Origin of the sequence: Oceanobacillus sp. CF4.6, assembly GCF_051262635.1 — a bacterium.
Taxonomy (GTDB): domain Bacteria; phylum Bacillota; class Bacilli; order Bacillales; family Amphibacillaceae; genus Oceanobacillus.
Window position 1 is genome coordinate 57,672 of the sequence record NZ_JBIMEX010000001.1, and the last position, 57,671, is coordinate 115,342.

Annotated in this window: 66 protein-coding genes and 1 riboswitch (2 of these 67 cut by a window edge); of the genes, 3 read left to right on the forward strand and 63 right to left on the reverse strand. The window is 36.7% G+C overall.

Features of this window, described 5'->3' with window-relative positions:
* The 34 genes from ACHABU_RS00330 to prsW form a co-directional block, all read right to left on the reverse strand.
* Positions 1-731: the 5' portion of a c-type cytochrome gene (locus ACHABU_RS00330; protein WP_435761108.1), read on the reverse strand. 43 nt of this gene lie to the left of the window's left edge; 731 of the gene's 774 nt are visible here — the first part of the coding sequence; its start codon is at positions 729-731; its stop codon lies off the left edge, out of view.
* A gap of 15 nt (positions 732-746) precedes the next feature.
* Positions 747-1,421: a menaquinol-cytochrome c reductase cytochrome b subunit gene (qcrB, locus tag ACHABU_RS00335; protein WP_379495441.1), complete on the reverse strand. Its 675-nt coding sequence runs from the start codon at positions 1,419-1,421 to the stop codon at positions 747-749.
* A 6-nt stretch (positions 1,422-1,427) separates the two neighbouring features.
* Positions 1,428-1,940, reverse strand: a complete 513-nt coding sequence (locus ACHABU_RS00340; protein ID WP_435761110.1) for a ubiquinol-cytochrome c reductase iron-sulfur subunit — start codon at positions 1,938-1,940, stop codon at positions 1,428-1,430.
* Positions 1,941-2,093: 153 nt separating this feature from the next.
* Entirely contained in the window at positions 2,094-2,552 is a 459-nt protein-coding gene (locus tag ACHABU_RS00345; RefSeq protein ID WP_435761112.1) for a YpiF family protein, read from the reverse strand.
* Between the two features lie 97 nt (positions 2,553-2,649).
* The gene (locus tag ACHABU_RS00350) at positions 2,650-3,216 is read right to left on the reverse strand and encodes a ReoY family proteolytic degradation factor (RefSeq protein WP_435761114.1); all 567 of its coding nucleotides are present in this window, start codon (positions 3,214-3,216) and stop codon (positions 2,650-2,652) included.
* 32 nt (positions 3,217-3,248) lie between these two features.
* Complete coding sequence (locus tag ACHABU_RS00355; protein WP_435761116.1) at positions 3,249-4,514, reverse strand: tetratricopeptide repeat protein; 1,266 nt, start codon at positions 4,512-4,514, stop codon at positions 3,249-3,251.
* A 128-nt stretch (positions 4,515-4,642) separates the two neighbouring features.
* Positions 4,643-5,929 carry a 3-phosphoshikimate 1-carboxyvinyltransferase gene (gene aroA, locus ACHABU_RS00360; protein ID WP_435761118.1) on the reverse strand — a complete coding sequence of 429 codons (1,287 nt, stop codon included), beginning with the start codon at positions 5,927-5,929 and terminating at the stop codon, positions 4,643-4,645.
* Positions 5,930-5,949: 20 nt separating this feature from the next.
* On the reverse strand, positions 5,950-7,053 hold the full coding sequence (locus tag ACHABU_RS00365; protein ID WP_435761120.1) for a prephenate dehydrogenase: 1,104 nt from the start codon (positions 7,051-7,053) through the stop codon (positions 5,950-5,952).
* Positions 7,053-8,156, reverse strand: a complete 1,104-nt coding sequence (gene hisC / locus ACHABU_RS00370; protein WP_435761122.1) for a histidinol-phosphate transaminase — start codon at positions 8,154-8,156, stop codon at positions 7,053-7,055. Before hisC ends, ACHABU_RS00365 begins: the two co-directional genes overlap by 1 nt.
* 6 nt (positions 8,157-8,162) lie before the next feature.
* A complete protein-coding gene (aroH, locus tag ACHABU_RS00375) occupies positions 8,163-8,537 on the reverse strand; it encodes a chorismate mutase (RefSeq protein ID WP_435761124.1) in 375 nt (124 codons plus the stop codon).
* Positions 8,538-8,539: 2 nt separating this feature from the next.
* The gene (gene aroB / locus ACHABU_RS00380) at positions 8,540-9,607 is read right to left on the reverse strand and encodes a 3-dehydroquinate synthase (protein ID WP_435761126.1); all 1,068 of its coding nucleotides are present in this window, start codon (positions 9,605-9,607) and stop codon (positions 8,540-8,542) included.
* Positions 9,607-10,776 carry a chorismate synthase gene (gene aroC / locus ACHABU_RS00385; RefSeq protein ID WP_435761128.1) on the reverse strand — a complete coding sequence of 390 codons (1,170 nt, stop codon included), beginning with the start codon at positions 10,774-10,776 and terminating at the stop codon, positions 9,607-9,609. Before aroC ends, aroB begins: the two co-directional genes overlap by 1 nt.
* 135 nt (positions 10,777-10,911) lie before the next feature.
* Positions 10,912-11,685, reverse strand: a complete 774-nt coding sequence (locus tag ACHABU_RS00390; RefSeq protein ID WP_435761130.1) for a CheR family methyltransferase — start codon at positions 11,683-11,685, stop codon at positions 10,912-10,914.
* A 73-nt stretch (positions 11,686-11,758) separates the two neighbouring features.
* Positions 11,759-12,205, reverse strand: coding sequence for a nucleoside-diphosphate kinase (ndk, locus tag ACHABU_RS00395; RefSeq protein WP_435761132.1), 447 nt, complete (start codon positions 12,203-12,205; stop codon positions 11,759-11,761).
* Positions 12,206-12,282: 77 nt separating this feature from the next.
* Entirely contained in the window at positions 12,283-13,260 is a 978-nt protein-coding gene (hepT, locus tag ACHABU_RS00400; RefSeq protein ID WP_435761134.1) for a heptaprenyl diphosphate synthase component II, read from the reverse strand.
* Positions 13,261-13,324: 64 nt separating this feature from the next.
* On the reverse strand, positions 13,325-14,032 hold the full coding sequence (menG, locus tag ACHABU_RS00405) for a demethylmenaquinone methyltransferase (RefSeq protein WP_435761136.1): 708 nt from the start codon (positions 14,030-14,032) through the stop codon (positions 13,325-13,327).
* 3 nt (positions 14,033-14,035) lie between these two features.
* Positions 14,036-14,836, reverse strand: coding sequence for a heptaprenyl diphosphate synthase component 1 (locus tag ACHABU_RS00410; protein WP_435761138.1), 801 nt, complete (start codon positions 14,834-14,836; stop codon positions 14,036-14,038).
* A 116-nt stretch (positions 14,837-14,952) separates the two neighbouring features.
* Positions 14,953-15,177, reverse strand: a complete 225-nt coding sequence (gene mtrB, locus ACHABU_RS00415; RefSeq protein ID WP_435761140.1) for a trp RNA-binding attenuation protein MtrB — start codon at positions 15,175-15,177, stop codon at positions 14,953-14,955.
* 127 nt (positions 15,178-15,304) lie between these two features.
* On the reverse strand, positions 15,305-15,577 hold the full coding sequence (locus ACHABU_RS00420; protein ID WP_435761142.1) for an HU family DNA-binding protein: 273 nt from the start codon (positions 15,575-15,577) through the stop codon (positions 15,305-15,307).
* A 368-nt stretch (positions 15,578-15,945) separates the two neighbouring features.
* Positions 15,946-17,424 carry a stage IV sporulation protein A gene (gene spoIVA, locus ACHABU_RS00425; RefSeq protein ID WP_435761144.1) on the reverse strand — a complete coding sequence of 493 codons (1,479 nt, stop codon included), beginning with the start codon at positions 17,422-17,424 and terminating at the stop codon, positions 15,946-15,948.
* Positions 17,425-17,630: 206 nt separating this feature from the next.
* Positions 17,631-18,359, reverse strand: coding sequence for a hypothetical protein (locus tag ACHABU_RS00430; RefSeq protein ID WP_435761146.1), 729 nt, complete (start codon positions 18,357-18,359; stop codon positions 17,631-17,633).
* Between the two features lie 20 nt (positions 18,360-18,379).
* Positions 18,380-18,577, reverse strand: a complete 198-nt coding sequence (locus ACHABU_RS00435) for a DUF2768 domain-containing protein (protein WP_435761148.1) — start codon at positions 18,575-18,577, stop codon at positions 18,380-18,382.
* 264 nt (positions 18,578-18,841) lie between these two features.
* Positions 18,842-19,102 carry a stage VI sporulation protein F gene (locus tag ACHABU_RS00440; RefSeq protein ID WP_435761150.1) on the reverse strand — a complete coding sequence of 87 codons (261 nt, stop codon included), beginning with the start codon at positions 19,100-19,102 and terminating at the stop codon, positions 18,842-18,844.
* 62 nt (positions 19,103-19,164) lie between these two features.
* Entirely contained in the window at positions 19,165-20,199 is a 1,035-nt protein-coding gene (locus tag ACHABU_RS00445; protein ID WP_435761152.1) for an NAD(P)H-dependent glycerol-3-phosphate dehydrogenase, read from the reverse strand.
* Positions 20,200-20,400: 201 nt separating this feature from the next.
* Complete coding sequence (der, locus tag ACHABU_RS00450; protein WP_435761154.1) at positions 20,401-21,711, reverse strand: ribosome biogenesis GTPase Der; 1,311 nt, start codon at positions 21,709-21,711, stop codon at positions 20,401-20,403.
* 83 nt (positions 21,712-21,794) lie between these two features.
* Positions 21,795-21,980: a capping complex subunit for YIEGIA gene (locus ACHABU_RS00455; RefSeq protein ID WP_379495419.1), complete on the reverse strand. Its 186-nt coding sequence runs from the start codon at positions 21,978-21,980 to the stop codon at positions 21,795-21,797.
* Complete coding sequence (locus ACHABU_RS00460) at positions 21,981-22,874, reverse strand: YIEGIA family protein (protein WP_435761156.1); 894 nt, start codon at positions 22,872-22,874, stop codon at positions 21,981-21,983.
* A gap of 152 nt (positions 22,875-23,026) precedes the next feature.
* Positions 23,027-24,157, reverse strand: a complete 1,131-nt coding sequence (gene rpsA / locus ACHABU_RS00465) for a 30S ribosomal protein S1 (protein WP_435761158.1) — start codon at positions 24,155-24,157, stop codon at positions 23,027-23,029.
* Between the two features lie 118 nt (positions 24,158-24,275).
* Positions 24,276-24,860 carry a lysophospholipid acyltransferase family protein gene (locus ACHABU_RS00470; protein ID WP_435761160.1) on the reverse strand — a complete coding sequence of 195 codons (585 nt, stop codon included), beginning with the start codon at positions 24,858-24,860 and terminating at the stop codon, positions 24,276-24,278.
* Positions 24,861-24,895: 35 nt separating this feature from the next.
* Positions 24,896-25,579 (reverse strand): (d)CMP kinase, encoded by a 684-nt coding sequence (cmk, locus tag ACHABU_RS00475; protein ID WP_435762316.1) that lies wholly within the window; start codon positions 25,577-25,579, stop codon positions 24,896-24,898.
* A gap of 108 nt (positions 25,580-25,687) precedes the next feature.
* Positions 25,688-26,347 carry a flagellar brake protein gene (locus ACHABU_RS00480; protein WP_435761162.1) on the reverse strand — a complete coding sequence of 220 codons (660 nt, stop codon included), beginning with the start codon at positions 26,345-26,347 and terminating at the stop codon, positions 25,688-25,690.
* A gap of 90 nt (positions 26,348-26,437) precedes the next feature.
* Entirely contained in the window at positions 26,438-27,781 is a 1,344-nt protein-coding gene (gene ypeB / locus ACHABU_RS00485; RefSeq protein ID WP_435761164.1) for a germination protein YpeB, read from the reverse strand.
* Positions 27,782-27,798: 17 nt separating this feature from the next.
* Complete coding sequence (gene sleB, locus ACHABU_RS00490) at positions 27,799-28,593, reverse strand: spore cortex-lytic enzyme (RefSeq protein WP_435762318.1); 795 nt, start codon at positions 28,591-28,593, stop codon at positions 27,799-27,801.
* 139 nt (positions 28,594-28,732) lie between these two features.
* Entirely contained in the window at positions 28,733-29,413 is a 681-nt protein-coding gene (gene prsW, locus ACHABU_RS00495; protein ID WP_435761166.1) for a glutamic-type intramembrane protease PrsW, read from the reverse strand.
* Between the two features lie 89 nt (positions 29,414-29,502).
* Here prsW and ACHABU_RS00500 point away from each other — a divergent pair, with 89 nt between their 5' ends.
* A complete protein-coding gene (locus ACHABU_RS00500; RefSeq protein ID WP_435761168.1) occupies positions 29,503-30,477 on the forward strand; it encodes an asparaginase in 975 nt (324 codons plus the stop codon).
* A gap of 172 nt (positions 30,478-30,649) precedes the next feature.
* On the opposite strand, the gene ACHABU_RS00505 is transcribed toward ACHABU_RS00500, so the two are convergent.
* From ACHABU_RS00505 to ACHABU_RS00545, 9 genes are all read right to left on the reverse strand, one after another.
* Positions 30,650-31,618, reverse strand: a complete 969-nt coding sequence (locus tag ACHABU_RS00505) for a YpdA family putative bacillithiol disulfide reductase (RefSeq protein ID WP_435761170.1) — start codon at positions 31,616-31,618, stop codon at positions 30,650-30,652.
* A gap of 119 nt (positions 31,619-31,737) precedes the next feature.
* Positions 31,738-33,018, reverse strand: a complete 1,281-nt coding sequence (locus tag ACHABU_RS00510) for a Glu/Leu/Phe/Val family dehydrogenase (RefSeq protein ID WP_435761172.1) — start codon at positions 33,016-33,018, stop codon at positions 31,738-31,740.
* A 117-nt stretch (positions 33,019-33,135) separates the two neighbouring features.
* A complete protein-coding gene (locus ACHABU_RS00515) occupies positions 33,136-34,071 on the reverse strand; it encodes a D-alanine--D-alanine ligase (RefSeq protein ID WP_435761174.1) in 936 nt (311 codons plus the stop codon).
* A gap of 39 nt (positions 34,072-34,110) precedes the next feature.
* The gene (locus tag ACHABU_RS00520; RefSeq protein WP_435761176.1) at positions 34,111-34,689 is read right to left on the reverse strand and encodes a genetic competence negative regulator; all 579 of its coding nucleotides are present in this window, start codon (positions 34,687-34,689) and stop codon (positions 34,111-34,113) included.
* 127 nt (positions 34,690-34,816) lie between these two features.
* Positions 34,817-35,593: a metallophosphoesterase gene (locus ACHABU_RS00525; RefSeq protein WP_435761178.1), complete on the reverse strand. Its 777-nt coding sequence runs from the start codon at positions 35,591-35,593 to the stop codon at positions 34,817-34,819.
* Between the two features lie 39 nt (positions 35,594-35,632).
* Entirely contained in the window at positions 35,633-35,944 is a 312-nt protein-coding gene (locus tag ACHABU_RS00530; protein WP_435761180.1) for a hypothetical protein, read from the reverse strand.
* 11 nt (positions 35,945-35,955) lie between these two features.
* Positions 35,956-36,522 (reverse strand): lysostaphin resistance A-like protein, encoded by a 567-nt coding sequence (locus tag ACHABU_RS00535; RefSeq protein ID WP_435761182.1) that lies wholly within the window; start codon positions 36,520-36,522, stop codon positions 35,956-35,958.
* Entirely contained in the window at positions 36,509-38,059 is a 1,551-nt protein-coding gene (locus tag ACHABU_RS00540; protein ID WP_435761184.1) for a RecQ family ATP-dependent DNA helicase, read from the reverse strand. The genes ACHABU_RS00535 and ACHABU_RS00540 overlap by 14 nt, the downstream gene beginning before the upstream one ends.
* Position 38,060: 1 nt before the next feature.
* Positions 38,061-39,128: a helix-turn-helix domain-containing protein gene (locus ACHABU_RS00545; protein WP_435761186.1), complete on the reverse strand. Its 1,068-nt coding sequence runs from the start codon at positions 39,126-39,128 to the stop codon at positions 38,061-38,063.
* A gap of 113 nt (positions 39,129-39,241) precedes the next feature.
* Between ACHABU_RS00545 and ACHABU_RS00550 the strand changes: the two genes are divergently transcribed.
* The gene (locus ACHABU_RS00550; RefSeq protein WP_435761188.1) at positions 39,242-39,493 is read left to right on the forward strand and encodes a ferredoxin; all 252 of its coding nucleotides are present in this window, start codon (positions 39,242-39,244) and stop codon (positions 39,491-39,493) included.
* Positions 39,494-39,564: 71 nt separating this feature from the next.
* On the opposite strand, the gene ACHABU_RS00555 is transcribed toward ACHABU_RS00550, so the two are convergent.
* The 15 genes from ACHABU_RS00555 to ACHABU_RS00625 form a co-directional block, all read right to left on the reverse strand.
* Positions 39,565-40,770 carry a hypothetical protein gene (locus tag ACHABU_RS00555; protein ID WP_435761190.1) on the reverse strand — a complete coding sequence of 402 codons (1,206 nt, stop codon included), beginning with the start codon at positions 40,768-40,770 and terminating at the stop codon, positions 39,565-39,567.
* Positions 40,767-41,303: an RNA polymerase sigma factor SigX gene (locus tag ACHABU_RS00560; protein WP_435761192.1), complete on the reverse strand. Its 537-nt coding sequence runs from the start codon at positions 41,301-41,303 to the stop codon at positions 40,767-40,769. The genes ACHABU_RS00555 and ACHABU_RS00560 overlap by 4 nt, the downstream gene beginning before the upstream one ends.
* 251 nt (positions 41,304-41,554) lie before the next feature.
* Entirely contained in the window at positions 41,555-42,070 is a 516-nt protein-coding gene (locus tag ACHABU_RS00565; protein WP_435761194.1) for an ECF transporter S component, read from the reverse strand.
* Positions 42,071-42,073: 3 nt separating this feature from the next.
* Positions 42,074-42,502 carry a DUF4430 domain-containing protein gene (locus ACHABU_RS00570; RefSeq protein ID WP_435761196.1) on the reverse strand — a complete coding sequence of 143 codons (429 nt, stop codon included), beginning with the start codon at positions 42,500-42,502 and terminating at the stop codon, positions 42,074-42,076.
* 170 nt (positions 42,503-42,672) lie between these two features.
* Positions 42,673-42,844: riboswitch (cobalamin riboswitch) on the reverse strand.
* A gap of 70 nt (positions 42,845-42,914) precedes the next feature.
* Positions 42,915-44,681, reverse strand: coding sequence for an ATP-binding protein (locus tag ACHABU_RS00575; protein ID WP_435761198.1), 1,767 nt, complete (start codon positions 44,679-44,681; stop codon positions 42,915-42,917).
* On the reverse strand, positions 44,681-45,397 hold the full coding sequence (locus ACHABU_RS00580) for a response regulator transcription factor (RefSeq protein ID WP_435762320.1): 717 nt from the start codon (positions 45,395-45,397) through the stop codon (positions 44,681-44,683). The genes ACHABU_RS00575 and ACHABU_RS00580 overlap by 1 nt, the downstream gene beginning before the upstream one ends.
* A 111-nt stretch (positions 45,398-45,508) precedes the next feature.
* Positions 45,509-46,699, reverse strand: coding sequence for a c-type cytochrome biogenesis protein CcsB (ccsB, locus tag ACHABU_RS00585; RefSeq protein WP_435761200.1), 1,191 nt, complete (start codon positions 46,697-46,699; stop codon positions 45,509-45,511).
* A gap of 51 nt (positions 46,700-46,750) precedes the next feature.
* Positions 46,751-48,388 carry a cytochrome c biogenesis protein ResB gene (gene resB / locus ACHABU_RS00590; RefSeq protein WP_435761202.1) on the reverse strand — a complete coding sequence of 546 codons (1,638 nt, stop codon included), beginning with the start codon at positions 48,386-48,388 and terminating at the stop codon, positions 46,751-46,753.
* A 16-nt stretch (positions 48,389-48,404) separates the two neighbouring features.
* Entirely contained in the window at positions 48,405-48,992 is a 588-nt protein-coding gene (gene resA, locus ACHABU_RS00595; protein WP_435761204.1) for a thiol-disulfide oxidoreductase ResA, read from the reverse strand.
* A 60-nt stretch (positions 48,993-49,052) separates the two neighbouring features.
* On the reverse strand, positions 49,053-49,787 hold the full coding sequence (locus ACHABU_RS00600) for a pseudouridine synthase (protein WP_435761206.1): 735 nt from the start codon (positions 49,785-49,787) through the stop codon (positions 49,053-49,055).
* An 83-nt stretch (positions 49,788-49,870) separates the two neighbouring features.
* Positions 49,871-50,401: a spore maturation protein gene (locus tag ACHABU_RS00605; protein ID WP_435761208.1), complete on the reverse strand. Its 531-nt coding sequence runs from the start codon at positions 50,399-50,401 to the stop codon at positions 49,871-49,873.
* Between the two features lie 2 nt (positions 50,402-50,403).
* Entirely contained in the window at positions 50,404-50,988 is a 585-nt protein-coding gene (locus ACHABU_RS00610) for a nucleoside recognition domain-containing protein (protein WP_435761210.1), read from the reverse strand.
* A complete protein-coding gene (locus ACHABU_RS00615) occupies positions 50,985-52,091 on the reverse strand; it encodes a D-alanyl-D-alanine carboxypeptidase family protein (protein WP_435761212.1) in 1,107 nt (368 codons plus the stop codon). Before ACHABU_RS00615 ends, ACHABU_RS00610 begins: the two co-directional genes overlap by 4 nt.
* Positions 52,092-52,251: 160 nt before the next feature.
* A complete protein-coding gene (scpB, locus tag ACHABU_RS00620) occupies positions 52,252-52,845 on the reverse strand; it encodes an SMC-Scp complex subunit ScpB (protein WP_435761214.1) in 594 nt (197 codons plus the stop codon).
* 2 nt (positions 52,846-52,847) lie between these two features.
* Positions 52,848-53,588, reverse strand: a complete 741-nt coding sequence (locus ACHABU_RS00625; protein ID WP_435761216.1) for a segregation/condensation protein A — start codon at positions 53,586-53,588, stop codon at positions 52,848-52,850.
* 146 nt (positions 53,589-53,734) lie between these two features.
* Here ACHABU_RS00625 and ACHABU_RS00630 point away from each other — a divergent pair, with 146 nt between their 5' ends.
* The gene (locus ACHABU_RS00630) at positions 53,735-53,818 is read left to right on the forward strand and encodes a YjcZ family sporulation protein (RefSeq protein WP_435762322.1); all 84 of its coding nucleotides are present in this window, start codon (positions 53,735-53,737) and stop codon (positions 53,816-53,818) included.
* 107 nt (positions 53,819-53,925) lie between these two features.
* On the opposite strand, the gene ACHABU_RS00635 is transcribed toward ACHABU_RS00630, so the two are convergent.
* The 5 genes from ACHABU_RS00635 to ACHABU_RS00655 all read right to left on the reverse strand — a co-directional run.
* A complete protein-coding gene (locus ACHABU_RS00635; protein WP_435761218.1) occupies positions 53,926-54,285 on the reverse strand; it encodes a GNAT family N-acetyltransferase in 360 nt (119 codons plus the stop codon).
* A gap of 195 nt (positions 54,286-54,480) precedes the next feature.
* Positions 54,481-54,927: a site-2 protease family protein gene (locus ACHABU_RS00640; protein WP_435761220.1), complete on the reverse strand. Its 447-nt coding sequence runs from the start codon at positions 54,925-54,927 to the stop codon at positions 54,481-54,483.
* A 33-nt stretch (positions 54,928-54,960) separates the two neighbouring features.
* Complete coding sequence (locus ACHABU_RS00645) at positions 54,961-55,398, reverse strand: peptidylprolyl isomerase (RefSeq protein ID WP_435761222.1); 438 nt, start codon at positions 55,396-55,398, stop codon at positions 54,961-54,963.
* A gap of 83 nt (positions 55,399-55,481) precedes the next feature.
* Positions 55,482-56,789, reverse strand: a complete 1,308-nt coding sequence (gene lysA, locus ACHABU_RS00650; RefSeq protein WP_435761224.1) for a diaminopimelate decarboxylase — start codon at positions 56,787-56,789, stop codon at positions 55,482-55,484.
* An 88-nt stretch (positions 56,790-56,877) separates the two neighbouring features.
* Positions 56,878-57,671, reverse strand: partial view of a spore germination protein gene (locus ACHABU_RS00655; protein ID WP_435761226.1) — the 3' portion only. 682 nt of this gene lie beyond the right edge of the window; the window shows 794 of its 1,476 coding nt (coding positions 683-1,476); its start codon lies off the right edge, out of view; it ends in the stop codon at positions 56,878-56,880.

A 57,671-nucleotide genomic window follows, 5' to 3' on the forward strand; every position in this document is an offset into this window, starting at 1 on the left:
TGCTCCAGTTCTTCATCCGTTCCCTGAAATTGGTCAGCTGGCATCGAGCCAATACCTTCTACTGCGATGGTAGCAATTTCTTCCGCAGATAGATCAGTACCTACCAATGCAGGCCCTGCTCCGCCTTCCAATTCAGCCCCGTGGCACGCCAAACAACTGTTTTCATAAGAAGCGTAACCAGGATGCTCTGTATCGATTGTAACCTCAGATGCAGGAACTGGTTTATTTGCTTCAGCGCGGCTTTCCCAATCCACAGCGGATGCGGAAGTATAAGTTAGCCATACAACTGAAACTAAGCCTAATAACATCATTCCTACTGCAACCGGACGTTGATGTGGTCTGCGCCCTGGTCCGTTATCCAAAAATGGTGCAAGTAAAAGTGCACCGAATGCTAGTCCTGGTAGCACGAGCATACCTAGCAGAATAAAGCTTCCACTTGAAAACTCATATTTCAATAGCTCGTACAGGAATAAGAAGTACCAATCTGGCAGTGGTATATATGCTGCATTTGTTGGATCAGCCATACCTTCTAAAGGTGATGGGTGAGCTAATGTTAAACTTAAAAATCCAACTAGAAATACTGCACCAGCTAACCATTCTTTTAATAAAAAGTTAGGCCAAAAAGCTTCTGTTCTTCCAGGATACTCAGAATAATCTTTCGGTATATTTGGTTTCCTTTCAGCAGAGATTCGTGAATCTCCGACAAATTTCATACCTTTACCCTTATGCATCACTTGCCCTCCTTTTTATAGTGGTCCGGAAATACCTTGTCTACGTATTAAAATAAAATGTGCTGCTAATAAACCAAATAGTGCTGCAGGCAAGAAGAAGACATGAATCGCAAAGAATCTTGTCAATGTTTGTGCACCGACAATCGTTGCATCTCCAGCCAATAATACTTTTAGCTGTGTCCCGATAAACGGAACTTGTTCTGCCATTTCGAGTCCAACCTGAGTTGCAAAATATGCTTTATTATCCCATGGCAATAGATAACCTGTAAAACCTAGACCAAGCATTACAAAGAAGATCAGTACACCGACCATCCAGTTAAGTTCACGCGGTTTCTTATAAGCACCTTGGAAAAACACACGAAGCGTATGTAATAATAGCATTACAATAACAACACTGGCGCCCCAATGGTGCATACCTCTTACAATTTGCCCATGAGCTACTTCAGTCTGCAAGTAATACACAGATTTCCATGCGTTTTCAATATCAGGAACATAATACATTGTCAGGAACATTCCAGAAAGAATCTGAATGACGACAACGAAAAATGTCAGCCCGCCGAAACAATAAACGAATGCAGAAAAATGGTGGGCAGGATTAACATGTTCTGGTACTTCATGATCAGCGATATCTCGCCATATCGGCGTAATATCTATACGATCATCAATCCAATCATATATTTTTTGTAACATAAGTCATTACGCCTCCCCTTGTGGTTTTGCATCGCCTAGGAACAGCATGCCATCCCTTACTTCCTGTTCATAAACATCCAGTGGAGCTAGCGGTGGAGTACCTGGAACGTTGGTACCATCCTTGTAGTAGCGTCCATTGTGGCATGGGCAGAAGTATTCATCCGGATGCTCTTCACTGCCTTCCCATGAAACAACACAACCTAAGTGTTTACAAACCGGGGAAAAGGCTACAACTTCGTCATTTTCATTTTTATAAACCCATGCAGAGCGATTTACTTCAGATTCATACCAGCCATCTACTTGGTCAATGCTCCAATCGATGCGCTGAGGATCTGATGTAATATCATCAACAGATAAACCTACGTTTGCTAAGTCACCTGCTGAGGATTCTTTTAATATTGGATCAACCGCCATTCTTATTGGAGAAATAAGTATTCCGGCTGCCATAAACCCCCCTACCCCAGTAAGCGTATAGTTAAGAAACTGTCTACGGGATACTTGCTGTTTTTCATCACTCATGATTTTCCCCCCTCTTTACAATATTCACGGACATATAAGTTTAATTCAGATTACTAGGACATTACCATGATAGCGCAATCTATTTATTCGGTCAATATAAAACAATATTCACAATCAAATGACTTACTATTATTGAGTGATTACGACAATTTGCTACCAATAAGAACGTATCAAATCCACAGTTTGGCCAACTTGGTCATTTATGATGCGTTGCATTTCTTTGGAATTTAACTCTTCTGTCTGTACAGCAGGCATCCACAATAAACTCTCAGTTAAAGCTTTTTCCTGCTTTTTCCACGTAGAATCAAAAGTTATGTATATAATATGAGAAAATGGCTGTTCTTTCATATCTACTGCCCAATCATTTAGTCTCTGTACTTCTGTCGCCTTGTCGGCAGATTTTAAATAATGGTAGTTGGGAACAAGCATTGTCCGGCCTGTGAGCTCCTTTTCAATACCATTTGCTAGTCTCGCTATAACCTCAGCTTGAGAAGAATATTTATTTGCCTCTTCATCATTTGAAAGCTGAATTGGAACTAATGGCAAGAGAATCGTATCTATGTACTCTTTTGCTTGTACGTACTGTTGTAAATCCGTTTTCCTCCATTTCATTATTGGATATCTCCTTTCTGTTTATTTTAGTCGTTCCTTTATATTGTAACACTTAAAATCTTATCTTATAAGTCAAAAAAATATCAACCCTTTCCTCTTAGGAGTCAGGTTGATGGGATACGGTTGCTTTTAATTCCTTAAATTTTTCGGATAACTGTTGGAATTTTTCATAATTCATTTCGTCCAATGAACGATTAATTTCATCCATGAGCTTATTTTTTTTATATTCATATAATGAATGGTTGAGTAACTGATTGGTCAAATCCTTATCATGATTGGTTATATAATAATCCACAGGAATAAAAGGGTTCTCTTCCAATACAGATGCGTAATAGGAATGTTGATTGGATTTTTTGAAATTTAACTGTAAGTATAAGGGTTCATTTTGATTTAGGCGAATTTCATGAAATGATTTCTCAGCATCTGTCGTAACAAGGTGGTCCTTGTAAAAGCGGAAAGGTACTTCTTCTGAACAGTGACTGGTCATCATGATTCCTCTAGGACAATATTTTACATCTCTTACAAAGTGAACGTTAGCAAGAAGGTCATTGTGATTAACTAGATAATTAAGTATCCACACACTCTCACGTTTCTTCAGCCGGTAATGATTAAGGAACCATTGAATGAAACTTTTTTTATCCTGGGCAGTAACAGGAGTTATCATCATTTTCCCCCCTTAAGGTTTACAATCTACAGTCAATCCAATTCAAATGTTTGTTTTAACCTGTTCAGATATGCTTCAGCATCCTCATCAAGTGGTTGGAGCGAAACATAGGATTCAAAGATGGGTATAGCGTCTTTAATCCTACCCTCCTCAGTTAGAAAGTACCCGTACTCTTTAAGAAAGTCGCTATCTTGATTTAGACTATTATATGCTTCACGATAGCATTTTAATGCATCTTCAAACAATTCAATTTCGTTAAATGCGCGTGCAAGTTCCCAATCATATAAGGGATCATCAGCGCCTGTATTTTTTATTTCCCGAACTAAATCTGTTATCTGCTCATAGTTATCATTCTGTTTAAAAAGTTCAATCAAAAACAGCACGGCTTCTTTGTAATCGGGGTCAAGCGCAATTGCTTCACGAATGAAATTTTCACTTTCTTCATTCTGGCCCAGCTGATGAGCAATAGATCCGGCTATAAAGTATAGTTCTTTATTATACGCATCTCTTTCAATGCCCTTTTTTGCTGTTTTAAAGGCTTCCTCAATCATCCCTTCACCTTCATAAGCCTTAGCAAGTTGGTAATACACAGTGTGATAATCATCATCAATTTCGAGAACATGTTCCCAGGCCTTGATAGCAATATCAATTCTATCTGCCTGAAAGGCTGTTACACCATGTTTAAACAGTTTATCTGCATTTTCACTTCCATCTTCCTTAAAGTAACTTAATGCTTTTTCATACTCCCCAGCTGCTGCAAACGATTCACCAAGTCTGTCATCGATTGAAATATGAGCTACTTCATTTTGTTTGGTTTTCACCCTTTCGTAATAATTGATTGCCTTAAGATATTCCCCTATCGAGAAGTATAGTTCTCCCAGTGCAAAATCGATAATAATTTCGCTAGGGGCCAACTGTTTGGCGTTCAATAATTTCTGTTCAGATACTTCGAATAGCCCCTGTGCCTGATATAAATCTGCCAGTTGAATCAATGCTTGTATATAAGCAGGGTCACCTTCATCTATCTCATTAAGCAGTGTTATTGCGAGTTCATCTTCTTCCATTTCTATAAAAATATCAGCAAGTGAAATTTTTATATCATTTTCATCAGGATATTGGTGAAGCAATTCCTCCAATAGTTGTCGTGCTTCCTGTAAAAAACCCCATTGTAGGTACAGTTCTGCAATCGTATATTTTTCATCATCAGTTGCTTTTTGTAGATAATTACTCAGCATCTTAATTGCTTTTTCGGGTTGATTATTTTCTATTAATTGTACTGCTTCCGTAATGGTGTCCATGACGAACATCCTCTCTGCATACCATACTTAAATTATACCATCTTTTATCATACCGAAAATAGTTTATAGGTTCAAACTTGTGAATTAAAAAGAATCTGCAATTGGCAGATTCTTATCTTGGTTCATGTTTAGTTTAGTGAATCCAAATCTTTAAAGAAATCAGGATATGAGATTGAAATACAGGAAATGTCATCAATAATTACATCATCCTTTGTTATCAATGAAGCTATCGCACCCATCATGGCAATGCGGTGATCATCGTAAGAAGCTACTTTTCCACCGTTTAATGGTGTATTCCCTTTTATAATCATCCCATCTTCGGTAGGCGTAATGGAGGCTCCTAATGTCGTCAAAACATCTGTAACGGCGGTGATCCTATCTGTTTCTTTCACTCGGAGTTCTTCAGCGTCCTTAATAACCGTCGTTCCTTCTGCTTGTGTTGCCAATAATGCTATGATGGGAATTTCATCAATAAGTCTTGGGATAATATTACCCTCAATGGTTATTCCTTTTAAAGAACCAAAAGAGATTTGTATATCGCCAATGACTTCCCCGCCAATCGTATTTTCATTATCAATAATCAAATCGGCACCCATGTTCTGAAGTACTTCAATAACACCGGTCCGACTTTTGTTTAAGCCAACATTTTTTAGTTTAAGTCTGCTGCCAGGAACAATCGCTCCAGCAACGAGAAAGAAAGCGGCTGAAGAGATATCCCCCGGTACATATACGTCTGTCGCAGTTAGTTCATTTCTTCCGGTAATGGAAGTAGTGTGGCCGTCAGTTGTAATGTCTGCTCCAAAAGCTTTGAGCATATTTTCTGTGTGATCTCTAGTAGGAATGGTCTCGGTTACAGATGTTCTTCCTTCTGCCAAAAGCCCTGCTAATAGGATTGCAGACTTAACTTGGGCACTTTTCACTGGAAGGGTATAATCAATGCTATTTAATTTACTTCCTCGTATCGATAAAGGAAGCAAATTCCCATTATTTCTCCCATCAATGTTTGCACCCATTTGGCGTAACGGGTTGACAACTCGATCCATTGGACGTTTTGACAAAGAGGCATCGCCGTATGCTGTCGTAAAAAATGGCAGTCCTGCCAGTATGCCAAGCATTAGCCTAGTCGTTGTACCCGAGTTCCCCAAATTAAGCGGCTGTGTGGGCTCTATTAAATTTTTAAAACCTTTACTTTCTATAGTCAGGCTTGTTCCATCTACTTGGATGGTGACACCCATTTCACGAAAGGCATTTACAGTTCTAAAACAATCTTCTCCATCGAGGAAATTAGCAACTTTCGTAATTCCACGAGCTAAAGAACCAAATATAACCGAACGATGTGAAACAGATTTGTCTCCAGGAATAGTGATTTCTCCTGATAAATTAGTATTAAGGGGTCTCAGTATTTTTTCGCTCACAGTTTTACTTCCTTCCCAAGTCATTTTTGAATCATTGTCTCATAACCATTATTTTCCAGGAATCTGGAACTGTATAATTGTGCTTCCTGTGTGTAAAAGCTTAATCGCAAAACACCTGTAATATCTTCACGAACTTCAAGTATTTCGATATTTTTTATACTAATACTTTCATTTGCAAGTAATTGAACAACAGTAGCAAGTGCACCTGTTTGATCACGAATATCCACATATAAATCGTAAAAAGATGGAATAGCCCCCTTTTCTGATTCGGCAAGACCGTCACGATATAGCTTGGCCTTATCAAGGTAAGTAATCATCTTTTCCTTTTCGTCATTATCCAGGAGCACTTTTAGTTCTTTCATTTCTTGAATCCAGTCTTCAAGCAATACGGACATTTTGCTGCTATTATGGGAAAAAATATCTTGCCACATTTTCGGATTGCTTGAGGCTATTCTTGTTATATCCCTGAATCCTCCTGCAGCAAGTTTTGGTAAAAATTCATGCGTCTTTTCCCATTTCTTGGCCTGATGAACTAAAGAAGATGCAATTAAATGAGGAAAATGAGACACTACTCCTGTCATTTCATCATGCTCATCTGGATTCAGTATAACAAATTTACTTTTGGCACTACTCAAAATAGTCTGTAATTTCTTTAACTCCGCTTCACTGTTTTCCTGTGTAGGTGAAAGTACATAAATAGCATTTTCGAATAAATGCGCTTTTGCTGCTTGAATTCCTTTTTTATGAGAACCAGCCATTGGGTGACCCCCAATAAACGTAACTTTTTCATTGGTAAAAAGTTTAGCTGCCTCCATAATTGGGCTTTTTACGGAAGCGGTATCTGAAATAATGACTTCTTTCTTAAAAGCGATTGTGTTTATATCTCTCATTAATGAGATTGTTTCAGAAATTGGAGCTGCCAGTATAATAAAATCTGCTAATAATGCAGACTGCGTAAAGTTATTACTGGTTTCATGAACAATTCCATTTAAAAGAGCAAATTTCAGTGAATCTTTATTTAGATCGTATCCGATAATATGATTTTCATCTGATGCTGCCATACCTTTAGCAAGAGATCCTCCAATTAGACCTAAGCCGGCAACTAATATGTTTTTCTTATTCATCATTGTACCTTCGTTCGTCCTTTATGAAAATTTAAGAGCAAATCCTGAAGTTCCTTCATCTCATCTTCTTTGCCAATGGTTACTCGAATCGTATTAGGGATCCCAAGTAATTCTCCAGGTCTTATAATAAAACCGTTTTCTATGAGATATTGAAATACTTCCATACCACTTACAGGAGTTTCGATAAGCAAAAAATTTGTTTCTGAATCATAATACTTCCATCTGATATCATCCAAAAACGTTTCAAAAGAAGTTCTAACAGCTTTGTTTAAAGCATATGTACTTTCAATAAATGTCTGATCTTCAAGTGCGGTAATCGCTGCTTTTTGAGCAATCGATGTTGTATTAAACGGTCCTCTAACTTTATCAAGGGTAGTTATAATATTGCTATTCGCAATCCCATAACCAATTCGAAGTCCAGCTAATCCGTATGCTTTAGAAAATGTACGCATTGTAATTAGGTTGTCATAACGACTAATATAGGACAACGCGTGAACATTTGCATCTTTATCCATGTATTCATAATAAGCTTCATCAAAAGCTACCATTACATCTGTCGGACATTTACTCATAAAAATCTCAAAGTCATCTTTGGAGATAACTGTGCCTGTCGGGTTATTCGGTGAACATAGAAATACAATCTTAGTAGTTTCATCAATTGCTTTCAATATCCCGTCTAAATCATGATAACCAAAATTATCTGTCGGAATTTCTTTTACGGAAGCCCCTTCGATAAGTGCATAATGTTTGTATTGCGGAAATGTTGGTGTTGCCACAACTACACTGGATCCAGGAAGCAGGAAAGAACGGCAAAGTAATTGAATAATTTCCTCGGACCCACTGCCGAATACGATTTGATCTTGATTAATATTCCATTTATTTGTTAAGGCTAATCGCAACTCACTCGTATAGCCATCTGGATAAATATTAAATTCAGGCAAATTGTTCGATAGTTTATTCTTTACTTGTTCTGAATAACCGTTTGGATTCTCGTTGGAAGCCAATTTGACGATATGTTTCAATCCAAACTCTTCCTGTATTTCCTTCGTTTGTTTCCCTTGTTTGTATGGGCTAAGTTGGTTTAAAACCGGTTTCCCTTCCATTATTAGCTACTCTCCTTTCTTTTTTACTAAATCTGGACGTAATTTTACTGCCTCATTATGAAAAACATGTTGAATATTTAGTTGTGATTCTTCTGTATTAACTACCATCATAACGCGGATACATTTTGGGAGACTTCCCGGTACCTCTATTTCAGCCATACACATAACCGGTACAAATGTCCATCCTTCCAATTCTCGAAGTCCCCTGGCAGGAAATCCCGCATTAAGGTCTTTCGTAACGGAAATAAATACATGAGAAATATCGCTTGGTTTTATATGATTCTTTTTCGCCATATCTTCAATGAGGACTCTTGTATTTTCAATCATTTGATTTTCTTCATTTTCAGATACAGTCGTTGCTCCTCTTACTCCTCTTGTCATTTTCATACCATCCTTACTATAAATGAGTTTAAGTATTTTTCTATGTCATCATCTTTTAGTTCTTCTACAACAGGAAAGGCAGGTTCCTTTAAGAGAACCATTTGTATTTTACTCTTTACCGATTTTTTATCGGATTTCATTTTATTGATCAAGCGATCTGTTTGGTAGTCTATGTCACTAAGAGGGTAGCGGTTATTTTTTAGCCATAAAGCTAATTCTTCAAAAGGCTGTTTTATATCAAATACCTGTTCACTAACATGCAGTGAGAAGAGTAAGCCAATTGCCACTGCTTCTCCGTGGGTTAACTTACCATAGCCCAAATCGGCTTCGAGAGCATGTCCCAATGTATGTCCTAAATTTAAGTGCTTGCGAATGCCGGATTCTTTTTCATCCACTTCCACAATATGTGCTTTTATTTTAATTCCTCGCTGCAAATGATCCTGTAATTGGCTACTTGAAAGATTGTAAATATCGGCTTCAAGCAGTGTTTGGTAAAATTCAGTATCCGCAATTAGCGCCTCTTTGATTAACTCGGCATATCCGGATCGCACTTCCCTTTCATTAAGAGATTTTAACGTCTCCACGTCATAAACGACGGCCTGTGGTGGATAGAAATTACCAATCAGATTTTTACCCAGTTCATGGTTGATAGCTACTTTTCCTCCAACACTGCTATCGTGAGCAAGTATGGTTGTTGGCATTTGTATATAATCTATTCCGCGCATATAGGTGGCTGCAGCAAAACCTGCCAGATCCCCGACTACTCCGCCACCAAGTGCAATAATTAGCGACTCACGGTCTAAAGCGTAATTAATGGCATCTGTTTGCAATTGGTAAAATGTTTGTATATTTTTAGATTGTTCACCAGCTGGGACAATCGATTGGAAAATGGGTTTATCGGAAAAATTTTTCAGGATATCATCCAAATACAAAGCTGCTACATTTTCATCGGTAACAATAAGAATGGAAGAGTAATCTTTCTTTAAATAGTGTTCCAGTTGAAAACGAATCGATTCTCCAACAGTTATATGGTACGAATTTGTATTTGATTGAACGAAAATATCTTTCACTAAAAACACCTGATTTCTTCACGGTAGTCATCGATTGCTTTCTTAAGTTGTTTAAATTGATCACTCGGAAATTGCTCTAAAATTGCTTTAGCAACTTCAAAAGCTACAACATGTTCCATGACAACGGATGCTGCAGGTACCGCACAGGCGTCAGATCGTTCAACAGTTGCTTTAAAAGGTTCCTTTGTTTCAATATCAACACTTTGAAGCGGCCTTTTCATTAAGGTTGGGATTGGTTTCATAACCCCTTTTACAACGATAGGCATTCCAGATGTCATACCGCCTTCAAACCCACCAAGTCTATTGGAAGTTCTGTAATACCCTTTTTCTTTATCCCAAGCAATCTCGTCATGAACTTGACTGCCATTTAATTCTGCAGCTTTGAAGCCTATACCGAATTCCACACCTTTAAATGCATTAATACTCATAACACTTCCAGCTATTCGACTGTCCAGTTTACGGTCGTAATGTACATAAGAACCGACACCAGCGGGCAATCCTTCGACATAAACTTCACAAACTCCACCAATCGAATCGCCATCACTTTTGGCTTTATCGATTGCGTCCATCATTTCCTGCTCCACGTTTTGATCCAATACCATGACTGGCGATTCCTGTGATATTTTAATCCGTTCCTTTATGTTTAATGTTTCTTTCTCTTCTGCACGAATGCCAGCTATCTCTTTAACATATCCGCAAACCTCAATACCGAGTTGTTTTAAGAGCGTTTTGGCAACTGCTCCTGCTGCTACTCTTGCTGCTGTTTCTCTTGCAGATGATCTTTCCAATATATTTCTCATATCACGATGGCCATATTTTAGAGCACCATTCAAATCTGCATGACCAGGACGTGGTTTGGTTACTACACGCCTCATTTTGGAATCGTCATCCATCGGATCTTCTCCCATAATATCTGTCCAATGTTTAAAATCATCATTATGTATAACGAGAGAAATTGGAGAACCTAATGTATATCCATGTCTGATACCACTTGTGATTTCAACAAGATCCTTTTCAATTTGCATCCTTTTTCCTCGACCGTATCCTCCCTGTCTTCTTAATAGAGACTCATTTATGTCTTCTTTTAATAAAGGCATTTGAGAAGGTAGTCCCTCTATAATTGTAGTAAGTTGTTTACCATGAGATTCCCCAGATGTTAAGTAGCGCAATGTACATTCTCCTTTACCGTAATTATTATCTTATGGATAAGTATAAAGTTTTCTAATTACTATACCATATCTGCTTTTAATTATGTTGTATTTATTTGAAAAAATTATTTTTGGTAAATTCAAGCAAAAGAATACTTACATCTTTTGGTAGAAAAAGGTTTCTGCAAGGTTAAAATCGTATTTATTTGGGTTAAATATCTGTTCTGTACTTCCAACAAACAAAATACCATCCGATTTAAGCGCATCACTGAAATTATGATAGATTTCTTCTTTTGCTTGATCCGTAAAATAGATTAAAACATTCCGGCAAACAATCAAATCCATATTTTTAGGATAGGAATCTGCTAGAAGGTTATGTTTCTTAAATGTTATGTTTTTCCGTATTGAATCATCTATCTTATATAGACTACCCGTTTTTTCGAAGTATTTCTTCTTGAGCGTTTCTGGTAATTCCTTTAAAGCTTGCTCTGTATATATCCCTTGTTTGGCTTTGGACAGAACAGTATCGTCGATATCAGTTGCCATTAATTGAATCGTTGCAGTTGAAAAATGTTCCTTTATCATCAAAGCTAAACTGTAGGGTTCTTCCCCTGTCGAACAGGCAGCACTCCAAATGGATATTCGATTATTTTTCTTTAATAACTTAGGAATGATACTGTCTTTTAAAACGTCCCATCTTTTTGGATTCCTATAGAACTCGGATACATTAATCGTCAACCTATCGGTGAATTCGCTCAGCATCTCTCTGTCTTTGCCCAATGCTTCAAAATAAGAAACAAAGCTTGCATAACCTCGTTTATTCCTTAACGTTGTTATCCTTCGCTTCATTTGAGTCTCTTTATATAAATAAAGATCAATCCCCAGTTTTCGCTTAACATGTTGTATAAATTCTATGTAATCATCTTTCACTACTTAGCGCCTCTTCCATTAATACGTAATTGTTAAAAAACCTCCGTTATTATAAACGGAGGTTGAATTTAAATTAATAGATCCATTCACTATCCTGTTTTGTATAGGATATGATTTCTTTTTCATCAAAGAATAATGAGATTTCTCTTTCAGCGCTTTCCAGAGAATCTGAACCGTGAATAATGTTTTTGCCAACAGATACACCGAAGTCCCCACGGATAGTACTTGGTGAAGCTTCCAGAGGATTTGTTTTACCCATCATCGTACGCGCTGTCGCGATAACATTTTCCCCTTCCCAAACCATTGCAAACACTGGCCCGGAAGTAATGAAATCTACTAACTCTCCGAAGAACGGTCTTTCTTTATGTTCGCCATAATGTTGCTCGGCAAGATCATTTGGAATTACCATTAATTTGGCACCTGCAAGTTTAAAACCTTTTGCTTCAAAACGATTAACAATTTCTCCAACTAAATTACGTTGAACCCCGTCTGGTTTGACCATTAAAAACGACTTCTCCATTTTTTCCACCCCATCAATATGTATTAAAATACCAATCTTTAAAATTCTATCAAATTTTTGCAAAAATAACAATCTTATTAGGAACGTCTTTTTCCGATATATTTTGCTATATCCTGTAACGTTTGCTTTGCTCTTGAATGTGGTAAAGGGTCAAGAGACCTTAATGCCTTTTCCAGATACAAATCACTGACCTTGTAAGACATGTTAATTGCATCGGTGCTTTTAAGCTTTGATAGAATCATTTTCATGTTTTTTTCATCAATATCTATATAATCTGGGTTAATGAAGGTCTCTTCTATCATTTGTTTAAATTCCTTGTTCTCCATCGCATAGAGTACCGGCAGTGTAATATTTCCTTGAAGCAAATCATTTCCAGCAGGCTTCCCAAGTTCCTTTGCAGATGAAGTGAAATCCAGAATATCGTCTATAATTTGGTAAGACATTCCGATATTATATCCGTATTGATATAGTCTATCTGTATCTCTTTCATCCAGACCACTTACAATTGCTCCTAATTTACAACTGCTGGCAATCAGCAGAGCAGTTTTTCGCTTAATCCTTCTCAAATAATCCCGTAGTGTTTGATCCCATACAAATTTGTCTTTGATTTGCTCAATTTCCCCAATAGAGACTTCTACAAGTGTCTTGGATAGTAAGCGGTGAACGTTTGCATTACGAATCGTAGTGGCTTCTTCCAGTGCCCGGGCTAATATGTAGTCACCAGTATACATTGCAACACGATTTCCATACAAAGATTTAGTGGTCGGCTTACCTCTACGCAGTTCGGCTTCGTCAATTACATCATCATGGACGAGCGTCGCCATATGAATCAATTCAAGAGAAACAGCCACCTTTTTTATATTGTCCATGTCATAATCGCGCAATTGTCCTGCCAACAAGACAAAAACAGGGCGAATACGTTTGCCCCCTGCCTCCAATAATTCCATGGATGCTTTGCGCAATACAGGATGTGTTACTTGAATACTTTCGTGTAACGCGGATTCAATTATATCTAGATCCTTTTTTAAGAATCCGTAGATTTTTGGTAGTTTCATTTATGTCACCTTATTTTACCTTGAAAAATATGAGTCGTGTTTTGATTTACGACAATTATTGAAATTAATTTTTAAAGCCCATATGCATTGCGGCAACTCCGCCAGTATAGCTTTGTACATCGACGCTGGAAAAACCGGCATCCAAAAACATTTGCTTTAATTCTTTTTTGCCAGGGAAGTCTTTTGCAGATTCCTGAAGCCACGAATATTCTTTATAGCTTTTCGCGAACAACCTGCCAAGAACGGGCATGATAAATCGAAAATAAAGATAATAAGCTTGTCTGAAACCGATTAGTGTAGGTTGCGATGTTTCGAGACAAACGACTTTACCACCTGGTTTAACAACTCTGTGCATTTCTTTTAATACCGTCATATAATCTGGTACATTTCTTAACCCAAATCCAATGGTAACATAATCAAAGGAATTGTCTTCGAAAGGAAGTTCCATTGCATTCCCATGGATCAGTTCAAGCTGATCCAGGTTGAGTTCCTCTTTTTTCTTTTCTGCAACGGAAAGCATATTCTTGCTGAAGTCAAGTCCAGTTACCGAGCCTTCTATACCAACAACACGAGCAAGTGCAACAGACCAATCACCAGTACCACAGCATACATCAAGTGCACGAGAGCCTTGTTCTACACTCATGCGTTTCATGATGTCTTTTCTCCATGCCTTGTGTCGTTGAAAAGAAATAATGGAATTCATTGTATCGTATTTTGGATATATTTTCTCAAAAACGTTGTGTACACGTTCTTCTTTCGTTTTTCCCTGCATAATTTAACCTTCTTCCGCAGTTGGGGAATCATGATGTTTCGTTTCATTGATTCGGTTTAGTAAGTGATTCTTAATGAATAAGTATTGATCAGGTAGATTCGAAGTCTGATCGGCAATTTTTAATCTATTCTCATGGATGATTCCATTAATTTTACTAGTAAAAGAAAAATGATTGCTGTTTTCATCAATTGCCTGCCATGCTTCATATAAAGGAAATTGACCACTTATCTGAGCTTCTCTAATCTCGTGAGGCATTCTCTCTGTGAATAACCAATCCGCTATCACTTGATCAAGTGTGCTGCCATAAAGAAATTGAGCAACTTGCAAAATAACTGCGGAGTCAATTTTCTTCGTTAATTCAATAAAATCATCGAATGATTTTACTTCTTTATAGTATAGCTTTATCTTATATTCATTAATTTTCTTAATAGCGCTTGCTAGTGTATGTATAAAATCAAAATCTTCTATTTCAGATAATAGTAAGTAATATAAACCACTGTAATAATCACCAGCAAGAACCCTAAGTTGTTTTGTGAGTTTTTCTTCGTTTGTTTCGTTGCTGTCATTTTGTACTGGTACGAGTTCATGTGTATCCAGGGCAACTTGTACCATCATTGCCGTGATAATATATTGATCTTTTTGTATTGGACTAAGCGATAACTTATTATTTACTAAAGAAATTAATATGCTCAGCTTTTCATCATCAATTACGGGACTTTGTATGTATTTTTCCAGATATTCGTGTTGCAGTTTATCTTCTAGACGTTCCCTTAAATTTTGAATTTCTATGATAGAAGTGTTCAAAGATATCACCCGGGCCCTTTCATCCTTTCGCGTGCTCTAGTTATTATAGCATATTTCATCTGTGATAAAAATGATTGAATGCATACAGATGAAAGGGTAGTAATTTGTTTGTTTATTTAATCGTTCACCAATTCGCCGTGACTGGTCTGAATGAATGCTTTTCCTCTAATCTTAACCGCTGAAGTGTGTTCGGTGAATTGGGCAATCATTACTTCTCCCTCGTCCAGTTTTTCGGAATGATGAAACTTGGTGTCATTACCACGAGTCAAACCAATAACATTTACACCATCCTCCATAGCTTTAATAACAAAGAAATCAGTATTAACAGTTGAATCACTCATGTAAATCACCTACCCTTTTTATATCTAATATGTCCTAATAACGTTTTAAAGTCAATCATTTCACCTTATTTATGGCATAGAAAAAGGGCACGCATATGTACGTACCCTTTAGTCGCCCTTATGTAAATTATTTTACACTATCTTTAAGGGCTTTTCCTGGTTTAAAAGCAGGAACTTTACTTGCTGCAATTTCGATTTCTTCTCCAGTTTGTGGATTACGACCTTTACGTGCTGAGCGCTCACGTACTTCAAAGTTACCAAAACCGATTAACTGTACTTTTTCACCATTTTTAAGTGAATCCATGACAGATTCGAATACTGCATCTACAGCTTTTGTTGCGTCCTTTTTAGAAAGCTCGCTCTTCTCAGCTACTGCATTCACTAAGTCTGTTTTGTTCATGACATTCACCTCCTCCCAAAGTGTTTAATTCGACATGGGAACAAATAAATCATCGAAGTGAAAATTTGTTCACTTGTTTTGTCTGTTTTAAACGCAAATGTCATCCGCTTCAAGTGATGACAAGGCTTATATTAACTGAGTTTGCAATAAAATTCAACAATAAGTATTGATTTAATCAATATTTATTTGCTGATAAGCCCAGAATGCCTTCATAAACACAGAATAATTACCAAATCCTGGTAATGTGAATCAAACCGCAGTAATAAAGCTTAAAGTCGGTTTATTACACATATACGTCATAATTCCCGCATTTCCAGCTGTTCAAACAGTTATTTTTGAAAAACAAAAAAGCAGCTTATAAAAAGCTGCTATAATATAATCGCTATTAGTCCCCCGGAACCCTCGTTAATAATTCTCTCGAGTGTATCTCTGAGTTTATATCTTGCGTTTTCAGGCATTAAGGATATTTTTGCCTGAATTCCCTCTCTTACGATAGAACTTAAAGATCTGCCAAAGATGTCGGATTCCCAGATGGATAATGGATCTTCTTCAAAATCTTGCATTAGATAACGAACAAGTTCTTCACTTTGTTTTTCTGTCCCAATAATTGGAGCAAATTCAGATTCTACTTCCACTCTAATCATATGAATGGATGGTGCTACTGCTTTCAAACGAACACCAAATCTGGAACCTTGGCGAATGATTTCGGGTTCATCCAGTTGCATATCTTCCAAAGTTGGAGCCGCAATACCGTAGCCGGTTTGCTTTACCATTTGCAGTGCACCGGAAACATGATCATATTCCCTTTTAGCAAATGCAAAATCCTGCATTAACTCCAGTAAGTGGTCCTTGCCGCGTATTTCTTCACCAACAATTTCTTTCAGGATTTGGTCGTATAAGTAATCAGGTGCATGCAAATCAATTTCTGCTACACCATCTCCCATTTCCATGCCAGCGAGGTTTGCTTTATCAATATATTCATATTCGGTAAAGTTACCAACGATTTGGTCAACATCTCGCAGTCTTTTTATGTCTTTGACAGTTGTTTGAATTGCTTCTTGATAGTTTTCTCTCAGCCAATGGTTTTCTTTCAGTACCATAACCCAGCTTGGAAGATTTACATTAACTTCAAGAACAGGAAATTCATAAAGCGCTTCTCTTAAAACATTATACACATCATGTTCAGTCATTGATTCAATGCTCATCGAAAGGACTGGAATATCGTATTTTTCGGATAAATCCTGACGCAATAACTCGGTTTCCTGACTCGTTGGCTTCGTTGAGTTAATAACCATGATAAATGGTTTGCCTACTTCTTTGAGTTCTTCAACAACTCTCATTTCTGCATCTTCGTAATCGTTACGTGGTATTTCACCTATACTGCCGTCTGTTGTAACGACAACTCCAATAGTGGAATGCTCCTGAATTACTTTTCTAGTACCGATCTCAGCAGCATCATGAAAAGGTATTGGATCTTCATACCACGGCGTATTGATCATCCGTGGGCCATTTTCGTCTTCGAAACCTTTAGCACCCTCAACCGCATATCCTACACAGTCAACAAGTCTGACATTTACATCTAAACCTTCATCCACTGTGAGTTTCACAGCCTGGTTCGGGATAAACTTTGGTTCTGTTGTCATTATCGTTCTTCCAGCTGCACTTTGAGGCAATTCATCATGGGCTCTAGCTCTTTCACTCTCGTCCTCAATGTTAGGCAAGACAACGAGTTCCATGAATTTCTTAATAAATGTCGATTTTCCTGTACGGACTGCACCAACTATTCCTAGATAAATATCTCCATTCGTCCGTTTCGAAATATCTTTAAAGATATCGATTTTTTCCAAAAGATCCCCTCCCGATCTCCGTACTTTAATATGGACCACCCGCAATTTATTGACATTATGAGTCTATGATGTTGTCCTATTAAAATATGACTTGTTTAAGTCCTTTTAATAAAATTAACTATAAGTCCCTTCAGGATGTAATAAATGCCGGAAATAAAAAAATCCCTTGCAACAATATATGTTACAAGGGAACGAATATGATATATTTATTTACTTTCCATTAAAAAAACTGGTTCATCGTCCTTGATGGTATACGGTAGAGAATATGCCGGTACAAAAGGGGTGTTATCGGCAAGCAGATAACGAATATCCTCTCCTTCGGCAAATTCGTGGTCATATTCATTTAAAGCATGATTTAAATCAATTCTGTAATCAACATACAGGTTTCCATCTACATCCATGATAATAGGCAGATTTTCATGGGAATAAGGACTAACTACAGTTGGAGATTTTTCCAAGCCTAATTTTTCATGATCTACTGTATAGACACCTTCAGCGATCTTGTCTCCATATGCTGGATAAATATTTTCATTGCGATAAAAGTCTAATTGCACATTGACACTTCTAATCGCTTCCGTAATACGTAAATCAATTAATTTAACCCTTGGATCATCATCGGGTGTTATTAAAGTATACTGATAAACCCCGCCCTTTTCATAGGCATTTGCGGGAATTTCAGATATGTAGTTCTTCTCTTTTAGTATGCTGAAGTCAATTAAGTATTTTTGGAAAATGGGTGTTTCATTAGCTTTTGTTTTGATTGGTACCAGGCCCTGTTGCTCTTCTTTGTAATTATCTATTGCCTGTTGAACCGTTTGTAATTGTTCTTCGTTCGGTACTTGATTTTGTTCCATTTCGCTTTGAGGGTATAAACATCCACTTAATAGTAATGATAACAGTAACACCCCAAATATACGCAAATATGTATGCTTCACTTTAATAGCCTCCTTGTCAGCTACCGTGTTGGCCCACTCAATACTACATAAAGAATAATTAAACCACCAGTTATTAAGCATATGTAAGCCAGAAATGATACCATCCCTGCTAACCAACCTTTTAATTTACTTCTGCTTAACACTATTAAACCAATTGCCAGAATTAATAAAATCATCCCAACAAAAGCAATATACATCATAAGCATTGATACTGACAACGAATTCACCCCTGTTTATTCACAGTTTTTCTTTGCACAAAGTATTATAACATATGGTGGATTATGCAAGTATTAAAATGATGTTGTCGAAATAGTAAGTATAAAGATTTCAGAACAAGTTACAAATAAAAACCCGAAATGAAGGGGGCTTCTTCATTCCAGGTTGACTAAATAAGTTCCTTTGCAACTCTATCCATGAATGCTTGTGCGATTTATCTTATGCAGGGATTTGCTGTTACGTATCCGCATGTTGCCTATGAATGGCTATTTTTTAAATAAATGATTCAGAGATTGCAAGTCCCCAGGCATTTTGTTGTTAACAATGGACTGAATGATTTGGTCTTCTTTTTCTTTTGATAAGGGTTTGTCTGCCATTTTGGATAAATGGCGAACTAAATTTCGGACTGTCTTCTCATCAGAAAAATCCGCATTTTTTACGGAATCCGCAACTTTCATTATCTCATCAGGATTGATATTAGAGTTTTTCTGTATTTTGTCGAACATTCCTTTTTGAAAATTGTTCACACGTTCTCCTCCTTGCTGTGTTCTTTCAACATATTATATGCAAGGAGCGTAATTACGTGTTATTAAGAATATCTTTCATTCAGCAAGTTTGCGATGTCATCCATTTCTTCCCGTTTATCGCGTGTCATCAGTTGCTCTACCACTTTTCTCGGGTCCTTATCCTCAAATAATATTTGGTATATACCGGTAGTGATAGGCATCTCCACTCCCTGTTCTTTGGCAAACTGATATGCAGCCTGAACGGTTCTGACACCTTCTACAACCATTCCCATTTGGTCCAATACATCATCCAGTTTATTTCCTTTACCGAGCAAATTTCCAGCTCTCCAGTTCCGGCTATGGACGCTTGTACAGGTTACTATGAGATCTCCTACTCCAGATAAGCCTAAAAAGCTAAGTGGATTAGCACCGAGTGACGTGCCTAATCTGGCGATTTCAGCAAGGCCTCTAGTGATTAGAGCAGCTTTTGCGTTATCACCATAGCCAAGGCCATCTGAAATACCAGCGCCCAGTGCAATAATATTTTTTAATGCTCCACCTAATTCGATACCAAGTATGTCTGGACTAGTATAAACTCGAAATGTATCACTATTAAATAAATTCTGGGCGATTTTAGCTTTTTCTAAATTCACAGAGGAAACAGTCACGGTAGTGGGGTGTCTTAGAGCTACTTCTTCCGCATGGCTTGGTCCTGATAAAACGACAATATCTTCGTAGTCATAGCCAGGCATTTCCTCGTTTATCATCTCAGAAACTCTTTTCAGTGAATCAGGCTCAATTCCTTTTGTGGCATGAATAATGGTAACCTTGTTGGTTAGTTTCTGGTTTAATTGCTGACAAACTTCGCGTATTGCTTTGGTTGGAACAACTACAATAACTGCACTTACATCGTTGAGTGCTTGTTCAAGCTCATAAAATGCTGTTATTTGTTCAGGAATGGCTACATCCAAATATTTCTCATTTTTGTGAGTGCGGTTTATTTCCTCAGCCTGTTCTTTTCGATGTGACCATAAGCGGACATCATGTCCATTATCAGAAAGAACGATACTTAATGCAGTCCCCCAACTACCTGCTCCCAACACTGCGATTTTATCCATTTTATTCACTCCCTCTTTATCTCGCCATAATAGGCAGTATGACCCCTTACTTCAGGATTTTAAGGAAAACGAAGAAATGTAAGTGGTTGATAACTGCCCGTAAAAGTCCGATTCGTTCCAGGGCCTTTAGGTCATACCCTTGCAGTGCTAACAATCCGTGGGAAAGTAAGGAATTCTCCACGGATTGAATTTCACTTTATCCTACTGTCTTCTTCTTGCAAATAATTTAATTGGCGTACCAATAAATCCAAATGCATCTCTGATTTTATTTTCCAGGAACCGTTCATAGGAGAAATGCATAAGTTCTGGATCGTTTACAAATACAACAAAACTTGGCGGCTTAACAGCAACCTGTGTCGCATACAATACTTTAAGACGCTTCCCCTTAACTGTAGGAGTTGGATTCATTGCCAATGCGTCCATAATGACATCATTCAATACATTGGTGGAAATTCGTTTCGCATGACTATCGCTGGCCAGTTTAATCGCCGGAATTAATGTATGCATTCTTTTTTTCGTTTTTGCAGATAGGAAGACGATTGGTGCATAGTCCAAATATAAGAAATGTGCTCTAATTTTGGCTTCGAATTCCTTTATTGCCTTCTCGTCCGAATCTATTGTATCCCATTTATTAACTACGATAACGATGGCTCTACCAGCATCATGTGCATAGCCAGCGACCTTTTTATCCTGTTCTCTAATACCAGTTTCAGCATCAATTAATACGAGAACAACATCAGAGCGCTCAATCGCTTTAAGAGCTCTTAAAACACTATATTTCTCAGTTGTTTCATATACTTTTCCTCTTTTACGCATACCAGCAGTATCTATAATGATGAAATCCTGGTCGTCTTTGTGAAGATGCGTGTCAATAGCGTCTCTTGTCGTACCCTCAATCTCACTTACAATAACCCTTTCCTCATTCAGAAGGGCATTAACAAGGGATGACTTTCCGACATTTGGTCTCCCAATCAGACTGAAATATATCGTATCTTCATTAACTTCTTCATCTGATATTTCAGGAAAATGGTTGATGACTTCATCCAGAAGATCACCAAGACCCAATCCGTGTGAACCAGAGATGGGAAAAGGTTCGCCAAAGCCGAGTGAATAGTATTCATAAATCATTTCACGCATTTCGGGATTATCCATTTTATTGATTGCAAGTACGATGGGTTTATTTGATTTAAACAATAATTTCGCTACTTCTTCATCAGCTCCGGTAATTCCTTCTTTTCCGTTTAAAATGAAAATAATCACATCAGCTTCATCGATTGCAATCTCAGCTTGCTGACGCATTTGAACGAGTAAAGGTTCGTCCCCTATTTCAATACCGCCCGTGTCGATTAAATTAAATTCCTGATTTAGCCAATCAGCTGATGCATATATTCGATCACGAGTAACGCCTGGTATATCCTCAACAATCGAAATTCTCTCACCAACCAGTCTATTGAATATGGTAGATTTACCAACATTAGGTCTTCCTACAATTGCAACTACAGATTTCCTCATAATAAGGAACATCCTCTCTCTTTATGTCTATTTGCCTTAACTTTAATACATTCTAGCAAAATAAGGTAATTTAAACAATGTTATTAGTGTTTCACAATAATAAATAGTTCTTCACTTAGGGCATGTGAGATTCCATCGGTGATTGCTTCGAGGTTTGCTGCTACATATTCCAATTCCTTTTTACTGTCACAAAAAAAGATCGGTGCTCCTCCAGCAATTTTTTGTCTGTTCGTCGTAATTACTGCCAATATAGCTTTTTCAATCATCATTTATACCTTATCCCCTTTTTTAAAAGATTTGGATTCGGAAGGCATTCTAACAGCACTTTCCAATACAGGAACAGACCCAATTACTGCTTCTGCTTTATGAATATCCCGAATCTGTGGTAGGATAAAAACCCCCAAACGCCCGTCGTCTAGATCACGTTTAATTAATGGAGTTAGTGCAGGTGTACCGGAATCCCTGAAAACCCCTAAAGATACCGAGACATCATGAAGTATGGCCTGGCGCTGTCCAAGATTACCAATCGTAGTTATCACATTTATATCCTTTGGTTTAAGGACAAACCCCATTCCATACTTTAGTATTTCTTCCTGGCGTTCAGGTAATCCAATATTCATGATGTAAATATTATCTACATAAAGACCTGCCCCGTCAAAACTAATTTTGGAATGTTCTATATCTACAATATCAGCGATTTTAGAACCACTCATTAGTTTGTGTCCAAGAATCAAACTAATAACTGCGACAATGATGGCAATATAAATATTCCATAAAATAAGAGAAAAGGTGCCTAAAAACCCGGTAAACATGACTAAATAATTTCTGCTCTCAAAGGAAATTGCGATACCTTCTATATATGTTTTCCCTCTAGAAACAAGTTCATAACTGTCCACTTCCGTTAATGTATTTCTCTCCATGTTTCGTACATCTCTAAATTGAGTCGCTGCTACTGTTAAAAGGGTGACAGCAGTAAATTCCTTTTCCATAATAGCTGGTACTGCTAAAGCACCTAATGATGCAGCAATAAACCCCAATGATAGGTGTATGATCTTTCCGTGTAAATAGGTTGGGTACTGTCTATAGTCCGTTTTAAGCAATAAGATTCTTGCTATTGTTCCAATGACAACACCGAAGACAATAGGAAGTGTGTATTCAGTCATCTTTAATCCACCTCTTATTTTCATTTTAAAATAATATTTCCTTTTGTAGTATGGCTTAAAATCTTTATAATACTATTTTAAAATTAGAAGGGATGTATCTATTTACCAATAAAAAGAGACCCCTTTTTCAAAGGGATCTCTGTTGTTCGATATTATTTATATTTATCCAGTTTATCGCCAATGAAGTCACCGAGCTGGAATCCTGACTGTTCTTCATTTTTTTCATATTGTTTATATTCTTTTTCTGCTTGTTCCTGTTCTAGTTCTTTGATGCTTAATGAAATGCGCTCATCTGTCTCATTGACATCAAGCACTTTTACATTTACTTTCTGTCCAATTTCAAGAACTTCCTGTGGTGTACCGATATGTCGATTGGCAATTTGTGATATATGAACCAAACCTTCGACACCTGGTAAAATTTCAACAAATGCTCCGAAATTAACAAGGCGTTTTACGGTACCTTCTACTGTAGAACCGGCAGATACACGGCTTTGAATATCAGTCCAAGGTCCGGGAAGTGTATTTTTGTGTGATAATGAGATACGTTCATTATCGCGATCAACAGATAAAATTTCTACTTTAATTTTGTCGCCTTCAGAGACAACATCAGAAGCTTTTGCAACATGTTCATGAGCCAATTGTGAGATGTGTACTAAACCATCAACACCACCAAGATCAACAAATGCACCAAAGGCGGTAATGCGCTGAACGGTACCTTCCAATACTTGACCTACATCAAGCGATTGTAGAATATCACTCTTCTTGGCGTTCGCTTCTTCTTCCGCTACTGCTCGATGTGAAAGAATGATGCGGTTTTGCTCTTTGTCAAGATCGGCAATTTTTACTGTTAATGGCTGATCCTTATATTCTGAAAAGTCTTCTACAAAATGAGTTTCCACTAAGGATGCGGGGATAAAACCTCGAAGACCTACATCAACGACAAGGCCGCCTTTCACAACTTCCTTAACAATAGTTTCAAAAACTTCCCCATTGCTGTATTTTTTCTCAAGATCTTCCCATGCCGCTTCAGCATCTACTGCTTTTTTGGAAAGAATTATTTCATCGTCTTCTATCTTTTTAACTTTAAGTGTTACTGTATAGCCTTCTTTTACTACATCTCCTGTTGATTCCACGTGCATACTTGACAGTTCACCAATTGGTAAAATTCCTTCCGTTTTATAGCCGATATCAACAAGAACCTGCTTATCTTCCAATTTCACAATTGTTCCTGCTACGGTATCACCTACATTTAAATCCTGTAATTCTTTGCTTTCTTCACTCATATCCATAGCCCTCCTAAGTACACTCCAATATCCAATTAAAATGGAAATAGTAAGAATGATTAAAACTTATTCTTTCTATAACTTCTAATAATTACAATTATTTGTCAAGTAAAGTCAATTAATTTTGATGTTTTTCTTGTAAAACTTTAATCTCCTGCATAATCCCATCTGCCATTTCCTGTGGAGATGATTTCGCTGTTCTAAATTGCTGTATATCCATTGGCTTACCATAGACCACTTTTAATCTCTTAAAGGCCTTGTATGGTCCAATAATAGCACAAGGAATAATAGTCGCTTCAGAACGTAAGGCAAAGAAGCCAACACCTGCCAGAGGATTTCCCAATTCACCAGTTTTACTTCTTGTACCTTCCGGAAAGAGTCCTAATGTATTCCCCTCCTTGAGAATACCTAAACCTTTTCTTAGAGCATTTCTATCCGAGAGACCTCTTTTTACAGGAAAAGCTCGAATCCCTAATAATAATTTCCCTAAGAATGGTTTTTCAAACAATTCCCCTTTAGCCATAAAGTAAATGTCCCGGGGAGATGTTATTCCAACAACAGGTGGATCGAAATTGGAGATATGATTGGAACAGATAATGACAGGTCCTGTTTTTGGAATATTTTCCTTCCCGATAATTTTAATGCGGTATAATGGAAAAAGAATTAGGGCAACAACAAACCTTGCAAATCTATATAAACTCATTCCTTAGCACTCCTTAAAAAGCTTCGTATTTATTTTTATTTAGGTCCTTTCACTTTAGCAACTTCATCCAAGATCCGTTCTGCAACTTGAATAATGCTTAGCGAAGTCGTATCCACCTCAATTGCATCACTTGCTTTAATTAAGGGAGAAGCCTCACGACTGGAGTCAATTCTGTCTCTCTCCTCAATTTCATTTTTAAGGACTTCTATATTTGATGCAATTCCTTTTTTCACATTCTCTTCATATCTGCGCTTGGCCCTTTCTTCTACAGTGGCGACGAGGAAAATCTTAACTTCTGCATTTGGAAGAACATGTGTACCGATATCTCTACCATCCATAACGACTCCACGGTTTTTTGCCATTTCCTGTTGCCTTTTAACCATTTCGGTTCTAACGGGTGCATGTTTTGCAACATAGGAAACCCTTGTAGTTACATCTTGGAATCGTATCTCGTTTGTAACATCCAAACCATCCAGTAAAACCACCTGTCCATCAAAAGATTGTTTTAAATTGATTTCTGTATTCATTAGTAAGTCCACGATTGCATCTTTGTCTTCCAAGTTAATACCTTCATTTAAAGCTTTCAATGTTAAGGCTCGATACATGGCACCGGTGTCTATATAAATATATGACAACTTTTCAGCTGTTATTTTTGCCACTGTACTTTTTCCAGCAGCTGCCGGCCCATCGATCGCAATTGCAATGTTATTCTCTTTCATAATCAAAAGTCCTACCTCCTATTAACCATTAAAAAACTTGGCAACTGCCAAGTTTTTTATTTGCTGACTTATGGTCTATAATAACATATCCTAAAATCGTAGGTCTATTTAAATAAGTTCTTTTTGACGTGCTTCACGTTGTTTTTCAAAACAGAACCTTACAATTCTTTGTCTATCCTGTTTACTGATAGATATAAACTTTAGTGATATAAGATTTACTCGACTGTTCATATCTCGAATGTATACAATTTCGGCTTGTCCATATATATAATAATATTCTGCATTTTGCATTTGTAAAGGTAGCCATAAATCTGCTTTTAACCCGATTTCCAGCTCGATATTCTTCTCCGTTATTATCGCCAGCCCACCCCCACTGATATCAGAAGTTAAGGTCACAAAAGGAGGGAATTGGTTATCTTTACTGTGAACAGCTACATCGACAGTGGTTTCTATTCTAACGTATTCCCGCCTTTGAATACGTTTGATGTCCGTTTGATCCGGTATATGGATAGCCAAAGCCGGTATATTCATTTTTATTCTTGCGGCAATTTCAGATGAAAATTGATAAACGGCTTGATCATTTCCAATAAAAGAAGCAGATAGTAACGTCCCAATTGGAAAAAATGCGGTCTTTTTGGTTTGTGCATGGATAGGATAATCAATCATTAGATAATTTTTATTTTTTTCTATAATTTTACAATAATATTCATGTACGATACCAGTTCTAGAGTCCCTTACTTCCAAGTTGAGCACTTTACCTATTTTCACTAAAATCCCCCTTTACACATTACTCGTATGATCCTATATGCCTATTATTGCAGAAATTCAGAAAAAGGGAAAGGATTTTTCTCCCTCTCCCTAAAAATTTGCTGCATAATTAATTTCAGTTCCATCAAGCTTTTCAACTTTCTCTTCCATTCCATTCATCGCGTTAATAAATATTCTGTACGTATCATTGTCTAATGTGCCAAGAAATTCATAGGTTAATACTTCTTCGCCAAGGTCATTATCGATGACAGCGAGAAATTCCTCCTGTATTTCCACACTTGGATTTACCATTTCTTTTGCTTCATCTTCAGTAATTTCGGGTTCCGGTATTTCCCGGTCAGAATGATTCATGTAATAATTATTGGTTGTCAACCCAATAATCTCACCATTATCCAGAGCTACTTTAACTTCAACAGCATCAGAGTAAACCCGGACATCATTTTCGTTATATAGAAATGAATAAACACCGACATTATTATATTCACTGCTTTCAAAGAGTGACATATTTTCCAATTTAAAGGAATCCAGATAAGTAAGCGCCTTATCAGCACCTTCATTTAAACTGATTTTATTATTGCCTATGTCTCTTGTTATCAGCAGAGAAAGCGGGTGCCCCCCTTGTTTTGACATATCCATGTATGCCCTTTTTACGTCATTGTGATAAGAGATACTATATAGAGGAATATCCGACCCTTCTCCGCTTTGGGCTATCGTTACGTTTTCTCCATTTTCCACGTTAAATATTTCTTTACTTTTATTTATTGCCTCCTGCTCACTAATATCATCGCCGGACAGAGACTTATACTTATGTTCCTTGCTGGAGGTTCCAATTATTGAAGATTGTGTGTTTCCCTCCGCAAATTCTTCTACAGATTTCTCCACGGTTTTAAAACCATCTATGATTGTGTTATCCATTTGCTCATCCTGATTGGACAGCGCGATTTGTACATCCATCCATCTGAGATTGTTTTCAAGAGCAATATGTTGAACTTGTCTTAATTCATCTTTAATATCCCCTGACTGGGTATATAAGTTTTTTAATGTTTCGGATTCCTCTTCCGTAAGAGGTGAATTTTCAAGATTTCTTACAGCTGTCCGATACGTAAAGTCTCCAATATCAGAGAGAAATTCCTCTGTTTTGTTAAATGGCAGGAGCCCTAAAGGCAGCTGCCCGACATTTGCCAAAGCTTCAGATGTTAATCTCCAAATCTCAACAAACTGTGGGGATAATCTTTCTGTTGAATTCATTGCTAATGTCGTACCGATTTGATCATTTAAGAGGTCCATGTGATAAGCAAGTTCGTGAAAAGAACGTTGATACGTATTTTCCGCCTGAATTAAAATTGCATTTTTTTCCTGGTGTTCCATGTAGCCCCAAACACCAGTACCAACTATACCTAAAGACAGTACTCCAATTAATATCCATCGAATCATGAATGATTCACACCTTTCTAATTACAAAATATATGTTTCCCAATTTTCTTGATTTGAGGTCTAGTCCATATCCAATCGGAAGTTGCAGTAACAGGGTTAAAATAATAAAGCGCATTACTTGATGGGTCCCACCCATTTATTGCATCAATCACTGCTTCTTTTGCCTTATCATTTGGTTCTAGCCAAATCTGTCCGTCCGCGACTGCTGTAAAAGCCCTCGGTTCAAATATTACACCAGAAGCTGTATTCGGAAATGTAGGACTTTCAATTCTGTTTAATATAACAGCAGCAACAGCAACCTGACCTTCATACGGTTCCCCCCGAGCTTCGCCATATACTGCATTTGCCATTAATTGGATATCATTTTGAGAGTAACCTTGAGGCACATTTGCTGCAGGTACGTCCCCCCCGCCAGTTTCAGTTGTCTTATTCGTATTATTTTCTCCTGCTGGCGTCTCTTTTCGTTCCTCACCGCCATAATGTGTAAAGTCTTTACCTTGATTGATCTGTTGTTTTACATAACCTTCATCATAATTACTTGCTTTTACGAGCTTATCTTTAGTAGTTTGTCCAGCCAGGCCGTCAATCTCCATGCCAAATTCATACTGGAAGTTACGCAATGCCCAATAAGTTCCCCAGCCAAAAACGCCGTCGATTTTCCCATTGTAAAATCCTAAATATTGTAATCTTGACTGCAGCTCGATGACGTCATCACCTACTGCTCCTTGTTGAATTACCTGAGCACTAAATGCACTTGCAGTTTTAGTAGATGACTCACCTTGCAGACCAATAATTGATAAACTAATAATCATGAGTAAAAAGGCAACTCTTCGATAGGCCATTCTTTTTCCTCCCGTTCTTTAGTAATGGATTACAGTTCTATTTTTTGAGTAATTACCCTTTTTATTCATACTTACTGATATAAATGAAAAACTCCTGTAATTTTGGCAATTACAGGAGTTTCCTTTTGTTTTTATTTTCATAGGTATTAAAATAGGATTCATTCGCAGACTTCAATTGATATAAAGCTCTTATCCAAAGCAGAATCATAAAGGGAATGAGCAAATAAAGCCACAAATTTGTAAAACTTTTAAGAATATAATTATAGATGCCATGTAATATAAATGGCAACAGGAATGCTAATAGGATATTAAGTTTCCGATTGTGCTTATTCATCTTTGCCTTACCGAAATAGAACCCCATAATAATACCGAATAAGGCGTGGGAAGATACCGGAAAGAAAGCCCTCCAAAAAGCATATTCAATACCATTAATTAATAAATAGAGTATATTTTCAACAGATGCAAAACCTAAACTGATTGAAACAGCATAGACAATTCCATCGTAATGATTGTCAAATTCTGAATGCTGGTAGATTAAAAACATAAAAATAAACCATTTGAAGAATTCCTCAATCAAAGCGATATGCAAAAAAGATTCAATAAAACTGTTATCACTTAAATTCTCCGTAGTTATCGCATACTGTATAAACATGATTGGAAATACCAATATAGCCCCCGCAAGAAATGTCCTTACAATCAGAGGAATCGGTTCTGTTATTCGGTCTTTAAGATAGATGAAAGACATTAAAGCAACTATAGGGGCTATACCAGCCGATAGAACAGCAATCATAATTTCATACCTCTTTCCAATTCCATTACTTTTATCGTATCATTAAGTAGGGATATTGGAAATATAAAAAAAGAGAGCGGGTGAACCTTATGAAAAATATTTTAATCATACATACCGGGGGCACGATTTCCATGCTTGAAAATAAGGAAACCGGTGAAGTAAATTCAACGGGAACACATCCATTGACAGCATTCTCCGATCAGTTGAGATCTTTTGCTAAAATAGATGAAAAAATCATGTTTGATCTTCCATCCCCTCAGATAACTCAAAATCATATGCTTGAACTTTCGAAAGAAATAAAAAAAGTGATACCTGATTATGATGGGATCATCGTCACACATGGAACAGATACACTTGAAGAAACAGCATATTTTCTTGATCTGGTACTGGGGACCAATAAACCGATCATCCTGACAGGTGCGATGAGATCCAGTAATGAAATCGGTTCAGATGCATTGTATAATCTGATAAGTTCGCTTCGAGTTGCCATTGAAGATAAAGCGAAAAACAAAGGTGTCCTCGTTGTAATGAACGATGAAATTCATACTGCCGAAAACGTTACAAAGACATCCACAAGTAATGTAGCAACATTTCAAAGTCCACAGTTTGGCCCACTGGGTTTGATTACGAAGGATTCTGTGATATTTCATCGAACCACACTTTTTCGACATGTACAAACGATTGATCAGATATCCAAAAATGTCTTTTTGCTAAAGGCGTACGCAGGAATGGACGAACAAATTTTAAATTCGCTATTTGCAGTTGGGCCAGATGGACTTGTTATCGAAGGATTGGGTCAAGGTAATCTACCGAAAAATACGCTTGAACCAATAAGGAAATTAATTAAGGAAAACATACCAGTTATTCTTGTTTCTAGATGCTATCAGGGTGTTGTACAACCGACCTACAGCTATGATGGGGGAGGAAAACAATTGAAAGAGATGGGGGTCATATTTGCCAGGGGATTATCCGGTCCAAAAGCAAGAATCCGATTATTAATTGCTCTTGAAATGACACAAAATATGAATTTGCTTAGAGATACATTTGAAAAGTTTGATGAATAGCGCATGTTTAAAAGGATAGCGGGAATCTCTGCTATCCTTTATAGTTAATTAGCAACATTAAGTTTAATCAAGTTCACTGTTTGAACTTACTACATTGGTGCGAAAGTTGTATTAGTAATAATGCATTCATTTATTCAATTGCTTAGATACGTCCGACTCAAAAGTTTGTGATTTAGTTCATTGATTTTGCGATTAACTCGCCATGAAAGCGTCCGTTTTCGATAAATATTTCATTATTATCATAACCAGCGACAATTACTCCAGCTATATATACTCCGTCGACGTTCGTTTCGTAAGTCTCAGAACTGAAAGATGGTTTGCCGTTTTGTTGATTAATCTCAATTCCAATCATTTCTAGTAAGGAATAATCAGGTTTGTATCCCGTCATGGCGAATACAAAGTCATTCTTTAAAGAACCGTTTTCCCCATCCACTGTATATCGGATTTCATCATCCGTTATCTCTGTAACATGAGAATTAAAAAGCATTTTAACCATACCTTTTTTAACTAATGAGTCAAATTCCGGTAGAACCCAAGGTTTTATGCTTTTAGAATATTCGCTTCCACGATAAAATACCGTAACGCGTGCACCGGCTTTATGCAGCTCCAGTGTAGCATCAACGGCAGAGTTTTTACCACCAATTACAGCAACCTCTTTATCATAATACGGATGCGCTTCCTTAAAATAATGTGTTACTTTACTTTTATTTTCTCCAGGTATTCCTAAATAATTAGGTTGATCATAATAACCAGTTGCGATAATGAGTTTATCCGCAGTATATGTTCTTTTATCGCCATTATATAGCTTAGTTGAAACCAATATTTGTTCCATTGATTTGGTTATTTTTATCACCGACTCATATGTATTCATACGAAGATTATTTCGCTCTGCAACTTCACGATAATATGCAAGCGCCTGGTTGCGGACAGGTTTTTGTTTTTCAGTGATAAAGGGAATGTCACCTATTTCAAGCTTATTGCTGGAACTAAAAAATGTCTGGTGGGTGGGGTAATTATAAATGGTATTTACCACATTTCCCTTCTCAATGATTAATGGGTCAATTCCTACTTTTTTCAGTTCCAATGCGCAAGACATACCGCATGGACCACCACCGATGATAATAACTTTTTCATTTTGCAATTCATGCACTTCCTTTATGTGATAACGTTTCAATGGGAAATTAAAAAACTCTTATAAGATAAGAGTTTTTTAATTTCCTTATAGATTAAACTTTTTTAATCTAATGCAACAGGAATTGATTAAACCCATCCACGGAATCTGGAGGCTTCAGCCATCTTTCTAACACCGACCATATAGGCAGCCAATCGCATATCAACTCGTCTTGTTTTTGCTGTATTATAAATATTATTAAATGATTTTATCATAATTTCATGTAACTTTGTATCAATTTCTTCTTCAGACCAATAGAATCCTTGGTTGTTTTGAACCCATTCGAAATAGGATACGGTAACACCACCAGCGGATGCCAAAACATCTGGAACAAGCAGTATGTCACGATCAGTAAGAATTTTGGTTGCTTCCATTGTTGTTGGACCATTGGCAGCTTCAACGACGATGCTCGCTTTAATATTGTGTGCATTTTGTCGGGTTATTTGGTTCTCTACTGCAGCAGGAACAAGGATATCACAGTCCAGTTCAAATAATTCTTTGTTTGATATTGTATTATTGAAAAGTTTAGTCACGGTGCCAAAACTATCTCTCCGATCCAGGAGGTAATCGATGTCCAATCCATTTGGGTCATGTAATGCTCCATATGCATCTGAAATTCCGACAACTTTTGCACCTGCGTCATGAAGGAACTTTGACAGGAAACTACCAGCATTACCGAAACCTTGGATAACTACTCTAGCACCTTTTAATTGAAGACCCTTCTTTTTGGCAGCTTCATTTAAAACAATCGTAACACCTTTTGCTGTCGCAGATTCCCTACCATGAGATCCTCCGAGTACAATTGGTTTACCAGTAATAAATCCAGGACTGTTGAATTCATCTATTTTACTATATTCATCCATCATCCAAGCCATAATTTGTGAGTTCGTAAAGACATCAGGAGCAGGAATATCCTTAGTTGGTCCTACGATTTGACTTACGGATCGAACATAACCACGACTCAATGCTTCTAATTCACGAAAAGACATTTCCCGAGGATCACAGACAATTCCGCCCTTAGCGCCTCCATATGGGAGGTCAACAATACCAGCTTTTAAGCTCATCCAAATTGATAACGCCTTAACTTCTTTTTCTGTTACATCCGGATGGAAGCGGATGCCGCCCTTTGTCGGTCCTACCGCATCGTTATGTTGTGCGCGATACCCAGTAAATACTTTTACGACCCCGTCATCCATACGTACCGGAATACGAACTGTCATCATTCGTAAAGGTTCTTTTAATAATTCGAATACTTCATCCGGGTAACCAAGTTTTTCCAATGCGGTCTTAACAACAGTTCGTGTTGAACTTAAAACATCCGTATTTTCTTGACTTTCTTTGGTAGAATCTGCTGCTTTTTCGGCTACCATGCACTTACCTCCTACAATATACATAAAAGTTTTATATAGCCCACTCAGAGATTAGTATACACGCTCATAATAATTATGCAATGAAAATAGGCTCTTTTTCTACGTTTATGAAAATGTCTACTTTATTTGTTGCACTGTTAATGAAACGAATTTTTCTATCATGTCATCGTACTTAATTCCGATTGAATTTGCTGCATCTGGAAACAGGCTTGTAGGTGTCATACCAGGCAATGTGTTTACCTCTAATATTACTGGAAGATTGTCTTCTGCGAGAATAAAATCAACTCTTGAATAAGTTTCACACCCGAGTGACTGATGTGCAAGGATTGCGTAAGATTGTATCTTTCTTGTCGTTTCCTCGTCAATTAATGCAGGAACAATGTGTTCACTACCACCAGGTGCATATTTTGATTCATAGTCATAGAAACCATTTTTCGGTATGATTTCAATGATTGGTAAAGCCTCTTCTTCCCCTTTTCCTCCCATTACCGCAACAGTTAATTCTCTGCCTTTAATAAAATCCTCGACCAATATTGTGTCATCACTTGCAGCTGCATTTTTAAGTGCTTCTCCCACTTGATTGGTGTCGGTTACTATGGTTAGACCCAATGTCGATCCTTCTTTATTCGGCTTGATTACAAATGGGGGTTTAAATTCATTATTTATTTTATTTACTATGTTCTCTGTACTAGTTGCAGAAGAAATTCCATATACTTCACTCTTTGCCAGTGGGATCTTATTCATCATAAAAACCTGCTTGGCTTTTGCTTTATCCATAGCAAGTGCAGAAGCAAGAACACCGGAGCCAACATATGGTATATGGAGCATATCCAATAAACCTTGAATTCTGCCATCCTCGCCATATTTACCATGTAGCCCTATAAAAACAAGATCAACATTCAAATTAATAATCTCTTCCAGATGTTCAGGATTAAAATCAATCCCAATAACTTCATGTCCTTTATCTGTTAGTGCATTTATTATTCCTTTGCCTGATGAGAGAGAAACCTCACGTTCTCCTGAAACTCCCCCATATAATACTGCTATTTTCATCCTACGCACTCCTTTTAACAACGTATATATAATAAACGATCAATAAAATATCTCTATAATATTTTTGACTGCATTGGCTTGGAAAATTGCTTTCCCATATTCCTGCAAACGATGTGATGTTACAATGCTTGGGTTGGAATACTCGGACATAATTCCTATTATATCCTCTTTATTTATTTCTGAATGGTCAACTTCATCCAGGATCATATAATAGCGTTCATCCATATGATATACTTTGCCACCCGCAATAGCTAAGGGAGATAAATAGGATGCTACTTGAATAACGTACTCAAATTCATCAAAGGAAAATATTAATTCATTGCTTTCATCAAGCGTTACTTTCATTTCTATATAATCGTCATCCCAATTTAGATCTTCATATTGCTGTGTTACAAATATATGCATACCCTGCGCCTGCATAAGATGAACCTGGACAAGCAGCATTCCATCAAGTTCGATGCCCAATTCACTACTGGCTTCATACATCATATCACTAAAAAGATTCCGGACACTTGATGCATCATGCCATAAATCGTCTTTTGTAAACCCACGTTCAATTAAATCATCAAACGTTAAAAATATTTTAAATTGGTCATTAGACAAACGTTCAATACGCATACTGCATCCCCCTTATATAGGTGCCATTTGGTAAAAATTTTCTATTCTCATTATACCAAGTAATGATAATAGTAAGCACTTTATACACTATATGCATATCATCAATATGTTGAACAGTGCCAAGTATTTATAATTGTTTATTTTGAAAAGTTACTACGTGACATTCTGCATTTGTTCCTAATCTGAAAGGGAGCAAACGGTAACCATATCCCTCACTAACCAGCTTATGTGTAGTATGGAACAATTCATACCCACCTCTTTTATATGGGCCATAGCCGAGGAAGCGTATTTGTCCACCATGTGTATGTCCTGCCAAAAAAGTATGTATCTTAAATTGCTCTTCTTCCGATAGTTCCTCAAACGCAGTTGGAGAATGTGCGATTAAGATCTTGTAAGCTCCTCTTGCATTAGTAATTGCTGGTCCTGCTTTTTCCCTTTTATCTTCATAATAATCAAATCCAATAAGGCTGAGAATTTGATTATTTTTATAGATGTTTTGTATGGATTCTTGCAAAATTGTTACATTTTCCACCTGTAACAATTTTGCGATTTTTTCCTTACCAGCATCATAATCATTGTTACCCCAAACAAAATATATTGGCACATTCCACTTTTTTAAAGCTCTTATATTTTTTCTTGATCTCTCAAGTGGTACCCATTTTTCCGTTAAATCGCCGCCGATTATTACAGCATCCACCTTTGGTGATATGGAGCTAAGTGTCGATTCTCTTATATTTCTTCGATGTATATCAGATATGAAAAATATTCGAAAGCCATCTAATCCTTTAGGTAATCTTTCATCCACGATAGTCTGTTCTTGTAGCACATCATGATGTGCCTTATAAATCATGAAAATAAAAGGAAGTGGAGCAATTAAAAGTGATTTGAACAGCTGTTTAAACAATTATATCGTCTCCAATTAAATTTGTAACCCATAATATTCTCATACTTCGAATAAAGCCATTAATTCGTCCCCTAGAAAATAGGATGCCCCAATGAAAATTATAATTAGTAATAAGATAACAAGCAGGAGTCTGAATAACGGTTTGCTGATCTTAAAACGTGTTCTTTGATTCACAGAATGTATTTCTTTTCTGGAAGGAAGATTTAAAATATCCACCCCGCGTTTTTCCTCGGTATGTTCATTGCTTACTAAGGATTCATCAGGATTCTTTTCATGTTCGTTCTCCACCTCTTGAATCAGACTTCGTAAATCATTAGCTTGATCTTTTGATTCATCTGAATTTATCTTCACTTCAAAGCACCTCACTTCTTCAAGCGGATCACTAACCCTAATAGGAAATCTACACAAAAATGAGCGGTTATGGTAACGAGCAAGTTATTGGTTAGTTCATACATATAGCCGATAAAAAAACTAACCAGGATAATAGAAATTAATAAAACCGGCTTACTTAAATAACGAATATGTACAAAAGCAAATAGTAAACTTGCAAATAAATACCCGAATTCGTTTTGAATAACTCCTCTGAATAATAATTCTTCAGATACAGCAACGAATAAAGAAATAGTGAAAATATAGAAGAGAGGTTGGTTACCAAAGATTCTTTTATTAATACCATTATCATCGTAATACTTTTTAGGAAGGAAGTACATCATTCCTAAGTCGATGAAAACAATAATCAAACCAGGTATTAGACCATAAAGTAAAATTTCCCCCATATTCCAATCGAAAAAAAGAAGCCAGTCCGTCATTTTTTCAAATAGAATAAAACTTAATATAATACTAATTATGATTAATAATGATTGAGAGAGAAAAAGTTGCTTTCTTATCTCTTCATCGGAAAGCTGTTTTATTAATTCACTTTGCTTCATGTATATTACCAACTAATAACAAGTTTTTTAGTTTAGCTTGCCAACTTTCTGAACGTGATTTTCCAGGTTGCGTCTCGTCGGGTTTCCACTCGTTCCATGAAAACCCGCAATTACTGCAACACTGATATTTCGCATCATTGTATGTTGCTTGAAAGGACTTGTACAAGTCTTTTCGTAAACAAGTTTTTTCGTGAATCCAGTTTAATACATCATTTAATTTCTCTTCCTTATACTGGGTTCTTTGTTTTATTATCGTTTGAATGGTAAATTGAGCATCATGCCAATTTTCTTCCTCATAATAAATCCGATTATTTTTTATAATACCATGATTTTCTAACTGATGACGAAAAAACCTCCATTGTGTTTCATTTAGATGTAACCGACTTTCCATTTGCTCCTTGGATGTTGGTATTTCTAACTTCTGTTGAGCCATTACGTATACCTGTTGAAACAAGTTCGTTAAATGAGTTTCGTCAGGAAGCTCATTTTTAATTATTTTATTTGGTACGAAGGCATCCTTTGGTGAAAACAGTAATAAACCCACACTTGATTTACCATCCCTACCTGCTCTACCTACTTCCTGAATGTAGGATTCAACCTGTAGTGGCAAATGAAAATGAATAATTAGTCTGATATTGCTTTTATTAATTCCCATGCCAAAAGCGCTTGTGCAGCAAATGATATCCAGTTGGTCATTCATAAATTGTTGCTGAATGCTTATGCGATCCAATTGTTCCATTCCACCATGGTAGAAAGCTATATTTTTATCTTTCAACCGATTAGAGAGAATACTCGCTGTATTCTCTGCTGCTGCCCTGCTTGTGAAATAAATTAACGAAGGAATATGGTACTTGCGGAATAACTGCGTGATTAATTCCGTTTTTTCAGCATCATCAGCGACTTCCTCTATACAAAATGCTATATTCTCCCGATCCATAGGATAAACGCGTTTGTTCATATTCGGTCTTTTCAATGAAGAAATGATATCTGATTGGACTTCCGGAGTAGCAGTTGCACTCAGCGCCATTACAGTTGGGTTGTTTAATGTTTCAATGGCCTTACTTAATTTCAAATAGTCAGGCCTGAATTCATGACCCCATTGTGATATACAATGGGCTTCATCTATAACGAATAAACGTACATCAAGATTTTTTAACCGGTCCATTACTTCTTTCTGCTGAAGCAACTCTGGAGAAAGATAGATTAATTTGTAACTGCTAAGATTATTATAAATGGATCTTCTTTCAGAAGGATTCATGAAACTGTTAATTGCAATAACTTCCTTAAAGTTATTTGCCTTTAATTCTTTTACTTGATCTATCATTAAGGATATTAATGGAGAAACAACGATCGTCTGGCCAACTTGTATTCTAGCAGGAAGTTGATAACAGATTGACTTACCTGACCCCGTTGGTAGAATCCCAAGCACATCCTTTCCATCAAGTACGTCCTGGATAATTTCTTTTTGACCTGTTCGAAACGAAGTATAGTGAAAGTGTTTTTTTAACGTATTTTCCAGTGTAGATGTATTCTGCATGTTAATCACCTATTCTTAATAATTTCTTATTTACTGCCAGAACAAGCCGTATTTGAAAATAACTGATATTTACGTTCACTGAATTTTTAACATCCTTTAATTTAAATGATTTTTCTTTATTCAGTACGTTGATTACTTCCTTTTGATCATCGATAGATATGTAATTATTTAAAGGGAACTCTGAATTGTAAAGGGCAATTTCCACAATATGATCATGAATCGTATTCGTTTTCAGATTCCTCATCGCAGCAATCTGATCAATCGAATAACCTTTTTCTAATAATTGATTTGTCTTATTTGCTGAATGTGTAATTTGATTCGTTTTGTTTAAATCTTTTAACATATAGACATGTAGCGGGAAATGTTCTTTTTCTTCATAAATCAGAGTTATCATTCTGTGGACAATGCCTTTTAGTAGTAGGTGAACATCATCTTCAGTAAGGTGAAATTTTTGAGATAACTGGTTTGTGCTTAATCCAATGTTTTTATACCCTGTCAGTCGATCAACAAACATAGTAGCATCTTGGTCCGGTAAATTCTTTAAGATGGTTAGGAGTTCATCATAAAGCGCTACGGTAACATCCTTTTCTGAGTTCTTCATTGTTCTATACATTTGTTTGACCCATCTCTCAGCAGCATGGTTATCTGTGACTGGGATGAAGTTGAAGGAACGCATCTTTATATTTGTTAAAGTTTGTACGAGTAATAAAATTCTGAGGTAGAAAATGTCTGCTGTTTCATTATATTTTAATCCGTTAAAATATTCGATTTTTAACTGGTCTTTGTGTTCCTCAAGCCAATTCACCCCACAATTAGATAATTGGAATATACTGTTTTGATTTTCAATCGGATTTAATAAACCACTTTCAACCAGCTTCTTTATTTTCCTGTTAAATTTCTCTTTGGTTAGGAAACTATAGATACCATAAAACTTATCCAACCGGTAGATATGCGCATCCTGAACCGTTTGGATCGATTTTTTACCTTTTAATAAATGATATATACTTGATACGGTTCTTTCTCCCTGTATTTTAGCTACGCATGTAAGGATGATACCATTAAAAATCAAATGAAAATCCCTCCTCTAAAAAGATAATGGTATAGAATAACAGATGTTATTGAAATCATAGGTAATCAGATTTAGAATAGATAAAGTGGGTTTAAATTATAGGAGGAAAATGAATGTCGAAATACACGATTGTTGATAAAGAAACATGTATTGCCTGTGGAGCTTGCGGTGCTTGTGCACCACAAATATTTACTTATGATGACGAGGGGCTTTCCTATGTTTCCATCGACGAAAATGCTGGAACATCAGTTATTCCTGATAAACTGGTAGATGACTTACTTGATGCCTATGAAGGTTGCCCAACGGACTCAATAAAGATTTCTGAAATGGCTTTTAATGGAGACCCATTAAAATTTGGGGAATAATATAATATTCCTAGTATATAGTATACATTTAAAAAGTGTTTTTGAAAAATATTTTTCAAAAACACTTTTTACTATTCTTCATTTCTTATATCAATTGGATTTGCAGCAACAGGTACAGGAATCGGGTCAGAAATGTTGTATTTACCGATTTGATCAAATGGAAAATTTATAAATTGAACAGATTGATACCCATAGCTTTTAGCGGTCATAAGTATAGCTTCAATCATGGTCATTTCTTCTTGCCCATTTTGGGAAACTGAACCTTCATCCAATGTTAATGTGAGCAGGTTCTTAGATGAATCGACGGTAAATTGAACTTCTTCTGGTATTGTTTGATCGATATTGAACTCTGCCTGTTCTATTTTCATTTCGGCTAGTGCATCCTGAATGGACAGGTTTAAATTTGGTATGGGAACTAAAAATTGATTATTGTAACGTTTGTATATTAATTTTTCTTCTTTATTTAATAAAATTTCCTCAATAACACCATATGGACCAAGCTCAACTCCATTGGCATCCGATTGAAAAACTGCTTTATTAATACCATACGGCGTGAACATAGCGGAAAGCATCTTTTCAAAAAGATAGGCGTTTGTTGAGCCTTCCCCAATCGAAAATTTATCTCCAAGTTCAATCAGCACTTCGGATTCATTTAGCTCAATAGAGGCATTATTTAGCATATATTCATTTGTAGCCCATTCTTCATTGTCTATATAATATTTTAGTTCATTATAATATTCATTTAGATTGGCGTTGCCGCTTACGATAAACGAAATAGGTATGATATATTGCTGTTGAAGGTCTGATAATGCAGCATAGACAATTTTCATTGGTTCATTAGACTCCTGAATGACATAGCTTTCCAACGAATCATCATTAGGAACTTTTATTTCATCCATTATTTCAGAGTTTTGTACAACAGATTCTTCGCTTCCCATTTCCAACTGGTCCTCATCTGAGCTTTCCATTAGTCTGGAACCCTCAGATTTTTCAACATTTGTTGCTAGATCGACATCAGAAAACTGCTCAGAATTTTGGCCCACCAGATTGTCGTTATTCAACATAACTGGAATAATAATAATGAAAGCCACGGCCATCATGGTTGCCAGAACGGGGATTAGTTTTTGCTTTTTCTGTCTCTTTTTTGTTGGTGAGGGGTCCGTAAGGCTTGAGGAGATGCGGTGGTATAATACATTTTTTTCTGTATCATCTTTTATTTCAGGCATTTCCTGTAACCTATCAATGATTTCCTGTTGTTCTTTATCTATTTGCCTCATTGAGCATCTCCTTCTTTCTCGTTTTGTTCAAGCAAGAGCTTTTTTAATGTTTTTAGACCTCTATGCTGTGTTGTTTTAACTTTGCTCACACTAAAATTAAGTATTTCAGCTGTTTCCTGAATAGAGAAGGATTGCAGGTATCTTAGAATTAATACACTTTTTTGATCGATTGTACATTTGTCAAGATATCTATAGATTTGCTTCATCTGCTCATTTTTAATAGCTATTTCCTCAGGTAAATCATTTTCATCGGGAATGGATTCACCTTTTTCGGCCCAGTCAAAAAGGTCGATGATTCTACTTCTTTTTCTCTTCAAATAACGGAAATAATCATATGTAACATGTCTTGCAATAGAAAAGAGCCATGTTTTTTCACTGCTCTCCCCCTTAAAGTTTGGGTAAGACTTTAATACTTTAATATATACTTCTTGAATAAGATCTTCAGTCGTTTCTTTCTTTTTCACCATGTAAAAAATGTACTGGAACAGATCCTGATGATAGTTATCATATAACTTATCGAAAATGGCCTTCATGGAGACCCTCCGTTCAACTATATAGTCGTTATTCATATAAAAAGGTTACAATCATACTATATGGTTTGTAATAAAAGCGCAACCTACTGGAAGTGTATGTAAGCCATGATTCACGGAACTATATTATAATAGGTAACTCAACTTTTGCAGAGTAAAATTGAAAAGATGCTTGGTAGAATTAGTTGGCATGGAGATACACATTTTATTGATGCGAAATTGAAGTAGATAAAGAAAAGAATACCAACTGCAAATCAGTTGGTATTCTTGATTGTAAATCTCTTAACAGCATAGTTACTAAATAAATGAGACATAATTGGGTATAAGAGAATAATAAACACTGCATTACCAATAGCATGACTTGTATCAAATGGAAGACCTGCAATGTAATAAGGCCAAAATTGTCCAGTTATTTGATAATTGGTTAATGATATGACAAAACCATACAGATATCCACTGAATACCGCGAAAAGCACCGTGATAAATAGAGGTACACGTTTAAATATTTTACTCAATAAACCGCTTAAAACACCAATGATACCCCATGAAATAATTTGCCATAATGTCCATATCCCCATCCCCATAAGCATGTTGGAAAGAAAGGTTGTCACAATCGCTAAGAGTATTGCTGATAAAGGGCCGAGTATAATGCCGCATATTATAATCAGTGCAGTTACTGGTTGAACATTTGGAATAAACTGGAACACATATCTTCCTGCAATTGCTATAGCAGCCAATAAAGCTATGATTGTAATCTTATATGTGTTCATCGTCTATTCCCAGGATTGTAAATCAAAAACAACTATATCACCAGGAGAAAGTTCGTATTCGTTAGCCCCTACAGTTGGCATTTCATCGTTAACGAAGAACATCCAAGCGGTTTGTTCCTCATCACTTGCTTCGACTCTTTCAATTGATGTAATAAATGCACCATCAAAGTCTGTTTCAATGTAGAAATTTTTCTCCATAACATCCATCAGTATATCGCCTTCTTCAATCGCAATCTCCTGCTCAGTTACGAATTCCTCTCCTTCATTTATCGAAATCGTAATTCGAACAGAATCCTCAGCCACCTCTTCGGAATCAGAAGTTTCATTTGTACTTACTGAAGTATTTTGTTCGGTGTTATTCTCAGATGAACATCCAATCAATAAACCTACTGTCATCAAGATTACTGCTAATTGCAAAATCCATTTTTTCATTGTTTCCCCATCCTTTTGCATTCATGTTACTGGAATTAATCTGTATTCTATAAAAGTATAAAAAAAGTCCGCCTTTAAGTAGTTCAGGCGGATTAAAGACAAACAAATAATAATAGCTGTTACCATGCTTATGTATTTGTATGTCTCAATCGCTTATACCCTCGAAGCATTGAAACAATTGTCTATTGGCAGGTCTACTGACTTATGATTCAAACCTACTTTAAGCCCTTCCCATATGGATTACCATACAGTGGATTGCTTATTTCGTAATCATTTACAGTTGCGAGGACAGTTCCAGACTTCCACTGGATTCCCTTTAATACCAATAACAATATTCAATTATATTATACGATTCAATTCCAATACAAAGTTATCATAGCATAAGAAAATTAAATAGAAAAGCTTTAAAACTTTAAATATTTTCATGATTCTGTGGTAATTTGAAACTGAAAGTAGTCCCTTGATTTAGTTTACTTTTTACTTGGATGGTCCCTTTGTGTGCATCAATTATATTCTTAGCAATGGCAAGACCCAGTCCAGTACCTTTCTTTTCTTTACTCCGTACTCTGGATTTATCAGCCTTATAGAATCGCTCAAAAATAAACGGTAAATCTTCTTCAGGAATCCCACTGCCGCTATCATTCACTTCCACATAAAATTCCTCCGGTTTGTTTGTTACTGCAACCCGGACAGTCCCGCCCTTCGAAGTATGCCTAATCGCATTGTCGATAAGATTGGTAAACACTTGCTCAATTCTGTCAGGGTCAAAACTGGTATTTGGAAAGTCAACGTTCATTGTTAGTGTAAGATCAATCTCGTTATCAGAAGCGAGACCTTTGAATTTATTTACAATTCGTTTGATATAGGATTCAATACCCAACGTTTCCACGTTTAAGTGAATTTGGCCTGATTCCATACGTGCAAGGTCAAGCAGTTCATTAACGAGTCGACCCATTCGTAACGATTCTTCGTGAATAATTTGGGCCAGCTCATTTTTTTCCTCTTTTGTATCGGCAATATCATCGACAATTGCTTCACTGTAACCTTGAAGCATGGATATTGGAGTGCGTAACTCATGTGAAACATTGGCTATAAAATCTTTTCGTAATTTATCCAAACGTCTTTCTTCTGTCATATCACGAATGACAGCTACAGCACCCCTTACATAGGACTGGTCGTATAAAGGTGTCATCAGCATTACGAAATTTCTTCCTTGAAGACTGATCTCTCTTAAAACTGCCTGTTCCCCATCGATGACTTCTTTTAAAGCTTCTTGAAGTTCTGTTGGAAGTTTTCGACTCTCATTCATTACAACATCATTCTCAAAATACCATCCATCGATATATTTCTGGGCAGGCGGATTTATGACCAGAATGTCTCCCTTCCGATTGAGAGTAACTACTCCATCTGCCATCGAACTAACGATACTGGATAATTGTTCCTTCTCCTGACGTAAAGCATTAATATGAAACTTTAGCTGTCTTCCCATTCGATTGAACTCTACAGCAAGTTCTCCGATTTCATCATGCGTCAGTACTGGAACCTTTGTATTAAATTCACCTCTTGTAAGATCATAGGCTGCTTCGCGCATCTTAATTAAAGGTGATGTTATTCTAGTAGATAGAAATACTGCAAAAAAGGCAGTAAGCATAATAGCAATACCTGCGCTGAGTAAAATTAATTTCGTTGTTTCTGCCTTGGTTTGATTTATGATGTCAAGAGATTGAAACACAAAAATTGCACCACCATTTTCGGTGGGCGATCCAACGATAATAATCTCTTTATCTTGTTCCGGAAGATTAATTTGCTTTTGGATTTTGTTTTGCTTTTCAATTACTTCATTTACTTCTTTCCTGGATTCAAGCCATTCATCGCCTTCGGAAACTAAATCATCATCGCTGCTGGTAGAAAGCCAAATATCCTCTTCACTATAGATAATTGCGATGCGGCTAGTTGGGTCTTTCAGCATCTCTGTCATTTCTTCAATGAAATTTCTATCCTGCCCCCGTTCAACCAATGAAGAAATTTTTGTAGCCGTTTGCATCATTTCATTTTCCGCTTCTTGTATATGGAAATTTTCAAAGAATTGCATGAGAAATACAGACAAAATAGATAATACAAAAGCAACCAGCAATAAAATAGTTAACGAAAGTTTACCTACTACACTTTTCCAAAACATTATGCATCATCAACTTCGAATTTATAACCAACTCCCCAAACAGTCACAATCATTTTAGCTGCCGATTTGGAAACGGTACTTAATTTTTCCCGCAGTCGTTTAACATGTGTGTCCACTGTGCGAAGATCACCAAAAAATTCATATTGCCAAACTTCTTTTAATAAGTGCTCCCTGTTAAATACTTTATCGGGAGATTTGGCAAGAAAACAAAGCAATTCATACTCTTTAGGAGTTAGACTAACTTCCTCTCCATCTGCAGTAACTCGATGCGCATCATCATCAATCGTAATATGTGGAAATACCATGATATTTTTTGAAGAAGTGTCCACTTCGTGAAAAGAGGATGAAGATACTCTTCTTAATAAGGCCTTCACACGTAATACCGCTTCCCTTGGACTGAATGGTTTTACAATATAATCATCTGCTCCAACTTCAAAACCCTGCACGCGGTTTCCTTCTTCGCCTTTTGCAGTCAGCATAATCACAGGAGTGTCTTTTTCCTTCCTTAGTTCCTGACAAGTTTCAATCCCGTCCATTTCAGGCATCATAATATCTAGGATAATCACATTATAATCATTATTTAAAGCCTTTTCCAAGGCATCCTTTCCATTTTCTGCTTCTTCTACGATATAATCCTCACGTTCAAGATACATGCGAATAAGTCTGCGAATTCTTTCTTCATCATCTACAACCAAAATCTTAGCATTTGAATCCATGTCCATGTTAGCTCCCCCTATATTAATCTCTAAAGTAGATTATAAACCATATTGTGATAAATGTATAAAAAACGAGGTATCATTATGATACCCCGTTCTGTAATGAAAAGTCTAAGCGTATGAATGAAGACCGGCAAGCACTAGGTTAACAACAATCAGGTTAAACATGATAATGGCGAATCCTGCTACCGCTAGCCATGCTGATCTTTCACCATGCCATCCCCTTGATAAGCGCAAGTGTAGGAAAGCAGCGTAAAAGAGCCAAGTAACCAGTGCCCAAACCTCTTTCGGATCCCAGCCCCAGAAACGACCCCAAGCAATTTGGGCCCAGATGGAAGCGAAAATTATGCCACCTAATGTAAATATTGGGAAACCAATTGTAACTGAGCGGTACATTATTTCGTCCAACAAATCCGGTTTTATATTTTTAAGCAATGGTTGGATTTTTGCAGCAATCCGTTTACGTGTAAACAATCTGACAAGACCATATAGAATAGAACCAGTAAGAATAGACCAGATTACGGTATTAAACTTGCTTCCAGAATCTGCTCCTTGCATCCAGGATGGTGTCTCAAACAATGGTTCCATGACTCCTTCTGTCAGAAGGGTTCCATCAATTGGTCCTGCAATTGCAGGTAACTGATAGTCTGTTGTGACCATGCTATTCCCTTGCTGATATTCGAAAGTCGCATTGTAATTTATGACATTGAAAGCGGAAGTAATGACGATAAATCCAATAAATAAGAACATTGTATAAATTACAATCTCGAGCCAAACATTCTTTTGGTTTCTAACAGTTTGATCGATTTGTCTAATTAAATACATAATCCCTGCCACAAAGCTGATGAAAAGGATACCTTGACCTAAAGCAACGGTTGTTACATGTATGTACAACCAGTGACTTTGCAATGAAGGTACCAATGGTGAGATATCGGTTGGGAACATACTAGCATAAGCAATGATAATCATTGCAATAGGAAGTGCAAATAGCCCAAGATACGTTAATTTATAATAGAAATAAAGGATTATGAACCCTAGGACCATACACATTCCGAGAAATGTCATAAATTCGAACATATTACTTACTGGTGCATGTCCGCTAGCAATCCATCTTGTAATAAGGTATACAAGTTGTGCTACAAATCCGATTATGGTTATTGTTATTCCAATCGTACCTGCTTTGGTTTTCTTTCTTTTTTCAGATTTATTCTGTCTGATTGTTGCCCCAAAGAAAAATGTTGCAATCAGATAGAGAATAAATGCGGAATAAAGCATTGTACTGCTTATATTAAGCAAGTCCATCATAATCTCCTCCTTATCTAGAATAAATCTGCTGAGATTATATTTGCAAATTTATTCCAGTTCCTGCTGGTCTTTAACCATGTTAATGGATGTATTTTCTATTGATTTTTCAATATCTTTATTGAGGCCAAACCAATTTTTATTGGCATGGGCTGCGATCAAGAGCCCATTACCTTTCGGATGAATCCAGATTCGGCGATGCTGCCAATACATTCCTTGGATAACACCAATCATAAATATGGCTGCACCAATACTAAAGAACCATAATGTATTATCTACTCTTAGTGTAAGGCCACTGACATCACGCATTTCAAAATCTTCAATTGCGAGTTTAAATTCATTCTCTCCAGTCGCATCTATATTTTTTCCAATACCAAGAAAGCTAACTTCAGGATTGTCACTATCTGGAGGATATACCATTAATACGAATGCTGGATTCCTTGGATAATTAGTTTCTGATGCTGGAATTCCATTGTCATCCATAAAATAATCTGGATAATATTGATCTATCATCACACGAAATCCATTATCGAGTTCATAGACAGATTCTGGATTCGTTAAATCAATAGTAAATGAGCCCAATGATGTTTCATCTGTATCCTCTGTCTCATGAATTTTAAAGGTCATATTATGAAATTCATTCACTTGATATCCGGATTGGTATAGTGTGTATCTATCGAATTTTGCTGGTTTATTCATTTGAATGGAATCTTCAAGTATTGGTTGGAGTTCAGTTTCAGCTCCGGCGACTGCAGTATCCCCAGCTTGATAGATAATGACATCCGTCTGAAAGTTACTCGGTACTACGCCTTCTTGCTGAATCGCCTGCGTAAACCGTTCATCATCTTCATCATGTGTTTCCATAATAAAGTCTTTATTTTCGATGTAGTATTTACTATTGGTACCAGGAATAACAATTTGTTCTCCTTCCCTGACCCAGACGTACTCATCTGTATACATCAGAGGTGTAGAACGTAAAATAGCCGCAATTAGGATAATAATTAAACCAATATGGTTCACATATGGACCCCATCTGGAAAATCTTCCTTTTTCAGCAAGAATATGGCCATTTTCATTTCTGACTTTATATCGTGCCTTTTTTAAATTATCTTGAACTGTTTCGATATCCTGTTTGGATACGTTCTCCGTTTCGCTATATAAGCGCTGCCTGTTTAGAAATGTTTCATGACGTTGTGCTTTTTGCCTTTTTAACGCTTTATATAATGGAACAAATCTATCTAAACTACAGATAACAAGCGAAATACCGATTAAAGCAATTAAGAGTATGTACCACCAGGAACTGTATAAGTTATGAAATCCCAGTTGATAATAGATAAGCCCTAGTATGCCGTAACGATCTTCATAAAAAATTGCAGGATCGCGTGATACTGCATCCTCAGGTATGTATATTTGTTGCGGGAAGATGGTTCCGATCATTGACGCAACTAACGCAATAACAATTAACCAGACTCCTACTTTAACTGAGGAAAAGAAACTCCATATTCTGTCGACGATGGATTTATTATACGTTTGTGAACGACGTGCAGTGCCATCATAGCGCATGTTGAGCAGTTTGTTACCATCGTTTCCATCAATATGCTGGTTCCCTTCTATAGGCTTCCCGCATGCTTCACATAAAACGGTGCCTTCGGGATTAATATGTCCACATTCACATTTTATTTTATTCATTAAAATCCCCCACGATTTATGATGCTTCTTCAACACTTGGCTGTATTGCTTGCAAATGTCCCTCGAGTCGATCTAATGTTAGCGCACCATTAACAACATCCTCTATTTCTCCTTCAGGATTAATAAAAAAAGTGCTTGGTATCGGACCAACTTTATATAAATCTCTGATTTCTCCCAATTTATCATGAGGGATAGCAAACGTCAGATCATATTTATCAATAAAACGGTCAACAACTAGCTCCGTACCGTCGAGACTTACAGCAACAATTTCGACTCCCTTTTCTTTGTACTCTGGATATAATTCCTGCATGTAAGGCATTTCTGCCTCGCATGGTTTGCACCAGGTTGCCCAGAAATTCAACATTACACCTTTTCCTTCAAAATCACTTAATTGAACGGTTTCTGCATCATAATTATTACTGATTTGTTTAAGTTGAAAATCCGGTGCTTCATCACCAACTTGATATATTGTATTATCCTTTTGTAAATTGGAAACAAGCGTAAAGACAACTGCAGCCACTAAGACTGCTAGGATTGCTGTTCTAAATAGTAGACGATTTCTTTTTTTCTTCTGCTTGGCCATTTTTTTCTGTTCCAGACTCAAAATTAATCACTCCCCTCGCCATTATATCATCTGAGTAAAGGGTAAATTTTGACTAATTTTTTACAATTTTAGTGCAGAGTTGCGAATCTGTTTGATTTCTTTCGGCGTAAGAGGACGATATTTACCTGGCTTAAGTCCATCTAATGTTAGTGTGCCGTATCTTTCCCTTTTCAATTTCATTACAGGGTAGCCTAATTGTTCCATCATTCTTCTAACATGTCTGTTCTTACCTTCCTGTAAAGTCAATTCAATAATCATTGTATTTTTCTTTTTGTCGGATGAAAGAATATTATAATTTGCTGCCTTAAGCAAATCTTTTTCATCTTTTACGCCCCGTTTAAGTCGTCCAAGCTCTTTTTTATCAGGTATTCCTTTAATTTTAGCTACATATACTTTTTCTACGCCGTGTTTGGGATGCATTAACAGATTCGCGAAATCTCCGTCATTTGTCAAAATCAGAATTCCTGACGTATCATAATCCAGCCTGCCTACAGGAAATACTCTTTCACTTACACCCTCCATTAAGTCGATGACAACCTTCCTACCCTTGTCATCCTTTACGCTTGAGATTACTCCCCTGGGCTTATACAACATATAATAAACAGATGCTTCTTTTTCCAATGGAAATCCGTTAACTTCAACATTGTCATCTCCTGTAACCTTTGTTCCTAACTCAGTTACAACTTTACCATTTACTTTAACGTTACCATCTATAATCAGTTGTTCTGCTTTTCTTCTGGACGTTATTCCACTTTGAGCGATTACCTTCTGAAGTCTTTCTCCATTTGTTGTCATTATATCACCATGCTTTACTTATTATTTTTTACATAATCTACATAATAATAGCGTTAACTTTACATTAACGCTAGTTTTATTCCCTATCCGAATACCATTTTAACAATAATGATGGATGAAAGTATAGCAATTAGGTCTGCTAAAAGGCCGACTTTCAATGCATATCTCATTTTTTTAATCCCAACTGCTCCGAAATAGACCGTTAAAACATACAAGGTTGTGTCAGTACTTCCCTGCATAGTCGATGCGAGCCTGCCGATAAATGAGTCTGGTCCGAACGTAGCTATTAATTCAGTAGTCATTCCCAAAGCTGCCGTTCCTGATATTGGTCTGATAAGCGCAAGCGGAATAATGTCCGGTGGTATTCCAATGAAATAAAGAAATGGTGATATTAAATGAATGAACGCTTCCATTGCGCCAGAACTGCGAAGGATCGATATAGCTACAATCATCCCAACTAAAAAAGGAAGCAAAGAAAATGCCAGTTTGACACCTTCCTTTCCTCCTTCTACGAATAATTCATATGCAGGTACCTTTTTAACAAGAGCGACAGATAATACGATTAATAGAAAACAAGGGATAATCCACGTACTAATTGATGTAACCATTCCCATAATTATTTCCCCCAAGTACTTTTGTAATAGTAAAAACGATCAATTAAAATAGCACTTACTGTAGAAATACAGGTTGTCAGTATGGTAGTTCCTACTATCTCTGTTGGCGAAACGGAATGATATTGCATTCGAATTGCGATTACAGTCGTTGGTACTAATGTGAGACCAGAAGTGTTTAATGCTAAAAATGTAATCATTGACCTAGAAGCAGTATCTGTTCCACTTAATTGCTTCATTTGTTCCATTGCTTTAATTCCAATGGGTGTCGCTGCATTACCTAATCCAAATAAATTAGCAGTAATATTGGATAATATATAGCCAATGGCTGGATGGTCTTTTGGGATTTCTGGAAACAGTCGTATGATAAGTGGTCTGAATAATTTTGTGAGGGCCAGTAAAATACCTGCACTCTCTGCAATTTTCATGATCCCTAGCCAGAATACTAAAATACTGATTAAACCAATGGAAAGTGTAACAGCTTCACCAGCACTATCGAATACTGCCTGGTTCACTTCTTCCATTTTTCCATTGAACATGGCGAATACAATTCCTACGATTGCCATACAAGCCCAAATAATATTAATCATTCAATCTCAATCCCTAGTGTTTTTAGGAAAACAGATTTTAGTTGCTTCCCAAAGTGATCTTCTTTTTTTATGGGTGGTTCTTTGAAAATAGTTGTCTCTAAAATTTGCTTATTGTCCAAGAAGTAAACGGTTTTTCCAATTTTCTCGTGATTTTCTATGTTTTGATCGGTCAATAAATAATTTTTAACAGACAGTAATCTACTTTCTTTCGTGGTTAAAGGATATAGAATGTGGTTCCGTAAATAACCATTTACCGTTTGGTTACTTTCATCTATTAGGTATTTAACGGACCCTTCCTCAGAAATTGATTCCATGTTGTAATTGTCAAACCCCCATTCAAACATGGAAGTATGATCCCTCCAATCATCAGGAGCATCAAGTGTCACGGCTATCAATTCCATACCATCCTTTTCAGCTGAACTTACCAATGTTCGTCCAGTCAGCTTGGTATAACCGGTTTTGCCTCCTGTACAATATTCATAGAATTGAGTGAGTAATTTATTCTTATTTTGCCAAGCGTAAGACCTATTATCAGATTTGAAGCTTTCAGTAGAAGTAATTTTTTTAAACACATTGTTTTCCATCGCGTAACGCATAAGTAAAGCCATATCATATGCGCTAGAAAAATGTGTTTCCGAGTCAAGACCATGTGGGTTATCAAAATGTGAATTTGTCATTCCAAGCCATTGTGCCTTTTCATTCATTAAGAAAACAAATCCTTCTTCACTTCCTCCAACATGTTCAGCAATTGCAATAGCTGCATCATTTCCAGACCTGAGCATTAAACCGTATACAAGATCCTCTAATTTCATCTTTTCCCCTTGTTCCAGGTAAATGGAAGAACCTTCCGTATAAATCGCCTTTCTAGAAGATTTTGCCATCTGATCCATTTTTTTGGATTCAATAGCAATAATTGCCGTCATTATTTTTGTAATGCTAGCTATATTCGCTTGCTCATTTGAATTTTTTTCAAATAGTACCCTTCCAGTAGATTGTTCAATTAAAATGGCATTGTTTGCTGAGACTCCAGGCATAGCTTGTCCCACCAAGGGAAAACCGAGGTTGATTAACAACAATAGTACGAATAAGATTAAAAAACGCATTTTTCTAAGCCTCCCGGAAAAGATGTCTTTATATATTATGCACGGGACTTGCTGTTATGAATAAATGATTTATTGTTACCACGTTTAGCAAGGAGATTAGTAGAAACATTCTAAGTTTCCCAATTAAAAAATCCTTACACAAAAAGTGTAAGGATTGATTTTATTCATGGTTCTTACTCATTTCATCATTAAATCTCTCAAAAAATAAATCTGATTCATTTGCTTCCTCATTCTCTTCCGTAGACTCAGGCAATGGTGGAAGTTCTTCCAGTGATGTCAGACCGAAATATGTCAGAAAATCTTTGCTTGTCCCAAAAAGAATAGGTCTTCCAACACTATCTTTTCGACCAATCTCTTCGATCAGTGATCTGGACAGAAGGGTTTGTACTGGTCTATCACTCTTTACTCCCCTAATTTCTTCTATTTCTGTCCTCGTTATTGGTTGCTGATAAGCTATAATAGCCAAAGATTCAAGTGCGGCCTGTGACATTCTGCTTGCTTGTGGAAGCTCCAATAACTTTTTAAAATAATTACTGTGTTCTGGCTTCGTCGTTAAATGAAGGACTTCATGAGATTGCATAATCATTAGACCGCGATCTTTTCGCTCATAATCATATTTCAATTCTTCAATAATGTGTTGAACAGCAGAATCTGGAATATCCATTATTCTACATAGTTGTTTCATTGTAATACCCTCATCACCGCTGGCAAAAAGCAGACCCTCAGCAATGGCTTTTAATTCATCAATTTCCACAGTTATTCCTCCATACAATATATATACAATGCATCAAAATGCTTCGTTTGTTTACAGTATATTTCCTTGGATTTCATAAGCTCCAATATGGCAATAAAAGTCACTACTATATGTGTGCGTGTAGGGTAAGGAAATAATTGATCAAACTCAATTCCATTTGTTGATTTCCGTACTTTACTTAATACATCCTGCATCCTTTTTCCTATGGGAATATCCATACGTTGGACCGTTGTATCATGTGGTTTATTCCATTTTTTTCGCTCATACATTTTCCCGAGGGCTCCGATCATATCATAGATGGATAGATCTCCTTGAACGACAGGGGATTTTTCTAGAGCTAAATCTTGGAAAACAACTGGTGGCCTCGTAAATAGTTGATTCGACTCATTTTCCATTTCTTTTAGTGTCTCTGCTGCTTCTTTAAATCTTCTGTACTCTATGAGTCGTTGCATCAATTCTTCTCTGGGGTCCTCCATATATTCCTCGTCCTGGTCTATGTCTATTTCCTGTTTAGGCAGCAGCATTTGGCTTTTAATAGCTACCAACGTTGACGCCATGACTAAGTACTCACTGGCAATATTAAGTTCCGGGCTTTGCATCGCATGTATGTATTCCATGTATTGTTTCGTTATTTGAGCAACTGGGATATCATAAATATCAATTTCATAATGATTGATTAAATGGAGCAATAAATCAAGCGGCCCTTCAAATGCATCCAATTTCACCTGATATGCTTGATTCATTGATGTTTCATCCTCTCTTATGTTTCAAAGTAATTAAAGTTTAGTTAAGCGCCCATACAAGGGAGTAGATGATGACATAAGCTATAACGTAAGATAAATGTTACCACAGAACATTTATGTAATGAAGAAAAAGGAGGAAGTTTATAATGGGTCATAGTTATGGCGGAGGCTTTGCCTTAATTGTTGTTTTGTTCATTCTTTTGATCATCGTCGGTGCTGCTTGGTTCTAAAGTTGAACCCGTAAACGTATATAGATTGAAGTAGAGCACCACTAAACATGAAAACCAGCCCTTACAGGATAAGGGCTGGTTTTTTATTGGTTCTCACCGGTTGTGGTTTAATCTGCCACTTCTGTGCACTTGTTATAAAAATCCTCTATTTCATCTGTAGTACTGACTGCATATTTATTCTGATAATGACGTTTAACTTCATTAATCATCTTTTTGCCGATACCAGTATTCCGGTGGGAAGGGTTTACGGACACGTGCTGGATAACAGCATTTAGACCATCTTCTATCCGCACGCCAACAGCTCCGAGTACATCTTCTTCTTTCCATAGATGAAGATGCCAATTTTCATTGGTTTCGTACTCTTTAATGGTTTGCTGCAACTTCTTTACGTCCTTTTTTTCTTCCGGCATAAAAGACAATAAACCCATTGCAATCTTTTCTAAATTTTTCTTATAACGAATTAACATAATTACCCCTCATTACTAAACACATTTGATTGGTTAAATAATCTGTCTAACTCAAAAATGTCATTAACCTGTAAAAAAGTATATATCTATTTATTGCACTATTGAGGCCTTTTGTCAAATATACATCTTTAAATATACCGCATTTTACAATTATTGACAATTTTTTAAGTAATCATACTACTTTTGAAATACCGCTTATTTTATCATCAATTTAAGAATGGTAAATCCATCGGTTTGCTTTTCATTGATTTTAAAAGGAATGATATTTACAATAGCCATCCAAATGTTAAACCAAAAGAGTAACTGTAGAAAATCACTTGGATAAAATTCAAATGCATAGTAACTTATCCAAGCGGTTATTGCATTGAATACCGGGCCTAGAATGGTAACCCAAATAATTTCCGAATTTTTGTATGGCTTATCCCGATCACTCGTGGTAAAGCCACCTATAAAATAAAATGGATAAAAGATAAATTTTATTTGGTTAAAGTTAAAAGTAATTTGTCTCTTTCCATAGCCCATAGTCAGTTGAATATAATCTGCCTTTACAATTAAGGACCCTGATACATGTCCAAGTTCATGTATCAGGGTGGTCAGTGGTGCAATGACAAGTATAAGGTAGACAATTAAATACATATCCATCTAAGCTACCTTAGAATCAGCCATGATGAATGGTTATTCTGAAACTACTTTAACTTCTTTCATCACATCGCCATTGTTCATGGATTTGGCATGTTCAATTCCAGAAGTAACCTGTCCAAAAACAGTGTGCACACCATTTAGATGCGACTGGGGTTCATGGACAACAAAAAATTGGCTGCTGCCTGTATCTTTTCCTGCATGCGCCATTGATAAAGACCCTTCTTGATGTTTATGAGGGTTCCCTTCTGTCTCACATTTAATCGTATAGCCTGCATTTCCTGTACCGTTACCTGTAGGACATCCACCCTGACTAACAAAACCTGGAATAACGCGGTGAAAGGTTAGCCCATCATAAAAATTTTCATTTGCCAGTTTTTCAAAGTTAGCAACCGTATTTGGAGCTTCGTTTGGATAAAGTTCAAATTCAATCTTATTTCCATTTTCCATTAAAATATATCCTGTTTTAGACATATGTACATCCCCTTGTTCATTTATTTAAGGCATCATTAATTTTATCATTAATTGTCTAGATTTGAAAGAAAGTCAGCGTAACCCTATTCATAGGATAAGTCATTTTTAACAACATCCTCAAATTTTTCTCTTTCAACGACTAACTTATCCACTCCGTCTTCCACAAAGACAACCGCAGCATTTGGCAATCGGTTATAATGGCTTGCCATCGAATAGCTGTATGCGCCAGTGGAAAAAACTGCAAGAATATCACCGTAATTAATCTTTGGAACTGGTAGATCCCATATGAGCATATCACCGGATTCACATGCTTTTCCTGCGATAGACACTTCATTGGTCACTTTTGCATTGGGATTATTTGCAATTACTGCTTCAAACTTTGCCTGATACAGTGCAGGTCTTATATTATCAGTCATTCCCCCGTCGACAGATACATATTCTCTGACACCCGGAATGTTTTTGATAGCACCGATTGTATAGAGCGTAATGCCAGCATTGCCTACGATTGATCTTCCGGGTTCTATCCAGATCTCTGGCATAGGGATTTGTAATGCTTCTGAATGTTTCTTAACTGCATCAACGCTAACTCTTACATAATCACTGTGCGGTAATGGTTCATCCTCTTTTGTATAGCGAATCCCAAAACCTCCACCCAAATTGAGAACCTCAGGAATAAAATCATATTCAGAATACCAGTTAGAGAGTTCATCAAACAAAATATCTATTGCTACCCGAAATCCTTCTGTTTCAAAAATCTGGGAACCTATATGGCAGTGTAGTCCTTTTAGATTAATGGTATCGTGTTGGTTAAGCAGGTTAAATGCTTCTTTAGCTTGTCCGTTTTGCAGATTAAAGCCAAATTTGGAATCTTCATTCCCAGTCATAATATACTGATGTGTTTTTAGCTCAATACCGGGAGTAACGCGTAAAAGTACATCAATCGTTTTATTTTGCCTTGTTAACTCTTCTTCGATTAATTTAATGTCAAGTAGATTATCTATAACGATACATCCGATATTATTTTCAATGGCCATCTTTATTTCTTGATGACTTTTGTTATTTCCATGCATATGGATTCGTTCTCTTGGAAAATCTGCTTTCAATGCTGTGTATAATTCGCCCTCGGAAATGACATCCAGGCAGAGGTTTTCCTGTTTTGCAACTTGAAGCATGGCAATGGTGGAAAAGGCTTTGCTTGCATATGCCACTTTTGCTTTCACATTCATTTCTTTGAATGTATTAACAAAAGCCCTTGCATTCTGGCGGATGATGGAAACGTCATAAACATAAAGCGGTGTACCATATTTTTTAGCAAGCTCTAACGTATCCATGCCACCTATTTCAAGATGGCCGTTACGATTAACTTGAAATGGATGATGATCGATTATCATAATATTTTGTTCCCCCACTATGTTGTTTAAATAATAAAAACACTTTACCATATTAAAGTTAAAAACAAAAGAGCTAACTATCATTAGCTCATTTTATCGGTTGTCTATAATTATTTCGAGGATGAACAATGCTGGGTCTACTGTTTGTGTATGGAACCGGTATTCTTAAGATAATATGAAGCATTGCTTTCGCATTAAAAGGTAAGAACGGCCATAGATACGGTGTTTTAAGTGATTTTATATTGACCAGAAATAAGGTAAGGACTACCATTCCTATGACGAATCCAGTCAATTCAAATAATCCGACAAATAATACAAAAAAGATATTTATTAATTTATTTGCAACACTCAGTTCATAGCTTGGGGTTACATAAGAACCTATTGCACTTATTGAAACATATAGAATGACCTCAGGTGAAAACAATCCTACATCAATAGCTATTTGGCCAATTAGTACTGCTGCAATTAATCCCATAGCTGTGGATAAAGGGGTTGGTGTGTGAATAGCAGCCATTCTTAAGAATTCGATACCAAAAAGTGCAAGTATAATTTGAAAGGATATTGGTACATTTCCTTCCTCATTCGGCCCAATAAAACTGAGCTCTGATGGGAGCAAAGTTGAATCAAGTGCAAATAAAAGCCATAATGGCAGTAAGTACATGGAAGCAAAAACAGCCATGTATCTAATGAAACGAATGAATGTTCCAATGGATGGCGCCTGTCTGTATTCTTCAGCATGCTGCAAGTGATGGAAGAAAGTAGTTGGAAGAATAATGGCACTTGGTGAAGTATCCACAAAAATGAGCACATGTCCTTCTAGTAAATGGCTAGCAGCTACATCCGGTCTTTCCGTATAACGAACAAGTGGATAGACATTCCATT

Bases quoted from the DNA above. Each gene is read 5' to 3' on its own strand.
- ACHABU_RS00340 (WP_435761110.1), bottom strand. From the start codon at position 1,940: ATGAGTGATGAAAAACAGCAAGTATCCCGTAGACAGTTTCTTAACTAT.
- lysA (WP_435761224.1), bottom strand. From the start codon at position 56,789: ATGATAATCGATCATCATCCATTTCAAGTTAATCGTAACGGCCATCTT.
- ypeB (WP_435761164.1), bottom strand. From the start codon at position 27,781: ATGATTCGATGGATATTAATTGGAGTACTGTCTTTAGGTATAGTTGGT.
- ACHABU_RS00540 (WP_435761184.1), bottom strand. From the start codon at position 38,059: ATGCAGAATACATCTACACTGGAAAATACGTTAAAAAAACACTTTCAC.
- ACHABU_RS00645 (WP_435761222.1), bottom strand. From the start codon at position 55,398: ATGTCTAAAACAGGATATATTTTAATGGAAAATGGAAATAAGATTGAA.
- cmk (WP_435762316.1), bottom strand. From the start codon at position 25,579: ATGAAAGAGAATAACATTGCAATTGCGATCGATGGGCCGGCAGCTGCT.
- ACHABU_RS00630 (WP_435762322.1), top strand. From the start codon at position 53,735: ATGGGTCATAGTTATGGCGGAGGCTTTGCCTTAATTGTTGTTTTGTTC.
- ACHABU_RS00570 (WP_435761196.1), bottom strand. From the start codon at position 42,502: ATGAAAAAATGGATTTTGCAATTAGCAGTAATCTTGATGACAGTAGGT.
- der (WP_435761154.1), bottom strand. From the start codon at position 21,711: ATGAGGAAATCTGTAGTTGCAATTGTAGGAAGACCTAATGTTGGTAAA.
- ACHABU_RS00640 (WP_435761220.1), bottom strand. From the start codon at position 54,927: ATGGATATGTATTTAATTGTCTACCTTATACTTGTCATTGCACCACTG.
- ACHABU_RS00550 (WP_435761188.1), top strand. From the start codon at position 39,242: ATGTCGAAATACACGATTGTTGATAAAGAAACATGTATTGCCTGTGGA.
- ACHABU_RS00510 (WP_435761172.1), bottom strand. From the start codon at position 33,018: ATGGTAGCCGAAAAAGCAGCAGATTCTACCAAAGAAAGTCAAGAAAAT.
- hepT (WP_435761134.1), bottom strand. From the start codon at position 13,260: ATGAAACTACCAAAAATCTACGGATTCTTAAAAAAGGATCTAGATATA.
- ACHABU_RS00600 (WP_435761206.1), bottom strand. From the start codon at position 49,787: ATGACAACAAATGGAGAAAGACTTCAGAAGGTAATCGCTCAAAGTGGA.
- mtrB (WP_435761140.1), bottom strand. From the start codon at position 15,177: ATGAGTGATTCAACTGTTAATACTGATTTCTTTGTTATTAAAGCTATG.
- ACHABU_RS00460 (WP_435761156.1), bottom strand. From the start codon at position 22,874: ATGACTGAATACACACTTCCTATTGTCTTCGGTGTTGTCATTGGAACA.
- ACHABU_RS00515 (WP_435761174.1), bottom strand. From the start codon at position 34,071: ATGAAAATAGCAGTATTATATGGGGGAGTTTCAGGAGAACGTGAGGTT.
- prsW (WP_435761166.1), bottom strand. From the start codon at position 29,413: ATGATTGCTGTTCTATCGGCTGGTATAGCCCCTATAGTTGCTTTAATG.
- ACHABU_RS00575 (WP_435761198.1), bottom strand. From the start codon at position 44,681: ATGTTTTGGAAAAGTGTAGTAGGTAAACTTTCGTTAACTATTTTATTG.
- ACHABU_RS00535 (WP_435761182.1), bottom strand. From the start codon at position 36,522: ATGAAGCAAAGTGAATTAATAAAACAGCTTTCCGATGAAGAGATAAGA.
- ACHABU_RS00520 (WP_435761176.1), bottom strand. From the start codon at position 34,689: ATGCGTATTGAACGTTTGTCTAATGACCAATTTAAAATATTTTTAACG.
- menG (WP_435761136.1), bottom strand. From the start codon at position 14,032: ATGCAGGGAAAAACGAAAGAAGAACGTGTACACAACGTTTTTGAGAAA.
- ACHABU_RS00420 (WP_435761142.1), bottom strand. From the start codon at position 15,577: ATGAACAAAACAGACTTAGTGAATGCAGTAGCTGAGAAGAGCGAGCTT.
- ACHABU_RS00350 (WP_435761114.1), bottom strand. From the start codon at position 3,216: ATGATAACTCCTGTTACTGCCCAGGATAAAAAAAGTTTCATTCAATGG.
- ACHABU_RS00470 (WP_435761160.1), bottom strand. From the start codon at position 24,860: ATGAGTTTATATAGATTTGCAAGGTTTGTTGTTGCCCTAATTCTTTTT.
- sleB (WP_435762318.1), bottom strand. From the start codon at position 28,593: ATGATTATTAGTTTATCAATTATTGGTCTGCAAGGTGAGTCATCTACT.
- ACHABU_RS00610 (WP_435761210.1), bottom strand. From the start codon at position 50,988: ATGATTAATATTATTTGGGCTTGTATGGCAATCGTAGGAATTGTATTC.
- ACHABU_RS00500 (WP_435761168.1), top strand. From the start codon at position 29,503: ATGAAAAATATTTTAATCATACATACCGGGGGCACGATTTCCATGCTT.
- ACHABU_RS00445 (WP_435761152.1), bottom strand. From the start codon at position 20,199: ATGGATAAAATCGCAGTGTTGGGAGCAGGTAGTTGGGGGACTGCATTA.
- aroH (WP_435761124.1), bottom strand. From the start codon at position 8,537: ATGACAAGAGGAGTAAGAGGAGCAACGACTGTATCTGAAAATGAAGAA.
- ACHABU_RS00605 (WP_435761208.1), bottom strand. From the start codon at position 50,401: ATGGGAATGGTTACATCAATTAGTACGTGGATTATCCCTTGTTTTCTA.
- resB (WP_435761202.1), bottom strand. From the start codon at position 48,388: ATGAATAAAATAAAATGTGAATGTGGACATATTAATCCCGAAGGCACC.
- ACHABU_RS00635 (WP_435761218.1), bottom strand. From the start codon at position 54,285: ATGTTAATTCGTTATAAGAAAAATTTAGAAAAGATTGCAATGGGTTTA.
- rpsA (WP_435761158.1), bottom strand. From the start codon at position 24,157: ATGAGTGAAGAAAGCAAAGAATTACAGGATTTAAATGTAGGTGATACC.
- qcrB (WP_379495441.1), bottom strand. From the start codon at position 1,421: ATGTTACAAAAAATATATGATTGGATTGATGATCGTATAGATATTACG.
- ccsB (WP_435761200.1), bottom strand. From the start codon at position 46,699: ATGGACTTGCTTAATATAAGCAGTACAATGCTTTATTCCGCATTTATT.
- ACHABU_RS00455 (WP_379495419.1), bottom strand. From the start codon at position 21,980: ATGATGATTGAAAAAGCTATATTGGCAGTAATTACGACGAACAGACAA.
- ACHABU_RS00365 (WP_435761120.1), bottom strand. From the start codon at position 7,053: ATGAATAAGAAAAACATATTAGTTGCCGGCTTAGGTCTAATTGGAGGA.
- ACHABU_RS00580 (WP_435762320.1), bottom strand. From the start codon at position 45,397: ATGGATTCAAATGCTAAGATTTTGGTTGTAGATGATGAAGAAAGAATT.
- ACHABU_RS00560 (WP_435761192.1), bottom strand. From the start codon at position 41,303: ATGAAGGCCATTTTCGATAAGTTATATGATAACTATCATCAGGATCTG.
- ACHABU_RS00625 (WP_435761216.1), bottom strand. From the start codon at position 53,588: ATGAATCAAGCATATCAGGTGAAATTGGATGCATTTGAAGGGCCGCTT.
- ACHABU_RS00355 (WP_435761116.1), bottom strand. From the start codon at position 4,514: ATGGACACCATTACGGAAGCAGTACAATTAATAGAAAATAATCAACCC.
- ACHABU_RS00345 (WP_435761112.1), bottom strand. From the start codon at position 2,552: ATGAAATGGAGGAAAACGGATTTACAACAGTACGTACAAGCAAAAGAG.
- ndk (WP_435761132.1), bottom strand. From the start codon at position 12,205: ATGGAGAAGTCGTTTTTAATGGTCAAACCAGACGGGGTTCAACGTAAT.
- ACHABU_RS00555 (WP_435761190.1), bottom strand. From the start codon at position 40,770: ATGAGGCAAATAGATAAAGAACAACAGGAAATCATTGATAGGTTACAG.
- ACHABU_RS00615 (WP_435761212.1), bottom strand. From the start codon at position 52,091: ATGCGTTTTTTAATCTTATTCGTACTATTGTTGTTAATCAACCTCGGT.
- hisC (WP_435761122.1), bottom strand. From the start codon at position 8,156: ATGGAAGGGAAACCGGTTTTAAACCAACTTAGCCCATACAAACAAGGG.
- ACHABU_RS00565 (WP_435761194.1), bottom strand. From the start codon at position 42,070: ATGAACACATATAAGATTACAATCATAGCTTTATTGGCTGCTATAGCA.